56 protein-coding genes and 3 pseudogenes (1 of these 59 running past the window's edge) are annotated in these 57,671 nt (G+C 40.7%); 40 read left to right on the forward strand and 19 right to left on the reverse strand.

What is annotated here, in order from left to right; translation table 11 throughout:
• Window positions 1-145: 145 nt before the first annotated feature.
• Complete coding sequence (locus RMY00_RS22740) at window positions 146-589, forward strand: hypothetical protein (RefSeq protein ID WP_322649713.1); 444 nt, start codon at window positions 146-148, stop codon at window positions 587-589.
• An 84-nt stretch (window positions 590-673) separates the two neighbouring features.
• Here RMY00_RS22740 and RMY00_RS22745 read toward each other — a convergent pair whose 3' ends face one another.
• Window positions 674-919, reverse strand: a complete 246-nt coding sequence (locus RMY00_RS22745; protein ID WP_322649714.1) for a hypothetical protein — start codon at window positions 917-919, stop codon at window positions 674-676.
• A 501-nt stretch (window positions 920-1,420) separates the two neighbouring features.
• Between RMY00_RS22745 and RMY00_RS22750 the strand changes: the two genes are divergently transcribed.
• The 4 genes from RMY00_RS22750 to RMY00_RS22765 all read left to right on the forward strand — a co-directional run bounded on the left by RMY00_RS22750 (window position 1,421) and on the right by RMY00_RS22765 (window position 3,882).
• Window positions 1,421-2,395 carry a hypothetical protein gene (locus tag RMY00_RS22750; RefSeq protein ID WP_322649833.1) on the forward strand — a complete coding sequence of 325 codons (975 nt, stop codon included), beginning with the start codon at window positions 1,421-1,423 and terminating at the stop codon, window positions 2,393-2,395.
• 85 nt (window positions 2,396-2,480) lie between these two features.
• On the forward strand, window positions 2,481-2,747 hold the full coding sequence (locus RMY00_RS22755) for a hypothetical protein (protein ID WP_322649715.1): 267 nt from the start codon (window positions 2,481-2,483) through the stop codon (window positions 2,745-2,747).
• An 8-nt stretch (window positions 2,748-2,755) separates the two neighbouring features.
• Window positions 2,756-2,980 (forward strand): hypothetical protein, encoded by a 225-nt coding sequence (locus RMY00_RS22760; RefSeq protein WP_322649716.1) that lies wholly within the window; start codon window positions 2,756-2,758, stop codon window positions 2,978-2,980.
• Window positions 2,981-3,036: 56 nt separating this feature from the next.
• Window positions 3,037-3,882 (forward strand): NifU family protein, encoded by an 846-nt coding sequence (locus tag RMY00_RS22765; RefSeq protein WP_322649717.1) that lies wholly within the window; start codon window positions 3,037-3,039, stop codon window positions 3,880-3,882.
• Between the two features lie 1,159 nt (window positions 3,883-5,041).
• Here RMY00_RS22765 and RMY00_RS22770 read toward each other — a convergent pair.
• Complete coding sequence (locus tag RMY00_RS22770; protein WP_322649718.1) at window positions 5,042-6,388, reverse strand: NAD(P)/FAD-dependent oxidoreductase; 1,347 nt, start codon at window positions 6,386-6,388, stop codon at window positions 5,042-5,044.
• A gap of 939 nt (window positions 6,389-7,327) precedes the next feature.
• Here RMY00_RS22770 and cysE point away from each other — a divergent pair.
• The 8 genes from cysE (at window position 7,328) to RMY00_RS22810 (ending at window position 12,879) form a co-directional block, all read left to right on the forward strand.
• Window positions 7,328-8,068, forward strand: coding sequence for a serine O-acetyltransferase (gene cysE, locus RMY00_RS22775; protein WP_322649719.1), 741 nt, complete (start codon window positions 7,328-7,330; stop codon window positions 8,066-8,068).
• An 82-nt stretch (window positions 8,069-8,150) separates the two neighbouring features.
• Complete coding sequence (locus tag RMY00_RS22780; RefSeq protein WP_322649720.1) at window positions 8,151-8,396, forward strand: Asr1405/Asl0597 family protein; 246 nt, start codon at window positions 8,151-8,153, stop codon at window positions 8,394-8,396.
• A 283-nt stretch (window positions 8,397-8,679) separates the two neighbouring features.
• On the forward strand, window positions 8,680-8,877 hold the full coding sequence (locus RMY00_RS22785; protein WP_109012176.1) for a DUF2949 domain-containing protein: 198 nt from the start codon (window positions 8,680-8,682) through the stop codon (window positions 8,875-8,877).
• 373 nt (window positions 8,878-9,250) lie between these two features.
• Entirely contained in the window at window positions 9,251-10,381 is a 1,131-nt protein-coding gene (gene nifV / locus RMY00_RS22790; RefSeq protein WP_322649721.1) for a homocitrate synthase, read from the forward strand.
• Complete coding sequence (locus RMY00_RS22795; protein WP_069070441.1) at window positions 10,371-10,658, forward strand: nitrogen fixation protein NifZ; 288 nt, start codon at window positions 10,371-10,373, stop codon at window positions 10,656-10,658. Before nifV ends, RMY00_RS22795 begins: the two co-directional genes overlap by 11 nt.
• Window positions 10,633-10,836 carry a putative nitrogen fixation protein NifT gene (gene nifT, locus RMY00_RS22800; RefSeq protein ID WP_322649722.1) on the forward strand — a complete coding sequence of 68 codons (204 nt, stop codon included), beginning with the start codon at window positions 10,633-10,635 and terminating at the stop codon, window positions 10,834-10,836. Before RMY00_RS22795 ends, nifT begins: the two co-directional genes overlap by 26 nt.
• 109 nt (window positions 10,837-10,945) lie before the next feature.
• A complete protein-coding gene (locus RMY00_RS22805) occupies window positions 10,946-11,488 on the forward strand; it encodes a (2Fe-2S) ferredoxin domain-containing protein (RefSeq protein ID WP_322649723.1) in 543 nt (180 codons plus the stop codon).
• A 248-nt stretch (window positions 11,489-11,736) separates the two neighbouring features.
• Entirely contained in the window at window positions 11,737-12,879 is a 1,143-nt protein-coding gene (locus tag RMY00_RS22810) for a PD-(D/E)XK nuclease family protein (RefSeq protein WP_322649724.1), read from the forward strand.
• Between the two features lie 70 nt (window positions 12,880-12,949).
• Here the strand turns inward: RMY00_RS22810 and RMY00_RS22815 are convergent, their stop codons facing one another.
• The 3 genes from RMY00_RS22815 to RMY00_RS22825 form a co-directional block, all read right to left on the reverse strand.
• Window positions 12,950-13,294, reverse strand: a complete 345-nt coding sequence (locus RMY00_RS22815) for a hypothetical protein (protein ID WP_322649725.1) — start codon at window positions 13,292-13,294, stop codon at window positions 12,950-12,952.
• A 64-nt stretch (window positions 13,295-13,358) separates the two neighbouring features.
• A complete protein-coding gene (locus RMY00_RS22820; RefSeq protein WP_322649726.1) occupies window positions 13,359-13,775 on the reverse strand; it encodes a hypothetical protein in 417 nt (138 codons plus the stop codon).
• Window positions 13,776-13,874: 99 nt separating this feature from the next.
• Window positions 13,875-15,257: a 1-acyl-sn-glycerol-3-phosphate acyltransferase gene (locus RMY00_RS22825; protein ID WP_322649727.1), complete on the reverse strand. Its 1,383-nt coding sequence runs from the start codon at window positions 15,255-15,257 to the stop codon at window positions 13,875-13,877.
• Between the two features lie 246 nt (window positions 15,258-15,503).
• Here RMY00_RS22825 and RMY00_RS22830 point away from each other — a divergent pair, with 246 nt between their 5' ends.
• The 8 genes and pseudogenes from RMY00_RS22830 to RMY00_RS22860 all read left to right on the forward strand — a co-directional run bounded on the left by RMY00_RS22830 (window position 15,504) and on the right by RMY00_RS22860 (window position 21,804).
• On the forward strand, window positions 15,504-15,863 hold the full coding sequence (locus RMY00_RS22830; protein WP_322649728.1) for an RNA polymerase sigma factor: 360 nt from the start codon (window positions 15,504-15,506) through the stop codon (window positions 15,861-15,863).
• A 9-nt stretch (window positions 15,864-15,872) separates the two neighbouring features.
• Window positions 15,873-16,034, forward strand: a pseudogene (locus RMY00_RS36225) (RNA polymerase sigma factor); the annotation flags it as partial.
• Entirely contained in the window at window positions 16,035-16,511 is a 477-nt protein-coding gene (locus tag RMY00_RS22835; RefSeq protein WP_322649729.1) for a hypothetical protein, read from the forward strand.
• Window positions 16,512-16,599: 88 nt separating this feature from the next.
• Window positions 16,600-17,112: a hypothetical protein gene (locus RMY00_RS22840; protein WP_322649730.1), complete on the forward strand. Its 513-nt coding sequence runs from the start codon at window positions 16,600-16,602 to the stop codon at window positions 17,110-17,112.
• 169 nt (window positions 17,113-17,281) lie between these two features.
• A complete protein-coding gene (locus RMY00_RS22845) occupies window positions 17,282-17,818 on the forward strand; it encodes a hypothetical protein (RefSeq protein ID WP_322649731.1) in 537 nt (178 codons plus the stop codon).
• 295 nt (window positions 17,819-18,113) lie between these two features.
• Window positions 18,114-18,941 (forward strand): hypothetical protein, encoded by an 828-nt coding sequence (locus tag RMY00_RS22850; RefSeq protein ID WP_322649732.1) that lies wholly within the window; start codon window positions 18,114-18,116, stop codon window positions 18,939-18,941.
• Window positions 18,942-19,089: 148 nt separating this feature from the next.
• Entirely contained in the window at window positions 19,090-21,216 is a 2,127-nt protein-coding gene (locus RMY00_RS22855) for a carboxypeptidase regulatory-like domain-containing protein (RefSeq protein WP_322649733.1), read from the forward strand.
• A gap of 51 nt (window positions 21,217-21,267) precedes the next feature.
• Entirely contained in the window at window positions 21,268-21,804 is a 537-nt protein-coding gene (locus RMY00_RS22860) for a carboxypeptidase-like regulatory domain-containing protein (protein WP_322649734.1), read from the forward strand.
• A 68-nt stretch (window positions 21,805-21,872) separates the two neighbouring features.
• Here RMY00_RS22860 and RMY00_RS22865 read toward each other — a convergent pair.
• Window positions 21,873-22,442 (reverse strand): annotated as a pseudogene (locus RMY00_RS22865) (Uma2 family endonuclease).
• A gap of 227 nt (window positions 22,443-22,669) precedes the next feature.
• On the opposite strand from RMY00_RS22865, the gene RMY00_RS22870 reads away from it, so the two are divergent.
• Both RMY00_RS22870 and RMY00_RS22875 read left to right on the forward strand, forming a co-directional pair.
• Window positions 22,670-24,484, forward strand: coding sequence for a proline--tRNA ligase (locus tag RMY00_RS22870; protein WP_322649735.1), 1,815 nt, complete (start codon window positions 22,670-22,672; stop codon window positions 24,482-24,484).
• A 289-nt stretch (window positions 24,485-24,773) separates the two neighbouring features.
• Window positions 24,774-25,388 carry a GerMN domain-containing protein gene (locus RMY00_RS22875; protein WP_322649736.1) on the forward strand — a complete coding sequence of 205 codons (615 nt, stop codon included), beginning with the start codon at window positions 24,774-24,776 and terminating at the stop codon, window positions 25,386-25,388.
• Window positions 25,389-25,424: 36 nt separating this feature from the next.
• Here the strand turns inward: RMY00_RS22875 and RMY00_RS22880 are convergent, their stop codons facing one another.
• The 3 genes from RMY00_RS22880 to efp all read right to left on the reverse strand — a co-directional run bounded on the left by RMY00_RS22880 (window position 25,425) and on the right by efp (window position 27,073).
• A complete protein-coding gene (locus RMY00_RS22880; RefSeq protein ID WP_322649737.1) occupies window positions 25,425-25,772 on the reverse strand; it encodes a metalloregulator ArsR/SmtB family transcription factor in 348 nt (115 codons plus the stop codon).
• Window positions 25,773-25,847: 75 nt separating this feature from the next.
• Window positions 25,848-26,405, reverse strand: a complete 558-nt coding sequence (gene accB / locus RMY00_RS22885; RefSeq protein WP_322649738.1) for an acetyl-CoA carboxylase biotin carboxyl carrier protein — start codon at window positions 26,403-26,405, stop codon at window positions 25,848-25,850.
• Window positions 26,406-26,515: 110 nt separating this feature from the next.
• Window positions 26,516-27,073 (reverse strand): elongation factor P, encoded by a 558-nt coding sequence (gene efp / locus RMY00_RS22890; protein ID WP_322649739.1) that lies wholly within the window; start codon window positions 27,071-27,073, stop codon window positions 26,516-26,518.
• A gap of 187 nt (window positions 27,074-27,260) precedes the next feature.
• Between efp and RMY00_RS22895 the strand changes: the two genes are divergently transcribed.
• On the forward strand, window positions 27,261-28,367 hold the full coding sequence (locus RMY00_RS22895; protein WP_322649740.1) for a peptidylprolyl isomerase: 1,107 nt from the start codon (window positions 27,261-27,263) through the stop codon (window positions 28,365-28,367).
• 77 nt (window positions 28,368-28,444) lie between these two features.
• Here the strand turns inward: RMY00_RS22895 and RMY00_RS22900 are convergent, their stop codons facing one another.
• A complete protein-coding gene (locus tag RMY00_RS22900; RefSeq protein WP_322649741.1) occupies window positions 28,445-29,032 on the reverse strand; it encodes a Uma2 family endonuclease in 588 nt (195 codons plus the stop codon).
• An 89-nt stretch (window positions 29,033-29,121) separates the two neighbouring features.
• Here RMY00_RS22900 and thiL point away from each other — a divergent pair, with 89 nt between their 5' ends.
• Window positions 29,122-30,138, forward strand: coding sequence for a thiamine-phosphate kinase (gene thiL, locus RMY00_RS22905; RefSeq protein ID WP_322649742.1), 1,017 nt, complete (start codon window positions 29,122-29,124; stop codon window positions 30,136-30,138).
• A 98-nt stretch (window positions 30,139-30,236) separates the two neighbouring features.
• Here the strand turns inward: thiL and RMY00_RS22910 are convergent, their stop codons facing one another.
• Together RMY00_RS22910 and nadD are read right to left on the reverse strand one after the other, a co-directional pair.
• Complete coding sequence (locus RMY00_RS22910) at window positions 30,237-31,250, reverse strand: type I glyceraldehyde-3-phosphate dehydrogenase (protein WP_322649743.1); 1,014 nt, start codon at window positions 31,248-31,250, stop codon at window positions 30,237-30,239.
• 116 nt (window positions 31,251-31,366) lie between these two features.
• Window positions 31,367-31,993: a nicotinate (nicotinamide) nucleotide adenylyltransferase gene (gene nadD, locus RMY00_RS22915; RefSeq protein ID WP_322649744.1), complete on the reverse strand. Its 627-nt coding sequence runs from the start codon at window positions 31,991-31,993 to the stop codon at window positions 31,367-31,369.
• Between the two features lie 401 nt (window positions 31,994-32,394).
• Here nadD and murC point away from each other — a divergent pair, with 401 nt between their 5' ends.
• The 4 genes from murC to RMY00_RS22935 all read left to right on the forward strand — a co-directional run bounded on the left by murC (window position 32,395) and on the right by RMY00_RS22935 (window position 36,096).
• On the forward strand, window positions 32,395-33,858 hold the full coding sequence (gene murC, locus RMY00_RS22920) for a UDP-N-acetylmuramate--L-alanine ligase (RefSeq protein WP_322649745.1): 1,464 nt from the start codon (window positions 32,395-32,397) through the stop codon (window positions 33,856-33,858).
• 122 nt (window positions 33,859-33,980) lie between these two features.
• Entirely contained in the window at window positions 33,981-34,982 is a 1,002-nt protein-coding gene (murB, locus tag RMY00_RS22925; protein WP_322649746.1) for a UDP-N-acetylmuramate dehydrogenase, read from the forward strand.
• A gap of 212 nt (window positions 34,983-35,194) precedes the next feature.
• Window positions 35,195-35,542 carry a YbaB/EbfC family nucleoid-associated protein gene (locus RMY00_RS22930; RefSeq protein WP_100900466.1) on the forward strand — a complete coding sequence of 116 codons (348 nt, stop codon included), beginning with the start codon at window positions 35,195-35,197 and terminating at the stop codon, window positions 35,540-35,542.
• 83 nt (window positions 35,543-35,625) lie between these two features.
• Entirely contained in the window at window positions 35,626-36,096 is a 471-nt protein-coding gene (locus RMY00_RS22935) for a low molecular weight protein-tyrosine-phosphatase (RefSeq protein WP_322649834.1), read from the forward strand.
• Window positions 36,097-36,164: 68 nt separating this feature from the next.
• Here the strand turns inward: RMY00_RS22935 and RMY00_RS22940 are convergent, their stop codons facing one another.
• Window positions 36,165-36,848 (reverse strand): response regulator transcription factor, encoded by a 684-nt coding sequence (locus tag RMY00_RS22940; protein WP_322649747.1) that lies wholly within the window; start codon window positions 36,846-36,848, stop codon window positions 36,165-36,167.
• 611 nt (window positions 36,849-37,459) lie between these two features.
• Here RMY00_RS22940 and smpB point away from each other — a divergent pair.
• Together smpB and RMY00_RS22950 are read left to right on the forward strand one after the other, a co-directional pair.
• A complete protein-coding gene (gene smpB / locus RMY00_RS22945) occupies window positions 37,460-37,927 on the forward strand; it encodes an SsrA-binding protein SmpB (protein ID WP_100900463.1) in 468 nt (155 codons plus the stop codon).
• Window positions 37,928-38,232: 305 nt separating this feature from the next.
• Window positions 38,233-38,514 (forward strand): annotated as a pseudogene (locus tag RMY00_RS22950) (WGxxGxxG family protein); the annotation flags it as partial.
• Between the two features lie 66 nt (window positions 38,515-38,580).
• Here RMY00_RS22950 and RMY00_RS22955 read toward each other — a convergent pair.
• Window positions 38,581-39,999, reverse strand: a complete 1,419-nt coding sequence (locus RMY00_RS22955) for an IctB family putative bicarbonate transporter (protein ID WP_322649748.1) — start codon at window positions 39,997-39,999, stop codon at window positions 38,581-38,583.
• 269 nt (window positions 40,000-40,268) lie between these two features.
• Window positions 40,269-41,822 (reverse strand): GAF domain-containing sensor histidine kinase, encoded by a 1,554-nt coding sequence (locus RMY00_RS22960; RefSeq protein ID WP_322649835.1) that lies wholly within the window; start codon window positions 41,820-41,822, stop codon window positions 40,269-40,271.
• Between the two features lie 524 nt (window positions 41,823-42,346).
• Between RMY00_RS22960 and RMY00_RS22965 the strand changes: the two genes are divergently transcribed.
• The 5 genes from RMY00_RS22965 to RMY00_RS22985 all read left to right on the forward strand — a co-directional run bounded on the left by RMY00_RS22965 (window position 42,347) and on the right by RMY00_RS22985 (window position 49,267).
• Entirely contained in the window at window positions 42,347-43,540 is a 1,194-nt protein-coding gene (locus RMY00_RS22965) for a DegT/DnrJ/EryC1/StrS family aminotransferase (protein ID WP_322649749.1), read from the forward strand.
• 113 nt (window positions 43,541-43,653) lie between these two features.
• Entirely contained in the window at window positions 43,654-44,550 is an 897-nt protein-coding gene (gene crtB, locus RMY00_RS22970; RefSeq protein ID WP_322649750.1) for a cyanoexosortase B, read from the forward strand.
• Between the two features lie 139 nt (window positions 44,551-44,689).
• Entirely contained in the window at window positions 44,690-45,412 is a 723-nt protein-coding gene (locus tag RMY00_RS22975) for a cyanoexosortase B system-associated protein (protein WP_322649751.1), read from the forward strand.
• Between the two features lie 211 nt (window positions 45,413-45,623).
• Complete coding sequence (locus RMY00_RS22980) at window positions 45,624-46,976, forward strand: polysaccharide biosynthesis/export family protein (RefSeq protein WP_322649752.1); 1,353 nt, start codon at window positions 45,624-45,626, stop codon at window positions 46,974-46,976.
• 116 nt (window positions 46,977-47,092) lie between these two features.
• Entirely contained in the window at window positions 47,093-49,267 is a 2,175-nt protein-coding gene (locus RMY00_RS22985; protein WP_322649753.1) for a polysaccharide biosynthesis tyrosine autokinase, read from the forward strand.
• Between the two features lie 134 nt (window positions 49,268-49,401).
• On the opposite strand, the gene RMY00_RS22990 is transcribed toward RMY00_RS22985, so the two are convergent.
• The 4 genes from RMY00_RS22990 to RMY00_RS23005 form a co-directional block, all read right to left on the reverse strand.
• Window positions 49,402-50,085, reverse strand: a complete 684-nt coding sequence (locus tag RMY00_RS22990; RefSeq protein WP_322649754.1) for a rhomboid family intramembrane serine protease — start codon at window positions 50,083-50,085, stop codon at window positions 49,402-49,404.
• Window positions 50,086-50,201: 116 nt separating this feature from the next.
• Window positions 50,202-50,921, reverse strand: coding sequence for a rhomboid family intramembrane serine protease (locus RMY00_RS22995; protein WP_322649755.1), 720 nt, complete (start codon window positions 50,919-50,921; stop codon window positions 50,202-50,204).
• A gap of 94 nt (window positions 50,922-51,015) precedes the next feature.
• The gene (locus RMY00_RS23000) at window positions 51,016-51,804 is read right to left on the reverse strand and encodes an SDR family oxidoreductase (protein WP_322649756.1); all 789 of its coding nucleotides are present in this window, start codon (window positions 51,802-51,804) and stop codon (window positions 51,016-51,018) included.
• Between the two features lie 36 nt (window positions 51,805-51,840).
• Entirely contained in the window at window positions 51,841-51,987 is a 147-nt protein-coding gene (locus tag RMY00_RS23005; RefSeq protein WP_322649757.1) for a hypothetical protein, read from the reverse strand.
• Between RMY00_RS23005 and RMY00_RS23010 the strand changes: the two genes are divergently transcribed.
• The 4 genes from RMY00_RS23010 to RMY00_RS23025 form a co-directional block, all read left to right on the forward strand.
• Window positions 51,975-52,592 carry a hypothetical protein gene (locus RMY00_RS23010; protein ID WP_322649758.1) on the forward strand — a complete coding sequence of 206 codons (618 nt, stop codon included), beginning with the start codon at window positions 51,975-51,977 and terminating at the stop codon, window positions 52,590-52,592. The genes RMY00_RS23005 and RMY00_RS23010 overlap by 13 nt on opposite strands.
• A 941-nt stretch (window positions 52,593-53,533) precedes the next feature.
• On the forward strand, window positions 53,534-54,943 hold the full coding sequence (locus tag RMY00_RS23015) for a sugar transferase (protein WP_322649759.1): 1,410 nt from the start codon (window positions 53,534-53,536) through the stop codon (window positions 54,941-54,943).
• Window positions 54,940-55,944 carry a UDP-glucose 4-epimerase GalE gene (gene galE / locus RMY00_RS23020; RefSeq protein ID WP_322649760.1) on the forward strand — a complete coding sequence of 335 codons (1,005 nt, stop codon included), beginning with the start codon at window positions 54,940-54,942 and terminating at the stop codon, window positions 55,942-55,944. The genes RMY00_RS23015 and galE overlap by 4 nt, the downstream gene beginning before the upstream one ends.
• A gap of 561 nt (window positions 55,945-56,505) precedes the next feature.
• A protein-coding gene (locus RMY00_RS23025) for a polysaccharide biosynthesis tyrosine autokinase (RefSeq protein WP_322649761.1) crosses the window boundary here: on the forward strand, window positions 56,506-57,671 show its 5' portion. The gene runs 1,045 nt beyond the window's last position; the window shows 1,166 of its 2,211 coding nt (coding positions 1-1,166); its start codon is at window positions 56,506-56,508; the stop codon falls past the right edge of the window.

Below are 57,671 nucleotides of genomic sequence, written 5' to 3' on the forward strand. Positions count from 1 at the left end.
CTGCCAGTAACTATGATTTTACGCTTGCTCCTAGTGAGAAGTTTTTAGATGATAACTCTAGTCAAAACGCGGTTGTAGGCATCTGCACGGGAGTGGTGACAACGACTGCCAAAGTTAAAGTTACTGAATACATTTATTCCTAAAAATGAATACTACACAGCTATCAATAGCTGCTACATCAAGCCCCGTAATCACGGTAACTCTAGAATCAGTTGGTGTGTTTACTGGTATTTTAGTAAGTCTTTCTGTTTTGGGGACATTAGCAATCAAGCTTGTTAATAATTTGAATAACATTTCAACCTCAATCACTCAGATAAAAGAGGATTTGAAAGAACACGCTGATAATGCTGAAAAAATTAGAAGCTTAGAGCATAAACTTGATTTGCATGTTCAGGATTATATAAATAGGAAGGATACTATTACTTTGCTGATTGCTCAAGTCACACAAACTCTTGAGCATCGAACTAATCGGCTCTACACTTCTATGAAGGATATTGAAAATTTCTTGCAGATGCAGGGGACTTTTAAAATTCGTGAGTTTCAGGATCTGCGGAAGATGGAAGAGGAAGATCCTTTTAATAAGATTTAATTAGTAGCTGATTCACTTTTTAATTACAAATTCCCTACAAGCCAAGTTTGTAGGGGATTCAAAACAAATCCTTCAGTACTAAAATTAACTTACTGTTGCCGCAACTGGGTTAACCAACTCAGCTAATTTAGCTAGTTTGTCGTGTAATTGGGTTAATTCACCTTCATCAGCTTGAATTGTGTTGCTTGCTGTGGTTAATTGTGCTTGCAAGTCAGCAATTTGTTTGTCTCTATCGGCGATTTGCTGCTTGTAGCTTTTTTCTCTATCTGCTACCCCTTCAAAAAAATTTATGGCAGCATCAAGCCGTGAGTTAATTTCGGTAAAATCCATATCAGCCCTACTGTAAAGATTTACTCCACAGTTTTAACCGTTTTTTTTATTTACTGGGGATTCAAGGTAGCTTGTTTTACAGTTGATAAAGATATTTTACACTTTGACGATCCCGTGGAGACTTTTTGGAGTGTACAAAAATAGGTTGAAAAGATACTAGATATATATATGTCAACAATTCAGTAAAAAATATTTGCATTGTGTCAGATGATGATACAAAAAGTATTTTAAAAATATTAGGTGTTTAAAGCTGACATTAATATTAGCAATTTCCCAGTAGAATTTTAGAAATAGGGTGTTTTATAGTAAAAAAATTGATTGGGCATGGGATTAACTTTTTCCCTAGTCCCTAATTCTAGTTTCAAACAAAAAAGGGGAATTCCGCCTAAAGGACTCGAAGCCTGCGTAAATCAGTATTGCCCATGATCAGATGCAAATGCGTGTCTGGATCATTCATGGGTGTTGGACTCAATTCCCAATTGGCTAGAGTACGGCAGAGTTATGAACCCCAGCATTACAGATTCGGCGGTGAAGGCTGCGGTAGCAGCTGTTGCTTCAGAGTCAGCTTCAGCAGAAGAAAAAATCCAAATGCTGATTGAGATAGCACAGGGTTTTCAAAAAAAGCCTAAAGCTGCCCAAGACTTGCGAAATGCAGTTGGGTTATATTACCGGGCATATCAAATGTGTGGTGAGGAGTATCCCCTATTAAAAGCTAGGGCCCAAGTGGGGATGTCAGGGACATTACAGGCAATACCGGATGCTGATTACCAACTGTTGATGCAAGCGAAAGTCGGTTATGAAGAGGCGTTACCGATTTTACAACAATTAGCTTCTCCAGAGGAAGTAGCAGAGACCCAGATGAATTTTGGGCTGGTGTTGCAGTCGCTTGTACCATTCAATTTGGCGCGGATAACCGACAGCATCCAGGCTTATCATGAGGCGTTGCGGGTGTTTACCTGGGAAGATTACCCCCAAGAATACGCGATTTTGTATAACAATATTGCGATCGCTTACCTTTCTATGCCCTTAGCATCGGAACGGGAATACTTGCGTCAAGGGTTAGCTGTGCAATCATTTGAGGTAGCACTAAAGCATATTAATTTGATTGATCATCCTAGAGAATATGCGATGTTGCAAAACAATTTAGGTAACGCTTTGCAATATTTAGTGAGTTCCCATCCTGTAGAGAATAATTTAAGAGCGATCGCAGCTTATGACGAAGCGTTAAAAGTGCGTAACGCCAAAGATACACCCGTAGAGTACGCTAACACAATTTCCAACAAAGCTAACGCCCTATTTAACTTACCAGACGATCCTGAAAAACCAGAAGCTGGTAATCCTCAAAATCTTTTGCAAGCGCGTATCTACTATCAAGATGCTTTAGAAATATTTACCAAATATCAACAAATTGCCCAAGCAGAGGTAGTAGCCCAAGCACTACAAGATGTAAAAGCAGAAATAGGGAATACAGAATAGGTTAGTTATTCTTTCTTCCTCATCTTCTTATTCCCCACTCCCTACTCCCTACTCCCCTAATTCCTATCAATCAGGACAAAACAACATGAGAGATATTTTTACCTACTCAAACGTGGTAGATTTTATCACAAGTTTAGCAGATGGTGAATTGAACATAGCAACAGAAGTTTCCTGGCTAATCATAGCAGTAGTCTTGTCTATGGTCGGCGGTGCAATTGGTGGAATGCTGTTAGCTGGTAAAGATATAGGCTATCAATTTTCAGCAATGCTTGGTGCATTATTGGCCCCTGCGGGCGTAATTCCTGCCATCCTTTTAGGGCTTGCTATTTTAAGTTTATTGACAACTTATTAGGAGAAAACATGTTAGAGATAGGGTGGCTTTCTGCCAAGTTATTTTTTAAAGGAAAGCTAATACGCGATCCAATGTATTTTGCCAAGCAAACTACTATTGGTATTGCTATAGGTTTCTTACTGCTAGTGTTACTTGCACAAGCTCCAATTCCTTTCTACTACCCAATAATCTTATCTAGCTTAGTGACAGGCATGATTATGCCATTTCTTCTTAAGGACTTCAAAATGAAGTGATTGGTCATTGATGAATAACCAATGACAAATGACAAATGACAAATGACCAATAACTAATGACAAACCTTGAAGAATTAATTCAGGAAATTAATCGTTTTGAGGCAATTATATCCGAGTGGGATGAAAGCCAACGGTGTGTAGCAGTAGGTCTAAAAAGAGCAATTGAAGCTTTGCATAAAGCTGCATTGACTAATTTGATTAAAAGCCTAAAAGAAGATTCAATGCCAGCTTTGCGTCATGCTGTTGCAGATGAATTAGTGTATGCAGTGCTACTATATCACGAGTTAGTAAAACCACCAAAACCATCATTAGCACAGCGAATTGAAACAGCCCTGGAAGAAGTTCGCCCAGGTTTAAAAAGCCATAATGGGGATGTAGAATTAGTGGCAATTAAGTCACCAGATACAGTAGAAGTTAGATTAATCGGAACTTGCAGCAGTTGCCCGACTTCTACTTTGACTTTATCTCAAGGAGTAGAACAGGCAATAAAAAACCATTGTCCTGAAATTACTAAAGTTGTTGCAGTCAATAATAGCCCTGCTGTTAAGAACGCGAATTCTAGTTTAATCAGTCCATTCTCTTCAAAAATAACTTGTACTTGGATCAAAGTAGCAACTATTGATGAAGTTCCTGAGTTTAGCGTAATTGCAGTACAACTTGCTGGTACTTCACTAATTTTACATCGTCAAGGCGTTACAGTTAAATCTTACCGTAATGCTTGTACCCATCTAGGATCTCCCTTAGAAAAAGGTAAAGTTGAAAATGGTATTATTACCTGTCCTGCCCACGGATTCCAGTACAAATTGGAGACAGGTAAATGCTTAACCGTTCCTGATGTTTCGCTTCAGTCGTATCCAGTCAAGGTTAAAGACGATAAGGTTTTTGTGAAACTACAAAAATGATCATGCGAAAATAAGATTTCAGCAAATACACTTGGCAATTAGTCAATCACAGCTAATTTGCTTTTTCATTTCAGTAGTTCGCGCATTCGTTTTAGTGTTTTGTGCAAGCAAAATGTCCGAACGCTTTCTCAATATCCTTAAATTCATTCTCATTTGTGTAATTCAGGTATTGATTTTAGTGTTTTGAGAAAGTAATATGCCTTTTTACTTTCTCAAAAGGTCATTTGACTTATTCAAACCCCAGTTTGCTTATTCATTTTAGTGTTTTCCGCAAGCAAAATAAGCTTTTACTTATTCAAACTCCAGTTTGCTTACTCATTTTGGTGTTTTCCGCAAGCAAAAGGTGATTTGACTTACTCATTTTAGTGTTTTCCGCAAGTAATATAAGCTTTTACTTTCTCAAACTCCAGTTTGCTTTCTCATTTCAGTAAATCGCGCAATCATGCCAAAGATTCACTATGTAGCAAAAATTACTAAAAGGTTGTTTTAAAAGTGTTTCAAGCAACGCCAGTCAGGTAACTAAAAAATCTGATTAGGCAATAAAATCGCAATTGCACTTAAATTTACTCGTTGAGGTGGTAGCTTTTCTTTTCCCCAATCAAGCAAATTTCTGACTCATACTCTTGACAAAATCTTTAAGAGAGCGAATGAAACAGCCCTGGAAGAGAATAATCAAATAATTGCAGAAGTGATGTCTACGACAAGCCGCTAAGAGCGTCTACGCTCAACGAATCCAGCAAGAGAAGAATAATCAGGTTAATAGTGCTGACGAGGGCAAAGCCCTCTAGACTATATTTGGTTTTGTTGATATCTAGCCAGTTGCAGAGCGGGAACTGAACTCTGATAAGTGCTGTATCAATTATGTAGAGCGTTTCTACAGCACTCACTTGACAACTGGCATAGCTGGGACAGCAGAAGCGGAAAGTTTTACCTTATCCCTCGTACAACTTCTTTACTGTCCCGTCGTGTTGATATCTCCATTTAAACTGCAACTCGAAGTTATGAAATGCCAAATTGCCAAAACAGCTTAGGGCGGGTATCTCATCCCCATATTCTTTTCGTGGAACAGCTAATCTTCGCCCAAGATTTCCCACTACACGCCACTCATCACTCCAATAGCCTCTTATCCCATCTTTGACTAATGCTGTGATACCTGAAGTTACAGAGGTGTCCCAGAAGGCTGTTGCACTCTAGTGTTAACAGTTTTTGGTTCTACAAAAGCTTCCCGGCCTGTAATTAATCTAGAGCGACGATTACGAGTGATATAATTCCACGCCCACTGAAATACTACTAGTAATTTAGTGTCAAACTCAATTAAGAAGTAGATGTGAACTAGTAGCCAAAATGCCCAAGCAATGAAACCTGTGAGTTTGATTAAGCTTAAATCTACAACAGCTAAATTTTGCCCAATCATTGCCAAACTACCCACATCGTTGTAACGAAATTGTGGCAAAGTCTTACCTTGAAGCCGTCGTTGAATTAGTTTACCTACATACTCTCCTTGTTGTTTAGCTACGGGTGCAACACCAGGTAAAGGTTTAGCATCTTGATGGGAGAAGTTGGCTAAATCTCCAATTACGAAAATGTTGTTATAACCCTCGATAGACAAGTCAGGTTCTACAACTACACGCCCAGAGTAATCGCGCTCTACACCTGTAGTTTCTGCTAAGACTTTCCCCATTGGGGAACCTTGAACACCTGCTGCCCACAATATAGTTTTTGAGGCAATTTCTGTAAATTTATTGTCTTGCTTGAAAGTAACAATATCACCTTCAATATTTGTCACCCTGGTGTGAGTGTGGAGTTCTACACCCAACTTTTGCAAAGATACTGCTGCTGATGCCGATAACTCTGGCACCATGTGTGGAAGGATGCGAGGGCCACCTTGTAATAGTAAAATTTTTGTTTCTGAGGTGTCGATGCTGCGGAAATCTTCTTTGAGAGTTTTGTATGCTAATTCTGCGATCGCACCTGCTAATTCTACCCCAGTCGGGCCACCCCCCACAATCACAAAACTCAACCAAGCCCGGCGTTTTTCAGGATCAGTTTCTTTTTCTGCTGCTTCAAATGCGCCAAATATCCGGCGACGCATTTCTATGGCATCTTCTACAGTTTTCAAGCCAGGAGCAACTTTTTCCCAGTTATCTTTACCGAAGTAGGAATGGTTCGCACCTGTAGCAATAATTAATGTATCATAAGGTACTACTTTATCACCCAAAATAACTTGTTGGGCTTTTGGATCAATTTCACTTACTTCTCCCAACAACACCTTTGTATTTTTGCTTTTCTTAAATACAGATCGCAATGGTGCAGAAATATCAGAAGGTGATAGCGTACCTGTGGCAACTTGATATAAAAGCGGCTGAAATAGGTGAAAGTTACGTTTATCAATGAGAGTAACATTTACATTCGCTGCATTCAAAGCCTTTGCTGCATACAATCCACCAAAACCACCACCAACGATAACAACCTGATGTGGTGCATTCTTCTCTAGTGAGACTGCCATAATAAATATTTCCTTGTGTTAAGAAGCTGTAACTATTCTTAACAAAGATGTAACAGCATTATGATAGAGGTTGCTGTTTATTTAGAACAATTGAAAAAATACTAAAAGTAGCCAAAGTTAGTTCTTATCCTTCAGTTCCGGGTTGGCTTCAGCAAAGAATTGGCAAAGTGTGCCAATTTGATAGGTACTTTTGTCCATTCTATAATTTCCTGCCCAAGGAAAAGGAAACATCCCACTTTTTTACATATCATTGCAAGCAAAACGAAGTAAAGCGTTCCTCATCTCTACGAGACGCACTCGCGATCGCAATGATAGTTATTCTCTTATTGAAAAATAAAAACTGGGATGCACCTCCAAAACCCCTGTTATTTTACTCGAATGATTCAGTAATCAAATCGGATTTCTATCTGTGCAAAAGTAAAATGCTTTCCTTCAACACATCTATATAATAAGATATTCACTATGAGCCATAACTATATTTTGAAACGTATATATACATACAGACAGGAAATCCTAAAATAAAATAAAGAAATCTGTCTTTCGCCTAAGAAAATAATAGGATACTAATAGTAGTAGCATATACAGAAAATCAATTTGTAGCCTCATCAAACTCATGTTTGAGTGCATCTGAGTACAGCTTAATATATTGCAAAATATCTTGACTAAATCTTAGCAAAAGCTTGCAGGTAAAGTTTCCTGTAGCAACGATAGAAATTCTTAACCCCTGCCCCAAAAATACTAGTACCCCCATCGTTAAACACTAGCACCCGTACCCCAAGATAAATTTTAAGTTTATCTTGGGGTACGAGTTTCAGGGTTTGAGTACAACCTTAATCAATCCAATAAATCCAATCAGTATTGAGTTTTGTATCGAGTTGGAAGTCATCTGATATAAGCATAAAAATAGCAGATGGCTCATTTACCAGATAGACATTACCGATGCAACAGTCTTTAGACAGTATTAGCGATTGCCAGACTACCAAAACGCAGGATTCTGCCCATACATCCATGCTGAAAAATTTTCTCTCTGGCATTTTTCTTGAGCCATTATTGAGTGATTTTCGCATTATTTTTGAGCGCGATCCAGCAGCACGTAATTGGCTAGAAGTGGTGTTTTGCTACCCTGGATTGTACGCTCTATGTTTGCATCGTCTTGCTCACTGGTTACATTGTCGAGGTGTGAGTTTTATCCCCCGCTTAATTTCTCATTTGGGGCGATTTTTAACAGGAATTGAAATTCACCCAGGTGCAGAAATTGGTCAGGGCGTGTTTATCGACCACGGAATGGGTGTTGTGATTGGTGAAACTGCGATCGTCGGCGACTACACACTAATTTATCAGGGCGTCACCCTTGGCGGAACTGGTAAAGAAACTGGTAAGCGTCATCCCACAGTTGGTAAAAATGCAGTCATCGGTGCGGGTGCGAAAGTCTTGGGTAATCTGCAAATTGGCGATCGCGTCCGTATTGGCGCAGGTTCCATTGTCTTGCAAAATGTCCCCAGCGATCGCACTGTGGTGGGAGTTCCCGGTCGAATTATTTCTCGAAATGAAAACGCCAGCCTTTCTCCTTTAGAACATGGAAAGCTACCCGATGTGGAAGCAACCGTGATTCGTTCTTTGCTCTCGCGCATTGAAGAACTCGAAAAACAACTGCAAACTTTAAAAGTCAAGAGTCATTAGTCATTGGTCGCAAAGGACAAATGACAACTGACAAATGACATAGACGCGTCTGCGGCTTCCCGCAGGGTAGGACAAAGGACAAATGACAAATCACACTTTAGGCGATCAAGTTTTGCAGATTCCTTTGAGCGATCGCTGGCGAATCTACCACCGTTTGCAAGAGTTAAAAATTCAGAGTTCCTGTCCCCCTGATGGTTCTTTACGAGTGCAAGTGAACAATTTGCTCGAAGCGATCTTAATTCGCAGTACAGTTATGCAATTTCTTGCTTCTCGTCACGAATTATTAGAGTGGCTAGAGCGTTGCTGGCATTACAGTGATGAGTCCTAAGTACAAATGAAAAGTTTTTCATTTGTACTCTCCACTCCCCACTCCCCTCTTTGTTATAGATGCACAAAGCTCGAATAGCTTTAGAAGTTGAAGCTACTGTACGTTAACAGAATTTGTTGCAGACTGAGGGAGATTAACCGAGTTTTAGATTTTATCCAGTCTTATAAATCTGAAATTTTCCTGACATCTAGCGACAATTCCAAAGGTGAAATTAGCAAACAAGACTGGGAATTTATGATTTTTAATTCTTTTCCAAATTAAGAAATTGAAAGTTCAATCAATTATGGCGACTCGTAACAGAGATATAAAACTTCTGAATTTCTTGCACAACGAACTTGAACTTTCAAATGCTGATATTGCTGTAGCTCTGCGACACCGTGAATTAGAAAATGGGCCACTACCGATGCTCCTCTGGCAGTATGGTTTAGTTGACTTGGAGCAGTTAGGAAAGATTTTTGACTGGCTAGCAGAACAAAGTTAGCTTATTTGAACCCTTTAGCTTTTCCTTCCCATTACCTGCCGGAATTACACACCAATGTGCTAAAAAAAACTGAGGTTACTAAGATGATTACATCCTTAATTGCTGGATTCTGTGTTTTACTTTGTTCAGGATTTGCTAATAGCTATATCAGTTCATTGCTAATCGAAGAAATTACAACTGACATCGGTAAAAACGATTAGTAAATTATACATGCTTTTAGTTCCCTGCCATACAGATGTGATGCTGATAATCGGTCAATAATTAAGGATCATGTATCCTACATTATGAATTGTGATATTTTTAGCATTTGCCATCGCTGGGAATTGTAGAGAGAAAGGTTATTAAGAATACTTCCAAGAGAGGGATATTTGCAATGAATCAAATCATAATTAATGACACAACATTACGTGATGGCGAACAAGCAGCAGGTGTTGCTTTCACCCTAGAAGAAAAAGTTGCGATCGCTAAATTTCTTGATGCCATTGGTATACCTGAATTAGAAGTCGGTATACCAGCAATGGGTGACGAAGAAACACGAGCGATCGCCGCAATTTCTGACTTGGGTTTACAAGCAAAACTCTTGGGCTGGAACCGCGCTGTTATCTCAGATATTAAGGCTTCTATCGCTTGTGGTCTGAGCCGAGTGCATATTGCCATTCCCGTCTCTGGTATCCAAATCGCCGCCAAATTCCACGGTCAATGGCGAGTAAGTTTGCAAAAACTCAAAGACTGTATTAGCTTCGCTGTCGATCAAGGTCTTTGGGTAGCAGTCGGCGGAGAAGATTCTTCCAGAGCTGATGAGAACTTTCTCTTAGATGTAGCGCTTTATGCCCAAGAATGGGGTGCATCCCGGTTCCGCTTCTGCGACACCGTAGGAGTTCTTGACCCTTTCAGCACCTACACCAAGGTCAAACGGTTAGTTTCAGCTTTGATGATTCCCCTAGAAATCCACACCCACAATGATTTTGGTCTGGCAACAGCTAACGCCCTTGCGGGTATCAAAGCCGGAGCTTTATCAGTGAATACCACAGTTAACGGATTGGGTGAAAGGGCGGGAAATGCAGCTTTAGAAGAAGTTGTCATGGCAATCAAACGCATCTACGGCGTTGATTTGGGCATTGACACTCCCAACTTGCTGGAACTGTCTCAACTAGTTGCAGCTGCATCAGGTGCAAGTGTACCACCCTGGAAAGCGATCGTTGGCGAAAATACCTTTGCTCACGAATCAGGCATCCATGCTCACGGAGTAATGCAAAATCCCATCACTTACGAACCATTTGCTCCCGAAGAAGTAGGTTGGGAACGACGTTTAGTAGTAGGTAAACATTCTGGACGGCATTTGGTTGCAAACTTGCTACAACAGCATGGAATTTTCTTGAACTCCCAAGAAACTCAGACTGTTTTAGATGCAGTACGCCATCAATCGGTACAGAAAAAACGCAGTTTGACGACAGAAGAACTATTGAATTTGGTCAGAGAACAGAGGTACTCTCATGCAACGTGATGAATTAGAGCTAAACTTGCCACCTGCTTTTGAAATTGGTGAAAAAGTCAGAGTTCGGAAACTGCTTAAGAACGATGGTACTTTTCCTGGTAAAGAAGTTGGGCAAGTTTTAGTGAACAAAGGAGATATCGGCTACATAGCGAGTATAGGCACATATTTGCAGACTTCCTATATATATGCTGTGCATTTCTTAGAAACAGGGTTCGTCGTCGGCTGTAAGAAAAAAGAACTAGAATCTGTTGAGGAATCTCATGAAAGTAATGCTACGGATGAATGATGCCGGCACTTTAGTAGTTTACGTTGCTAAAAAAGACCTTGAAGAAGAAGTCGTCAAACAAACCGATGGAAATGATGGCAAAGTTCTCACCCTAGCAAATGGTTGGGAATTAGAATTTCGGGAATTGCCAGATACAGCAAATTTACCTCAAACTGTAGAAGCTAAACGCCTCGCGTAAAAATAGTTAGGAGTTAAGAGTTATGAGTTACAATTTTTAACTCCTAATTCTTCACTCCTAACTCCTCACTTTTAACTCCTCATTCCTCACTCTTAACTTTTTATCAATCATGGGTGACAAGTATTTGACGTTATCAAAATTGAACCTTGAGGGACAGTTACTAGGTTTTGTTGGTGGTGAACCAGGAAAATATAAATATTTGCAATTGGCGGTTCCATCTGGAAATGTGGAAATTAAATTACCTAAAGAGTTACGTCGGTTACTAAGTTCATCCTTAGTTCCTGGCCAGCAAGTTCGCGTTTGTGGTCATAGTGAGGTAGACTCACGCACAAGTAAAATAAAAATTAAAGCCTATCGGGTGACGCCAATTGATGGGTGTCCAAAGCAAGATTTACCACCTCAAACCAAAGCGAGGATTATGGTATGTCAAAAGGGCGGTTGCCTAAAACGTGGTGGTAAAGGGCTATTATCAGATTTAGAAAAAACTTTGTGCGATCGCGGTTTGTTAGACAAAGTTACCATTGAACATACTAGTTGCCAAAAATGCTGTAGTAGCGCCCCCAACTGTGTTTTACACCTTGGTAAAAAGAAATACAAGAATATTCATCCTGAAGCGATCGCAACTTTGCTAGAAAGTCATTTAACAGAGTAATAATCTTCTCTAGCTATTCTTAAAATAATACATAAATTTGTAGGGGTAAAAATTTTACCCCTATTTTTCTTGGTATCGTATAGCACTCTTGTCAAACTGCGAGCGGCTAAGTTATAACTGCTGCAACGTTAGTAATACCGCATACAAACGGAACTTCTAACAATTTTCTGTAGTCTTGTTCAAGCTGGATTACAATTCTAGCTATTGTGTATACATTTTCTGCAAATACCTTAAATAGCTAAAAATCAATGTCCTTGTTTAGCAACTTACTGAACCTACATTCAGGAAGCAAGCCGCTTGAAGATTTTTTTACTGAGATTGTTGCTTATTTTCTGTCTCTGAATAATGATATTTTACTTAGTTGGCTAAAACATCACTCAATCATTAGTGATGATAATTATTCCAGCATCAAGATTTCAACTCAACAAGAACACAAAAAACTTGAAAGGCATACTGAAGATAGTAGATTGGACATTGTAGTTGAACTATCAGATGGTTTAAATACAGATGTAATATTTATTGAATCAAAAGTTGGTTCTCGTGATGATAAAAACGCATTAGAAAAATATGCTGAAATTTTGAGTAATTTACCAAATGTTAGACATCGAATTTTAGTCTACATCACTCGTGATTATGATCAAAAAAAAGAAATTAAAACTCCAGCATTTAATTTAGAGCCAAAAGTAAGTTTTTTTCAATTGAGGTGGCATCAATTTCATGCCTACTTACAACAATACTCGACTGATATCTTAGCCCAAGAAATATTAATTTTTATGAGGAGAAATGGAATGTCTACCACTAATCAATTTTCATCAGTTGATTTATTGACAATGGTGAATTACAACAAAACTCTCAATCTCATGGAATCAACTCTCAATGATGAAGTACAGCAGGAATTCAAGCTAGCTTTTGGAGGTGTTATCAATGGCGCGGCAAGTAGAACTCAATGGAAATGGGACGAGAGATATATTATCTACACTCACCTTTCTCCCTTAAAATGGGACTTCTTTTGTGGTGTTGGATACTTCGGTTTAAATCCAAGTAATTTAACTGATTATCCATATTTAGGTATATTTTTGCAGGTTTCTCATAAGTTTACACAACGCCCAAAGATTATTGAATCAATGCAGAAAGTAATTAACGATAAGCCTAATATATGGATTCCTGTTAATTTAACAATTTTGCCAGCATGGTCAGCTATTTTTTATCAAAAAAGCTTAAAAGAGTTTTTATCTGAAAAAGACCAGTTATCTGCTATTAAATTATTTTTCCAAGAGTCGATAAAAGAATTAAAAACGGTTCAAGAACAATATTTTGATTTTCCTTGGAAGGGTGTGAGTATAGAAGCTGATAAAGAAGACCTAGACACCTCACAATCTCCCATCACATAACTATGAATTTATCCAAGGTATTTTCAGGTTGACGTACCAAGGTCGATTAAACTAAATCCCCTTTGATAAACTAAACCAAGGCACAGTAAAGTTTCCAGAAAGAAGAGTGAGAAATTCTCAGAACATTTTGTAAAAATATTTGTTCACGAACCGATAATATAATCTCTACTTTTGCATTAGTTACCTGAGCAAACTCTATGTTTGTCGTTTCTTCGACTTCAGGGAGTAAATGTGTAACACCAAATAGTTTTCCCAAAGGAGATGTTTTTAGAAAAGCTTGCCGTTGGGCGTGAGTCATCATCTCACTTGAGCCTACTCTTATTTCATCACTGCTCATATAGTTTTGCTTCTCCCCATTGACTTTCGTGTAGCTGACAGAATTTTGCTGCTGCTGTTCGTGAAAATCTGAAGCCATATAAATCTTCTCTAGGAGTGCTACGTGCCAAGCCAAGATATTCCATCTGTACTTTATCTCTATATTATGACACAGCTGTATCTAGAGCTTCCAGAATAACTAGCGGCTCGTCTGCTTGTGTTTGACAAAATTCCAGACCTACCTTGGTTGCATACCAGATTAACCATTTGCCGATTGGTTCAATTAATCGTTCAGCTACATCTCCTCGACTTGTAGGATGGGCTTCTATATGTTCTATTTCTAGAAAACGAGGATATCCAGGATAGGGATAAAGACCATATTGTACTAATCCCCAAACTTTGCCCTTATAAACGAGTTTGACTATATTTTGGCACTCAAAACTAGTATTTTTCCAGAAGTTTAACCAGCTACAGAACCAATCGTTTGGCATATCGTTTTCTCTAGCTGGGGAAAGAAAAGCTATTTCTTCAACCGTCGATTGAATTCGGACTTTTACCTGATAGGAATCAATAATGGTCAATTAAGTTTTACAACCTTTTAGTAGGAATTTTGCATATTCAAAGATTCTAAAGCACATACTAAATAATATAAAACAATGAGCATATAAGTTTCATATTTTTCAAATCAATCCTTCCAATGCGTGTTGCAAATCATTGGTCACATCAGCAACCGCTTGTCTAGCACCCAATCGATTTTCCTTATACACTGGGTAATGCTCAGAAATAGATATAGGCTCACCCACAGTAATTTTGACTTTTTGCTTACCCAATTGTGGACGCTGTATACCTTTAACGCCTTTGATTTTAGCAATCATTTGCCATAAAATTAAAGTGGTCTCAGCAAACCTTTCTACTGTCGGTTTCTCACGAATATAATTACCAGAAACAGCTACAAAACTTTCTACTAAACGCATGTGCCACATCCGCGCATTCGATTCTTCAGCAACGCGATCGCCTAAAGCTCTTTCAACAGCAGATATTCCTTTTACATCCTTAAAATCTTCTCTAAATATATAATTCCACCCAGCTTGTTCTACGCGCCGACATCGTTCACTCAAAGTACCTTTTGATTGCAAATAAAAATATTGTTCTGATATTAGTAACGCCGCATTCAATAAAGCTTGCAAACGAACTGCTAACGCTTCATTTCTATCTTCAATTTCTTCTACTACTGTTTTGATATCTGCCAGCTTTAGATGATAAAAGCGCGTGTAAAATTTTTCCATTAATGAAAGTAAATGTTCTGCCAAAATTAATAACCGAGGATAAAGCAACTCTATAGAAGCATTTTCTGCTTCATTCACAGGTAAACCACTAGCCGCTTCCATTTCACTTAAAAGATTAGCGATCGCACCCCAAGGAGCATCAACGTAACTATATTTAATTCCAACTGGTACAATTAGAACCTGTTGGTCGCGTCCAGCTTTGTGCAAATCTTCAGCACACCAAAAGCCTAATTGGGCGATACCAGGTTCCAGGGGGCTAATATTCTCTGATAAACCATTGGTTGCACCCTCTGGCGCAGCCGCCATCGGAAATTTACCATTGGCGAACAAGTCACGCGCCGAACGTAACCCCGTCCAATCAGCCTTACCTCGCTGAATCGGAGTCCCACCTAAACGAGAAGCAATCCAGCCGACGTAGGAACCTGCCCATAGAGGAATGCCGCGATCATACATAAAATGAGCGTGAATGGGAAGTTGTAGCGCTGTACCTTGCGATCGTGCTACCTTTGGCACGAGTTGAGACAGCAAGTAGGTCAAACAAAACGGATCGTCTGTTTTAGGATGGCGAAATGCCAGCATAAAACGGATCTTACCCTCCTGAAACTGGCGATAGAGATCCACCAGCACCTCTACGTTGTCTGCTTCAATTTGGGTAATAGGTGTTTGCCAGTTTATCCAACTGGGTAACAACAGATGGACAAATCGTAGAACCAAGGGGTTAAACGCTGGAGGAATAAATTCTAAGGGTGGTTGTGCTTGATAAATTACATTTGCCAAGGTAGTTTTCTCCTAAAGATGCCGCGATTTCTAATCGCCTAGTAGTTATTTATTGTTGTAACGGAATATCATCGCCATTGGGAAGCCGAAAATATTATTAATCAAGTTTTCTGCTTACAGTATATTTACGGTTTGCAAAGTATATTTTTTTAAAAATAATCTAAAGATAGTAGCTTTGACAACTCTTAAATTAAGAGTTGTCAGGGAAGCTTGATGAAAATTCCTCATGCCTAATTGGGTATATCTATGTCAGATTCTCAAACAATTGCTGCATTGTCTTTAAGGGATTGTTGTGAAGATAGAGAGAAAGCTTTTTGGCAGCTATGGGAGCAGTATCAAAATTATCTTGCTCGATGTTGTTTAAAGTGGATGGGCAATCCTACTGATGCAGAAGATGCCCTGAGTCAGGCGATGCTCAAAGCCTGGAAAAAAATACGTAATTGTACAGTTGAGATTAAAAACATTAAGAGTTGGTTAACGCAATTAACTCATAATCTCTGCATGGATATCCATAGAGAATGTCATCGGGGTGTAAGGCAGGTTGAGAGTTTGGAATTTCACGAGGAATTAGTTAGCAAAGAAGAAACACCAGTTCTTGCTGCGTAGCAACAAGAACTGGAAAAATTTTTTTGTCTTGCTATTGATAAGTTACCCCCTAAACTGCGAGAAACTTTTATTCTGCACTTTGAGGAAGAACTTTCATATAAAGAAATTGCCGAAAAACTAAATATTTCTTACGATAATGTCCGCAAGCGCGTTTCCCAAGCACGGGGAATTTTGCGAAAGCAATTTAATCAAGATTTTGTTGGCGAGGATAGGAAGCCTAATGTAGAGATATTTCATGAAACGTCTTTACACTCCACTATTGTTTCCCAAACACTGGAAGAATTTGATGGGGTAGATTTGGAGACAAATCAAAATGTGTATGTGCATCGATTTGTTGTTGATGAAGAACCCCAAGTAGCAATGCTATCTATTCCAGAGATAAAGGCTGTGGTGGTGGATGCTCAATCTGATGGGGAGAAAATAGAAGAAATTCAAGATATTGGTCAGAGTATATTTGAGAAGTTAAATTTTATTTTGCCCTGGCGATTAGAAATCGCGGCGACACACAAAACCTGCCTGCCAGGTTATTTGAATGAAGCACACCTACACAGATTTATAGAGTATTTTCTGCTGCGATGGAAAATGTGGACAGATAGTGGAGGTTGGGTAATAGTTGCAAATATTAATCATAGGATAGACTCCAGCTAAATTATACCACCAAATAATTAGGCAAGAGGTCTATTTTTGCATTTGAGAATGCAACATTTCTGCGCCCTTTCAGTTAAGGAATAATTTAATGATGATTCACCGTCTTGCTGTAGTTAGCGCTTTAGCTATTCTCAGTGCTGTAGCATTCCCGTCTAAATCTGAAGCCCAAGCAACTCAAGATGTTAACTTCAACGGTACTATTGCAGAAAGTTTTACCTTTGATATTGGGTCGGTTAATAATCCTACCCCATCAGCAGGTTTTAGCGGTAATTCTTTTGAAGGTAGCGCAGATGTCAATATATCCTGTGCTACTAGTGCTTTCATAAGTGTGTCTGCTCCCAAACGGATAGCTGCGCCTTCTGCCTTCAATGATGCTTTTCGGAAAGCTCGTGTTCGCTTCGGAAACAGCAGTACATCCACTGGTGTTGGTAGTGCTGATGGTTTTCCTCTTTGGAGCGACTCAGACTCTGCTCCTTTAGCTATTAGTAGTTGTACAGGCAATCCTTTGGTTGTCGAAATGATTGCTGGTAGTACCGATGCAGGAAGTGCTCCTGTTGGAAGCTACATATATACAGTAACCCTGACAGCTACTCCTCAGTAGAGATTAAAAGTTAACTTAAATTGAATAATTCACAATTTAAGTTCAAGAAACGTCTAACTAATAGAGGCATTTAAACAAGGGTTTGGAATCATTAATCAATTAAGATTACACCCCTAGTTTCTGAAGATGTCTAGCTCATCAAAAATTTGTTGTCAGGAGTTTCAAAAACATGATCCGTCGTCTTGCATTAGTTAGTAGTCTAGCTGTTCTCAGTGCTGTAGCCTTTGCCCCCAAAGCCGGAGCAGTACCAGCAACTCAGGATGTTACTTTCAATGGTACTGTTGTAGGGGTTTGCACCTTTACTGGTACTACTGCCGGTGCTTTGGTAAATCAGAACAATAACGCCTGGGTTGAAGCCTCTACTGGTAGTACTATTGGCAATATCGGTACAGCAGCTCAAACAACTGTAAACTGTACTTCTGGTGGTCAGTTGGCTGTTTCTGCTCCTGTTAAAGTAGCAGCACCTGCTAACTTTACGGATACTATCAAACAGGCAGTTGTTTACGATGGAACCAACTTTTCTTCATCTACCGGTACTGCTTTTGATACCGCTGGCTGGGCTAAACCGACTACTGCTTTAACTATTCCTGCTAACACAAACCGTACTTTGAACGTTGCTGCGATTATTGGTGTGAACAATGTTAGTAGCGGAGTACCTGTTGGAACTTATAACTATAAAGTTACTCTCACTGCTACTCCTAACTAAGAAGCGAGTCAATAAAAAGCCTGATTCCTGAATAAAAACAGGCTTTTCAAAGACTGGATTTAGTCATTTTGTTTTTGCAAGGATTGGATGCCCTACTTTCTAGCTCCGATCCTTTTCCCATTATAGCAAATTCCAAAAAACAAAAATTCAATATTCATAAAATAGGTAAGATGCGTCAGAAAACCAGACAACGGACGTACTTTCAAGAATTTAGGTCTGACGCACCTTACAAATTGGATATTTTTTTAATTGGAAGTCCCATACTTCACATTATTGTATTAGATCCAAATCAAATATGAAATTTCCTCCCAGAAGATTTATGATCTCCCGCGTGAGCGGTATTTTGCTCACTAGCTTTTTATCATGGGAAACTGCTGTTAGAGCCGACATTGCTATCTCCCCACTGGTAATCGAAACCGAAGTTAAACGAGGACAAGCACAAGGAACAATTACGGTTACAAATGGAGATGCTAAAGAATTTCGTGCTCGTGTTTATAGTCTACCCTTTACCTATGATGTAGAAGATGGATTTAAACTTTTAGATTCCAGTCCTCTAGATTTGACTCCCTATCTGCAATTTTCACCGCGAGAACTGCAAGTTCCCAGTACAGATAATCGTCGCATCCGCTTTATTGTACGCTTTCCTCCTAGTTTACCCGATGGTGAATATCGGGCGATGTTGTTCACAGAAAATTTAGAAGCGACAATTCAGGAAGAACCAGGTAAAACCAGTGGTGTCATCTTCAAAACAGCAATTGTTCCTAGAGTAGGAGTTGCTGTTTATGTCCGTAAGGGTAATATATCTCATAATTTGAGTGTGGTTAATGCTAGATTTAATCCGAATTCTAAGCAACTTCAAGTATTGGTTAAAAATACTGGTAAAGCCACTGCAATTATTCAGGGTGAATGGACTATTAAAAAGGAAGAACGAGTTATTTTTAATGGACGAGGTATGGATACAACAGTGATTGCAGAAGGGCAAAGATATCTGGCTGTTGATTATTCTACCTCTGGGAGTAAAACTCAGTTGGAACCAGGAGAATATCAATTGTCTGGAAATTTGGGATGGGGTGTAAATAGAACTAATAAAATTCCATTTAGTGTCAAGTTCGCTATTCCCTAAAAAATTATTTATAAAGGTAGCTGAAATCACGTTCATACAGATAAAACCTTAACTCATCGTTATTCCGCTCAGGCGGAGTTTGTTTGTTTAGCCCCAAATTTATATTCTAAGTGGAGGTTTGACCAACTAAAACTAAAGGTCATGAAAAGTGTATTTTAATATAAACATGTATCTGCAAAGAATTTGCTTTTTGTATATATTTTGCTTTAACTTAATTAGTGATAATAGCTTAATTCTAGCAGCAACAGCACCAATTAATCAAACTCCTTTAATTAAGGAAAATCCCCAAAAGCAAATATTTATTAAAAAAACAATCGAAAATATTTCACAACTAGAATCTGTTGGAGATGAAAAATTACCAAATTTTTTAACTCCAACAAATTCAACTCTTTTAAAAGATGATAATTTAACAACCTTTATTACTGGCTTAAATATTGGAACACGTAATGTAAGTTCTGGGGTTTTAGTACGGGGTAAAGTTACAGATAAAGAAGCGATTAATTTTGAAAACTGGTTAATTCCTTATGATGCTTTTCTGCAAGCATTAAAGTTTACCTCTAAAGTTATATCTGATAATGAAGTGGAGTTGCGATCGCCTTTCAAAATTATTCGTCTCAACATCAATAAACTGCATAGTGATCCAGAATTAGGATTAGTGGTTTCCATTAAAGAAATTAAAGATATTTTCGCCATTGAATCTAAATTTGATTGGCGTGAATATACTATTGTTTTTGATGTGCCTGAAGTAAAACCTACCAATAGTAATGAGCCAGAAAAAAGACCTGTTATTTTAACAGGATTACCAAGAATTTCTGCTCCAAATATAACATTGACTATGGTGGAACAGAGGGGTAATCTGAGTGGTACAAACACTTCAGAGTTCCAGAATCAAGGTACTTTATCAGCAGTTGGCACAATATTTGATAGTAGTTGGTTTTTGCGTGTCAATCAATCCGAAATAACAGATCGCAAAACTTGGCAATTATCAGAGCTACAAATTCTTAAACAAACAGATTATAGGGATTATTATTTAGGTTCACAACCAACTTTTTGGCGTAGTCAAAGTAGGGGTGATTTTTGGGGATTTACTACTATTCAAAGACAAGGGTTTTCTCCCTTTCCTACCTATGGAAGTGGTGGTGCAAATCCTAGTCAAAGGTTACAACCAGAGCGTGTTAATGGAACGGTGACAGGTCGTGCTGAACCAGGAACTTTAGCACGCCTTGTGAACAATATCTATAGTACAGAAGTAATTGCTGAACAGTTAGTTGGTGGCTCAAGAACTTACCGTTTTGATAATATTCCTGTAGGGAGGCAAATAGGCACAAACTATAAAGTTTTACTTTATCCTGGTGGTGTTCTGACTGCTCAACCCCAAATTCAAGATGCTCGTTTTAATTTGTTGCCTGAACAACTATCAGTGGGAACATCAACATTAATTGTTTCTGGAGGATGGAAACGACGTTTAAATAATAATGAGTTTTTAGGAGACTTCACCCAATTTAATGGAGGAATAAGTCAAAGATGGGGCCTAACAAAAGATTTAACCGTGGGTTTAGGTAGTGTATATGATTCATCTTTTCAAGGTTTAACAGAGCTTTTTTATCAGCCCCAAAGGTCTCCTTTAAGAGTTACTGTTTCTAGTGCAATCGCAGATGAAATAAAAATTAATACTAATGTGATTTGGAATGGTTATCCAAATCTTTATGCAACATTAAGTAATGATTTAAAATCTACTATCTATACTCTCGATTACAAGATATCAGAGCAATTCAGATTTTATAGTAGTGGCAGTTTAGACAAAGATAAAAATTTCGGTTTAGGCTATTCTTCTAGCAGTCTTAATTCTTCCACTTATGCTCTAGTGAATGTTGATACGAATACTGGATTGAGTTGGAGTCTTGATCAAAGCTTAGGAAAGTTATACTTAAATCATCGTGGTAATTATATTAGCACTTCTTCCCAACTATCATATCTATTTAATCCTTACCAATCTTTAAATTTCAACTATGAAACTCTTAATTATTCTCAAAACTCTAATTTGCTGACTGCATATTGGCGTTATACTTCTCCAAGTATCACTAGATATGGCGAGAATCTTTTGCAAGGAGAGTTAGGTTATAAAATTGGTTCTTCAGGAACAGGAATTTATGGGACACTGGGAACAAATATTTTACCTGGTATTTTGTTACAGGCACGTTATGAAGGAATTTCTCTAAATTCTGATCAAAGTAGTTTTAGTATTCAACTAGTTTCTAGTTTGGGTTTTCAATAGGGTTTAATTCCAGGCGATCGCCAAATCGAACGTTTTCGTACTGAAGGGGGTTTGTTAGTTAAACCCTTTTTAGATCGCAACAGCAATGGAAAACAGGATAATCATGAAGAAGTGTATAATGATAACTCGGAGTTTCTGATTGTCAACAACGAGGTTGTAAAACCTTCGCAAATTGATATTCAGGGCGATCGCATGATTATGCGTCTTCCCCCAGGAACTTATCGTGTAGACTTAGAACCTGCTGGTTTTCCTCCTGACTTCCAACCTGCAATTAATACCTTTGCCGTGAAAGTAGTAGAAGGTAGCTACACACCTCTGCTTATTCCTCTTCAACCTTCTTATACTCTGGCTGGAATCGCCACCGATGTTGAAGGAAACCCCATTGCTGGTGCTAAAGTTGAAGCTATTGATCCTAATTCCAAGTCATCAGTTATATCTATTACGAATAGTGCAGGCGTTTTCTATCTAGAACAGTTACGAAAAGGGACTTATCAGTTAAAAGTTAATGGTAAATCTGTTGAACCTAATACAATTACAATTAAAGCAGATTCTAATACTTTGCAAGAATTAAATTTAAAATTGCCTTAACTCACATATAACCAAGAAAAGATGGAAAGTGCTGGCATAGTGCAAGTTTAACCGCAGACTTGCAAATCTTAATAATAGGATAGACTCAAGCTAAATCCTGGCAATACATCTTCACCCGATAATTGTGTGGGCAGATTTTGCACTTCCACATCTTGTTTTTGACGATAAATTTCCACTTGCTGCTGTTGGGGGTTAATTAACCATGCCAATTGCACCCCTGCATCCATATACTCTTGCATTTTAGAACGCAGCATTTCCAAATCATCTGTTGCTGACCTTAATTCAATAACAAAATCAGGGGCAATGGCGGGAAATTTGCGTCTTTGTTCAGGTGTAAGTGCTTCCCAACGTTCTCGTTGAATCTAAGCAGCATCTGGGGAACGGTCAGCACCATTGGGTAATTTGAATATAGTAGAAGAACTGAAAGTGTAACCAAGGCCAGTTTGCCGATTCCAGATTCCCAAATCAATAATTAAATCTGCTTCTCGATTGCCGCTTTCACCTCCAACGGGGGACATGATGATTAATTCTCCCTTGGTAGTGCGTTCAAATTTCAATTCGCGGTTATTTTGACATAAGTGATAAAATTGTTCGTCACTTAGATGAACAGTGTCTAGTTTTATTGTCAAAGGACTCATAACCTAGACCTAGATTAAATAGTTGCAAAGATTATATCATGCCACATCTTAACGGCTGTAAGATGCCGATGCCTGCGGCGGGCAAAGCCATCGCACACCACGCAAGTTCAACAAAAACTAGGATACCTTTTTAGTTTGCCTAGGCAGACTTTGAGTTTGTGTTACCGCGATTTATCATCGCCAAGTGGTTTATAAACAAATTAGAGATTCTGGAAAGGGAATAAACGATGCGACTTTCACAAATGTTATTTGTTACACTGCGGGATGATCCGGCTGATGCTGAGATTCCTAGTCATAAATTATTACTCCGTGCAGGCTACATTCGTCGCATCGGTAGTGGTCTTTATGCTTATTTGCCTTTAATGTGGCGGGTACTGCAAAAAGTTTCTCAAATTGTGCGGGAAGAAATGAACGCTACAGGCGCACAAGAATGTCTTTTACCACAATTACAACCTGCTGATTTATGGAAGGAATCGGAACGCTGGGACACTTACACCAAAGCTGAGGGGATCATGTTTTCCCTAATTGACCGCCGTGAGCAACAATTAGGATTAGGCCCAACTCATGAAGAGGTAATCACAGCGATCGCTCGTGATATGATTCGCTCTTATCGCCAGCTACCACAAAATCTCTACCAAATTCAAACCAAATTCCGCGATGAAATTCGTCCCCGCTTTGGTTTAATGCGCGGACGGGAGTTTATCATGAAGGACGCCTATTCCTTCCATGCCGATGAAGCCAGCCTCAAAGAAACTTACCAGGATATGTATAAAGCGTATAGTAATATTCTGCGGCGTTCTGGTTTAGCTTTTCGGGCAGTGGAAGCAGATTCTGGTGCAATTGGAGGTTCTGGTTCTACAGAATTTATGATTTTGGCCGAAGCCGGTGAAGACGAAGTTCTCTACACTGAGGATGGTAAATACGCCGCTAACGTAGAAAAAGCTGTTTCTTTACCAATTGACGCCGAAACCTCACGGTTTACAACCTACGAGAAACGCGATACACCTAGAACGGAGACGATTGAAAAAGTTTGTCAACTTCTCAACTGTTCTCCCACTCAATTAGTGAAAAATGTCCTTTATCAGACAGTTTATGATAATGGTATAACGGTGTTAGTTTTGGTGAGCATCCGAGGCGATCAGGAAGTTAATGAAGTCAAGTTGCAAAATGAATTGACTAAATTAGCTTCTGAATATGGTGCTAAAACTATTATTAGTTTGAATGTACCAAATGTCGAAGCCCAACAAGCATGGACAGCTAAATCTCTACCTTTAGGCTACATTGCGCCAGATATCGCCGATGAATATATTAACGCCAATAAACAGATCCATCCCAAGTTTTTGCGCTTAGTAGATCAAACAGCCGTTGATTTAAAAAACTTTGTTACAGGTGCGAATGAAGCTGGCTATCACGTAGTTGGTGCTAATTGGGGTGAGCAATTTAAACTACCAGAACGAGTAGTAGATATTCGTAAGTCAAGACCAGGCGATCGCGCCATCCATAACCCAGAACAAATCTTACAAAGCGCCCGTGGAATTGAAGCAGGTCACATCTTCCAATTAGGTACTAAATATTCTCAAGCGATGGGAGCAACTTATACCAATGAACAGGGTGAAGAAAAGCCGCTATTGATGGGTTGTTTTGGCGTAGGCGTGTCACGATTAGCACAAGCTGCCGTAGAGCAATCCTACGATAAAGATGGGATTATTTGGCCAGTTGCGATCGCACCCTACCACGCGATCGTCACAATTCCGAATATCAAGGATGCTCAACAAATCGAAATCGCCCAAAAACTTTACACAGAACTAAATCAAGCGGGAATTGAAACCCTACTAGATGACCGCGATGAACGGGCTGGAGTGAAATTTAAAGATGCTGACTTAATAGGCATACCTTATCGAATTGTAACCGGACGAGCGATCGCTAATGGCAAAGTCGAAGTTGTAGAAAGAGCAACCCGCAACTCTCAAGAAATTGCCATAGAGGAAGTTACAACCACACTTCATAAGTGGATTACCACCGCCACTCAGGTAAAAAATTAAACTTCGATTTTACGCAGAGGAATTAATACTTTACTTTGCGTTCCTCTGCGTTTTACTCAGCGTTCCTCTGCGTTGTAAATTTAATCATCTCCAAAAAGAATGAGATTTACATAATTTGGCAGGTGACGAATTAGAAATAGAAATTCTAAAATTAAATCAGGGACTTGCAGAATTAAAAATAATCGCCTCCTCCAGGTAGAGGGAAACTCTTCAGTTATAAGTATCGTCCTTAACCAGGCTGCTCCTCACATAATTACCATATCAGCCCTCAGTCAGGAAGGTTTTGAACATGAAAGGCCAACAAGGATCTAATCGTATTTCTTCAGGCGCAATTGCAGCCGTGTCAGCAGTGGTTGTAGCAGTGGGTGGCGGTGTAGCTTGGTTTACTACACACTTCAGCAATACACCCACACGACCAAACCCCTCTGGGCGCATCGAACAGCCAGCACAGCCATCAACTAAACAGCCAGCCAATGAGCAAACCCCTAATGTTTATTGGCTAAAACCAACTGACAAAAATGTTACTTTAGTTCCCCAGCCTGTTAGAGTCGCTTCTATACGACCCAACCAGCCATTAGAAGCAGCTTTCCAAAGTTTGCTAGCAGGGCCGCCAACAGATGCGACAAATTCCACAACTATCCCCAAAGGAACCAAACTTTTGGGGCTGAAGGCGGAAAATGACGAAGTTCACGTTAATTTATCTGAAGATTTTACCAGTGGTGGTGGAAGCACATCAATGATGGGCCGCGTGGGACAAGTTGTTTATACTGCGACAAGTTTAAATCCCAAAGCCAAAGTGTACATTGACGTGAACGGCAAACCGTTGGATGTATTAGGTGGTGAAGGTCTAGAGTTACAACAGCCACTAACTCGTGAAAGCTTTGATAAAAACTATCAACTTTAGTCATTGGTCATTAGCAAAGGACAAATGACAAATGCTTTAACGATTGCTATTTAACACACGAAAGTTACGGGCTTGCTGTTCTAACCTTGTGGCAAGGCGATCGCAAACCCGATTACACAAATCAAAAATCATTTCATCTTCCACCCGGTAATAGGCGCAAGTTCCTTCACTGCGGCGGCTAAGGATACCTGCTTGCCACATTACCTTCAGGTGTTTTGATACATTTGCCTGAGAAGTCTGTGTTGCCTCTACCAACTCTTGCACGCATTTTTCTTCATTCCGTAATAAGTGGAGCAGCCGCAAGCGCATCGGCTCACTTAACAGACTGAAGTATTCAGCTACTTGTTGCACCACTTCTGGCGATAAAGGCAACGTTTGTTTCATCAGGATTAACCCGCAAGGACTGAAGTTTTAAAGATGACTCATTTGGGATGATTCATTTCATATATAGATTAATACTTAATCGGGGTTAATTCGCATCAAAGGTTGACCATATTCTACCGGATCGCCATTTTGGAGAAGAATTTCCATTACTTGTCCAGAGACTTCGGCTTCAATTTCATTCATCAGCTTCATAGCCTCAATGATACAGACAGTTTGACCCTTGCGGATGCGATCGCCCACTTCTACAAATGCCGCTTCCCCAGGTGCAGGAGCGCGATAAAACGTTCCCACCATTGGGGAAGGTACTTCTACTAATCTCTGGTCACGAGTTGAGGGGGGATTTACTGACAACTGCAATTGTGTGCTAGTACCAGTATTCTCAAACACGCGAGATGTAGATACCTCCGTTACCTGACTCGTGTTCATCTGGTTTCCCCCAGATGAACCTGATGTCGAGCCAGAACCCACCACACCGCCGAAGGTCGCTTGACCTACCGGCAACATTTGATTGCTGACGCTCACAGCCTTACGGACTGTTAGTTCAAAATCATCGCTTTTGAGCGTCACTTCTGCAATATCTGTTTGGGCGATAGTTGCCAGTAGTTGGCGGATTTCATTAAAGTCCAATGGCACAGTTTTTATTACCTCGACCTAATCCGTAAATGAGCATCTTAAGTGTGGCAGGGATTAAATCCCTATGTAGGGATTTCCATCGGGAGCAAGCATCTCCATAGAGATGAAAGTTATTCCCTGCTGATATACTTATCTTCCTGGGTATCAACTTTGATGCGTTCTCCTTGAGAAATAAACAAAGGAACCATCACAACTGCACCAGTTTCTAAAGTTGCTGGTTTTGACCCACCAGTAGCAGTGTCACCTTTTAAACCTGGATCTGTTTGTACAATTTCCAGAACCACAGACTTAGGCAATTCTACTCCCAATACCTGGTCGCCCCACTTAATAACTTCAGCTTCCATACCTTCCTTCAGGTATTTGACGCGATCGCCAATCTGTGAGCGGGTCAATCTACCTTCTTCGTAGGTTTCCATATCCATAAAGACGAACTCATCGCCCTCTTTATAGGTATGCTGCATCGTGCTTTTTTCTAGCGTGGCTTGCGGAACTGTTTCCCCGGCTCGGAACGTTTTTTCCATCACGCTGCCACTCTGGACATTTTTTAACTTAGTTCGGACAAAGGCGGAACCTTTGCCTGGCTTGACGTGCAGGAATTCTAGCACTCGCCATACAGACCCATCTAATACAATTGAAACACCGGGTCGAAAGTCGTTACTGGAGATCATGAAACTTTCAAATTTTGGAAGACAATCGGCATTTATTGTACCCTTCTAGGGTCGTCATTGGGCATTTCTCATTAGTCATTAGTCATTTGTCATTAGTCATTTGTCATTTATCCTCCGCCCTTAACGTGGGAAGATTATTGATGGGTTACGTCCAGTCAACAATCTAATGCTGCATTTGAGTTATCCCATGCTTAACTTATTAAAATCCTGGCTGAAGAACAGCCTAATGGCAATACTGCTGGTAACAATATTTTTAGGCATAACTACAGCTGGGTGGACTCCCTCTAGTAGCGCCGCGCTGCCAGCCGGCAACGCAATTACCGATGGCAAGGCTTTGTTGCGGTATGCACTCCCGATAGATAACAAACCTGTACGGCAACTACAAGCCAGTTTAGAGGACATCTCTGCCCAACTCCGGGCTAATCGGCGCTGGGGTGCTATTTCCAAGGACATCAGCCAAGCATCCCGCATTCTCGATAAACCCTCCCAAATCTTAACAAGCGTTCCTGAAGAACGCCAACCCCAAGCCGAAGCTTGGATTACTGAGTTAAAATCTGGGGTGGGAAAACTGGAAGAATTGGCGAAGAGTAAGGATAAAGAACAAATTCTCGAAAAGAGAGGCAAACTTCTGAATCTGGTTACTCAGTTAGAAGAGTCAATGGTGAAAGAATTCCCCTTTGAAGTGCCTGCCCAATACAGCAACCTACCACAACTTAAAGGTCGTGCCACTGTAGAAATCAAAACTAACAAAGGCGATTTGACCGTTGTAGTAGATGGTTATAGTGCCCCTGTCACTGCCGGTAATTTTGTAGATTTGGTGCAGAGAGGTTTTTATAATGGTTTAGAATTTACCCGTTCTGAAGAATCTTACTTTCTGCAAACTGGAGATCCAGAAGGTAAAGACGTGGGTTTCATTGATCCAAAAACGGGCAAATATCGCGCTATACCCTTAGAAGTCTTAGTTGAAGGTGATAAAGCACCTACTTATGGCATCACACTAGAAGAAGCTGGTCGTTACGTTGATATGCCAGTTCTACCTTTTTCTGCCTTTGGGGCAGTGGTGATGGCTCGTCCCGAAAGTGAAGTGAATGGTGGATCTTCACAATTCTTCTTCTTCCTCTTTGAACCAGAACTTACCCCTGCCGGACGCAATCTATTAGATGGTCGCTATGCCGTGTTTGGTTATCTCACTGAAGGCAAAGAAGTTTTGGATAAACTGAAGGCTGGTGACAAAATTAAATCAGCAAAAGTCGTTCAGGGAATAGAAAATCTGGTTGAGCCACCAGCAGCATAAGAAGAGAGCAGGGGGAGCAGGGGAAGCAGGGGAAGCAGGGGGAGAATTCCTAACTCCTAACTCTTGTACAGACGCGATTAATCGCGTCTCCCCTGATTCAGATTTCCGGCGGTGAATATCTGATCAACTGCAATCTTCAATTCTGGAAAAGTTCGTGATCCAATTTGCTGATTAGCAGTAAAAACTGTTTCTTCGTAAAATCCATCTTTCAGTAATAACACTGAAATCTTACCTTCTAGAGGATCTACAATCCAATATTCATGAACCTCTAAGGCCGCATATTCAGAGCGCTTATGGCGATAGTCCCGTTTCACCGACTCTGGACTGACCACTTCGACAATTAGTAACGGGAGTGACTGAAATACTGCTGAGGCATTCAACAATTCTCTGGCTTGTTCCACCGTCACCACACACAAATCAGTCAACCTAGATTTATTTCTACCCGTTCTCACCCCACTTTCCCGAAAAGTCAGCCAAGGAAAACTACAACGCTTGATTTCTCCATCTAGCAGTTGCTCAAGAAATTTGGCAATCAGAAAATGTTCAATAGTTGGTGGGTTCATTAGCTCTAGCTTGCCATCCACCAACTCATAATGGGAACCGTTGCCATCATCATAGGTTAAGTACTCCTCAAATGTGATGCTGGTTACTGGTGTTGTTCCCATCCCAACCTACTCCTAGACGATACCCTTATCTTAAACACTAAAACAAATCATCAGTTTTCTTCGTAATTTTGCAACACGGAAAACCGATTGTGAACAGTGAGTTATTTTCTCAACAAGTACAAGATATTGGAGAACAAGGTCTTTTAGAAAGATTACAGCGCTTTTGTCCTCCAGAAATTATCGGCGATGATGCAGCAGTGCTGGTGACTGCACCAGAGCAATCTTTAGTAGTGACAACAGATGTGCTGGTTGATGGCGTGCATTTTAGCAATGTCACCACTTCCCCAGAAGATGCTGGTTGGCGAGCTGCTGCTGCCAATTTATCAGATTTAGCGGCAATGGGCGCTTCCCCATTGGGAATTACTGTCGGGTTGGGACTCCCCGGTGAAGTTAGGGTGAGTTGGGTTGAGCGATTGTACCAGGGAATGACAGAATGCCTGCAAAAATACAATAGCTCAATTGTTGGGGGTGATGTCGTGCGATCGCCTGTGACGACTCTGGCAATTACTGCTTTTGGTCAAGTTTCCCCTCATCGAATTATCCGCCGTTCTACTGCTGTTGTGGGAGATGCAATCGTCATTACAGGCGTTCATGGAGCCTCAAGGGCTGGCTTAGAACTGCTCTTGCATCCAGAATTAGGACAACACCTCAACGATGCAGAACGCACGGCTCTAATCCTCACACACCAACGCCCACAGCCACGATTAGATGTCTTACCAATCCTCTGGAAAATCTTACCATGCCCCATGCCCATTTCTGGTATGGATAGCAGCGATGGTTTAGCAGATGCGATTATTCAAATTTGCCGCGCCAGTGGTGTTGGCGCAGTTCTAGAACGAAGAAAAATTCCTGTACCAAAAACTTTTAACCATTGGCTGACACAAGAGCAAGCGCTGGAATATGCTCTATATGGTGGCGAAGATTTTGAATTAGTGCTGTGCTTACCACAAGAGTTAGCATCAGCTTTAGTCCAACATCTTGGTGAAGATGCCGCGATCATAGGCAGCATTACATCTGGATCAACAGTACTATTGCAAGACGAACAAAAAAAATTCCCTGACCAAGTTCTGAGTCTTAGCCAGGGATTTCAACATTTTGGTCAATAGTCCTACCCTACGCGTTCGTCTTTGGCGTTCTCGTAGAGTAGCCGCCAGTGCGTCCATGTCATTTTTTTAATAACCAATGACCAATGACCAATAACAAATTATTGCCACTTTTCAGCTACTAATTCTGCCAAATCCAAAACTCGTTGGCTATAACCCCACTCGTTGTCATACCACGCCATAACTTTTACTAGGTCACTGCCCATAACCAAAGTCAAGCTAGCATCAACAATCGAAGAAGCGTCACTACCTTGATAATCCGAAGATACCAATTCTAGTTGGCTATAGTCCAAAATGCCTTTGAGTGGCCCTTCGGAAGCATCTTTGAGAGCTTGGTTAACTTCTTCAGTAATAGTACGCTTCTCAACCTGAACTACGAAATCTACCATTGAGACGTTCGGGGTAGGTACGCGTAAGGCAACACCATTTAGTTTGCCTTTGAGGTCTGGGATAACCAGCGCCACTGCTTTTGCTGCACCAGTAGAGGTGGGTACAATGTTGATTGCTGCTGCCCTCGCCCGTCGCAAATCCCGGTGAGAAGCGTCTAGCAAGCGTTGGTCACCTGTATAGCTATGGGTGGTGGTCATCGTGCCTTTGATGATGCCAAACTTATCGTTCAACACCTTGGCAATCGGTGCCAAGCAGTTGGTAGTACAGCTAGCGTTACTGATAATGTGGTGTTTGTTGTGGTCATAGTCGTGATGATTCACACCAACCACAAAAGTGCCATCCTCGTTTTTACCAGGAGCGGTAATCAGAACTTTCTTGGCTCCAGCATTTACATGCTTGAGCGCTCCTTCTTTGCTAGTAAATACCCCAGTTGCTTCGATAATTAGGTCAATTTCCCACTCTTTCCAGGGCAAGTTTTCAGGGTTGCGATCGGATACGCACTTAATGGTCTTACCGTTAACGATGATAGAGTTATCATCGGCACTAATCTCAGCGCCCTTGATTTTCCCTAGCATTGAGTCGTACTTCAGCAGATGAGCATTGGTTCTAGGGTCTGAAGTGTCATTAATAGCGACAAGATCGATTTTACTATTCTCTCTGCCCACCCAGCAGCGTGCAAAGTTACGTCCAATCCGCCCGAAACCGTTGATTGCAACTCTAATCACAGTGTCTTGCCCTCTGTATTTATGCTTATATGTTGATATCGTTGACCCCAATCATATCGCAAAGGGGGGGGGCACTCATAACGATAAAGTGTTAGATCAATAAAAAAACACATAATTTATTCAGATTTGTTCGAGTAGAGATTGTTGTTCGTGATATATGATCTGACTGATTCCGGGACTAAATAACGAATTGACTGGCATTCGCGGCAAAATTTGCGAATTAGACTTGACGAAACTCCGACTATTGGTATATCTAAGAGTTGCCAGTGAATGGTAATTGACTGTTCCCTTAGCTGTTGCTCCACTTGCTTGCAGATTAATTTACTTTGAGTTATAGTCTCACCACCTAGCAGTCGGGGTGCTATTAACCAATCACACATTTGTGCTAGTTCGTGTCCACGGTACCAACGGGGTAAAGTTTGGAAAGTATCCAAGCCTACGATCCAGTACCAGTGAGTATTTGGGTAAGAAGCAGATAAGTCCATCAGGGTGTTAATGGCATAGGAAGTCCCAGAGAGATTTGCCTCCACTAGTGAGACAGTAAACGCTGGGTTATTTTCTATGGCTAATTGCAGCATTCCCACACGATGCTCAAATAAAGCTGCTTGTTTATGAGGAGGATTTAGGGATGGCACCCAAATTACCTTTTCAAGGGATACTTGATGCAAAGCTCTCTCGGCTACCAGCAGGTGTCCCCAATGAATAGGATCAAATGTGCCACCAAAAATTGCTAGTTGTTGCATCCAGTTATGCCTGGGTTTTATGCAATTGAAAAATAGTTTCATTACCAATGTACTATTGTAGTCAATTCTTCCCTAGACTGAATGCAATTTAAAATCAGCTTCACTAACAATGTATGATGTAGCCAATTCCAGTAAGGTAGCCAAAAAGATGTATTTGACATTACAAGAATTTCTTTCCCGATGCGACCAAAATTTTCAGAATAATCTTAAAAACACTTTAGAAATGTAAAAACCTCCAACCAAGGTAAAATCATTCTGAACAAGGAAAACCAGAGCAGAAATATCATCTGGCCATCAAACATAAACATGATTAAGGGACAGTTACAGTAAAAATCAAATTCCTGTTATGATACGCGTGTCATTTGTGATTATGGTGTGGTGTGGTGTAAAAGGAGCAAGAAATGACTAATTCTGTAGATTTTAGTGGTAGACCATTTCATTTTATTGGCATCGGTGGTATAGGTATGTCTGCTCTGGCATACGTTCTTGCCAAGCGTCAATTTCCAGTATCAGGTTCGGATCTTCGTCCTAACCACATTACGCACAAATTGGAATCTATCGGCGCTCATATTTTTAGTAGACAAGAGGCGAGCAATCTCGAATTCTTTCATCCTCAGGTATTAGCGAATGCAGTAGTATTAAATTCACAAGAAGAATTACCTACTACTACTAAATCAATACTGCCTCAAGTCATTTGTTCAACAGCAATTAATACAAACAATTTAGAATACAAAGCAGCGCTAGAATTAGGTTGTCCAATTTTACATCGTTCAGATGTACTGGCAGCTTTAATTGCCGATTACCACAGTATTGCAGTGGCAGGAACACACGGCAAAACTACAACCAGTAGCATGATTGGCTATATGCTTCTGGAAGCAGGTCTAGACCCAACGATTTTAGTAGGTGGCGAAGTCAATGCTTGGGAAGGTAATGCTCGATTGGGACAAAGCCAATATTTGGTAGCCGAAGCAGATGAATCTGATGGTTCCTTGGTAAAACACGCTCCAGAGATTGGCATCATCACCAATATTGAACTCGATCATCCAGACCATTACGAGACATTAGAAGAAGTCATTGACATCTTCCAGACATTTGCTAAGGGTTGTAAAACGTTAATAGGTAGCATTGATTGTGCTACAGTGCGCGATCGCTTGCAACCCACAATCAGCTACAGCTTATACTCAGATACTGACGCTGACTACAGCGTTACTAATATTGATTATCGGGCTGATGGCACTACGGCTCTAGTTTGGGAAAGAGGCAAAGCTTTGGGCGTGTTGAAGTTACGCCTGCTAAGTCGGCACAATCTTAGTAACGCCTTAGCAGCAGTAGCTGTTGGTCGCCTCTTGGGCTTAGAATTTGGAGAAATTGCCAAAGGTATCGCCACCTTTGAAGGAGCAAGACGCCGCTTTGAGTTCCGGGGTGAAGTAGATGGTATTACCTTCATTGATGACTATGCTCATCATCCTAGCGAGATTCGCGCTACTCTTGCCGCAGCCCGCTTACAAGCAAGACCAGGACAAAGAGTGGTGGCCATCTTCCAACCTCATCGCTATAGCCGTACACTCACCTTTTTAGAAGAATTTGCCGATTCCTTTACCCATGCCGATTTGGTTGTACTGACTGATATTTACAGTGCAGGCGAACCCAATTTAGGACAAATTACTGGTGAACATCTAGCGGCAGAAATTGCTAAACACCATTCTTCTGTAGTTTATCAACCAACTTTACCCTCAGTATGTGAGTTCTTGCTGCAAACACTACGCCCAGGAGACTTGGCGCTGTTTTTGGGGGCCGGGAACTTGAATCAGGTAATTCCTGAACTAATTACGACGCTTTGTGAACCGGCTAAAGCCACATCTTAAGTGGAGATTTTGCGAAGTTTTATTTCTGAGCAAAGCGCCCGTTTAGCAACGGTTCCATAGGTTAACTCAATTACCGTATATTTGCGGTAAATAAATGTAAAAATTTTACCAAAAAAGTAAAGATGACCATTTACCAGGCAGCTGGAAACGTCTGCACAGTTTCTGCTTTGAATACAAAGAAACATCAAACAAATAATTCGGTGGACAGTGAAGTAATTTACTTACCCAATACTGATTGTACGATTAAGTCCCAGGCTTCTTTGTCTGCATTTACTTCCTATAGAGTTGGGGGAGCAGCTGATTTATACGTTGCCCCCCGAAACTTAGAAGCACTGCAAGCAAGTCTTAAATACGCAAAAGAACGTAATTTAAAGGTGACAACACTGGGAGCAGGTTCTAACTTGCTTGTGAGCGATGGGGGCATATCAGGCTTAGTTATTGCTACCCGTCATCTCCGCTTCAGCAACTTTGACCCCCAAACCGGTCAATTAACCGTTGCTGCTGGAGAATCAATTCCTAGCTTGGCATGGGCGGCAGCAGAATTAGGGTGGCAAGGATTGGAGTGGGCTGTTGGCATCCCTGGAACAGCCGGAGGAGCCGTGGTGATGAATGCAGGGGCACATAATAGCTGTATCGCAGATATGTTAGTTAGTGCCCAGGTGCTTTCACCCGATGGTACGTTGGAAACCCTTAGTCCCGATCAGTTGGGTTATAGCTACCGAACTTCATTATTGCAAGGTGGCGATCGCATAGTCACCCAAGCCACATTACAACTCGCGCCAGGTGCAGACCCAGCAAAAGTTGTGGCAATCACCAGAGAACACAAAAAGCATCGCTTGAGTACCCAACCATACAACTTCCCCAGTTGTGGAAGTGTGTTCCGCAATCCCAAACCTTACAGCGCTGGCTGGTTAATTGAACAAACTGGTCTCAAAGGTTACCAAATTGGTGGAGCGCAAGTAGCACAACTCCATGCTAATTTTATCGTTAACCGTGGTGGAGCAAAAGCTAGTGATATCTTCTGTCTCATTCGCCACATTCAACATCAAGTACAAGAACGTTGGTCTATTAATTTAGAACCAGAAGTCAAAATGCTTGGAGAGTTTCAAGGTGCTTGTGGATAAAGAATGGGGAGTAGGGAGTGGTGAGTGGAGGATGAAGGAACCGAGGAGAAGGGCAGGCAGAGAGAGAAATAACTGATACCCTATTCCCTACTCCCTACTCCCCACTCCCCATTTTATGACGCATTAATTATTGGTAAAAAAAGAGGCAAATTACTTACCGCATCTATAATTGAATTTGATTTGTTATTCAACGCATACGCGTAAAATTAATTATGACAGGTAAAGGACAAGGATTCGGCTTTGGCTTAGGAAAAATGAAAGAATTGGCTGACGCTTTTAAGAAAGCCCAGCAAGTTCAAGAAGGCGCAAAGCGACTCCAAGAAGAATTGGAGCAGATGGAGATTCTAGGAGAATCTGGTGGTGGCCTGGTGAAGGTGATTGTCAGTGGAAACCAAGAACCTAAGCGAGTAGAAATTTCTCCAGATGCTTTAGGAGAAGGTGCAGAAGTACTTTCTGATCTGGTAACAGTGGCAATGAAAGAAGCCTACAACAAATCCACAGCAACAATGCGGGAACGTATGGAAGAATTGACCAGTGGACTAGAACTTCCTGGATTTTAGTCATTAGTCATTAGTCATTGGTCATTAGTCATTGGTCATTGGACAAAGGACAAATGACTATTGACAAAGGACAAAACATATCTATGGCTTACAAGTTGCTATTTGTCTGCTTAGGTAATATCTGCCGATCGCCATCGGCAGAAAACATTATGAATCATCTAATTGAGCAGGCTGACTTGAGCGAACACATACTTTGTGACTCAGCTGGTACATCTAGCTATCACGTTGGTAGCCCACCCGACAGACGCATGAGTGCTGCGGCTGCTACAAAGTTGGGAATTAAACTACGTGGTCAAGCACGCCAGTTTCAAAAGTCAGACTTTGAAGACTTTGATTTAATTTTAGCGATGGATCAAGAAAACTATGAGAACATCCTCGCTCTTGATCAAACTAAGCAGTATCAACATAAAGTACGTTTGATGTGCGAGTTTTGCTCTCGACACACCCTGAAGGAAGTTCCAGATCCCTATTATGGTGGTCAAGAGGGATTTAATCGGGTTATTGATTTACTGATGGATGCTTGTGAAGGTCTGCTGGCAAAAGTTAGGAGTTAGGAGTTAGGAATTAAAATTCCTCACTCCTGCACAGACGCGATTAATCGCGTCTCTACTCATAACTTTTTTTATTCCACCAAACCATGCTTCATGGCAAAACGCACTAATTCCGCTCGGTTGCTAGTTGAGGTTTTTCTCAATAAACTGCTAACATACTTTTCCACTGTGCGAGGACTCAGGTGTAGCTGATGACCCATTTCGGCATTAGAAAGACCATGAGTCAATAACTCTAAGACTTCCTGTTCTCTATGAGTTAGGGATGAGTGCATGTGGGATTTCTGAATTTGAGTAGAAAGAGAATTATGGGCATCCACCGCTTTTGTCGAGGCGGAAATGCCCAAACTCTCTTTATGAGAAAACCGATATTCCGATTGAATAATTTGCGATCGCTCCAAAAGATTGCGGATTGCTGCTGCTAACTCTTCCAGTTCAAAAGGTTTAGGTAAGAATAAATCGCACCCTGATTGGTAGCCCAAAATTCTTTCTTGAGTCTTAGTTCGGGCTGTTAATAAAATTACAGGTAATAATCGAAACACTGGTTGTTGACGCACCCGACGCACTAGTTCATAGCCATTCATCTGTGGCATCACAATATCCGTGACAATCAAATCTGGATGATGCTCATCCACCATAACCAAAGCCTCTTGACCGTCATTAGCCGTAATCACTGAGTAGCCAGACAGTTCAAGATAGTCACTAACAGACAGGCGAGTGCCCAAATCATCATCCACTACAAGGATCGTCAAGGGCATGGACAATACACCCCTAGCATTTTTTTACTCAGAAACTTGCTTTTACGCGCTTCATCAGTGAACACAGACAATAATATTCTTATGTTTCATACTATGACAGGATTACACCTAATGATATTTTTAAGGACGATTTATAAATAAAATCTTAAATCCTTAGAAAAGGTTAAAGAAATGTAACTCATCTTTGACTTTTGACTTCCCTAAAGGGGCTGACTCGCTCTTTTTGGGAGGCATAGAAAGCTTTATCGTTTGTAACAACTCATCAATAAATCACAGTAACTACTACCATAGTATAAATTAATATTAACTTAATAAATAATTTACTAAAAGCTAAGTAGGGATAAATATCTTTAATGATTGTTGGCATCATACCTATTCTTTGTGAAACGACACAAAATTAAACTAGGTAAGACTTAGGGCTTAAGTCTCAAGTCTTACCAACATCATAGGTAATCGGTATCATATAACTTAAAGTTGCCAGAAAACTCTTAATTGTGAACTGATAAAAGCTAAATTAGTGATATACAGTTCATATATAGCGGTTCTAAGATACAGCCTATAATTAACAAAAAATCTAAATAATTTTTTAGGTAAAGCACACAAAATTATCAATGAGCGACAAGAGCGACAGTTACAAAGTTATTAGCGACAACCGCCAAGCCCGTTATTTGTATGAAATTCTAGAAACTTACGAAGCTGGAATTGAGTTGACAGGAACCGAGGTTAAGTCGATTCGTGCAGGTAAAGTCAATCTTCAAGATGGCTATGCTTTGCTTCGCAATGGTGAAGCATGGTTGATCAATGTCCATATCTCGCCTTATAACGCTAGTGGACAATATTTTAATCATGAACCACGGCGTACACGGAAGCTGCTGTTGCATCGCAAAGAACTCCGCAAGCTAATTGGCACAGTTGAACAACAGGGTTTAACTTTAATCCCTTTGAAAATGTATCTCAAACGTGGCTGGGTAAAAGTAAGTATAGCCCTTGGTAAAGGTAAAAAGCTCCACGACAAACGAGAAGACCTGAAACGACGCCAAGACCAGCGTGACATTCAACGGGCAATGAAAAACTATTGAGCTTCAGTGCCGCTAAACTACCACACCAGAGTGAGAAACCGATTTCTGTAAGAAGTATATTGTATGTCCACAGCGTGAGTTGTGAAAATTCCCAGTTTATAGCCGCAGATTGATTTTCTTAAACCTGGGAATCGATAAAGTGGTGGGTAAGCTAATAATCATTTAATCTGCATGTTGAGACCGCAAGGGGGCAGGGGTGCAGAGGAGCAAGGGAGAGGACTTGAAGTTTTTACCTAAATTTTTAGTTGTGCAACTTGTAAGCACAAAAGCTTAACTTCGGATGGCATAAGGAATTGTCAAAACTTATGAAAAGTAATTTCCCTAAAGCTGTTGGTGCTGGCGTTCTCACTTTGAGTATGGCAGTTTTACCCTTAACTCTATCCGCACAAGCTCAGACGACAACTGACACCGGAGGCAGTACTTCTTCAGGAACGACCACTTACAATAATGATCGCAAAGATTTTGATTGGGGTTGGCTAGGATTGATTGGTCTAGCTGGTTTGGCTGGTTTGGGTGGTAAAAAGAGTGAGAACCAACCCACTGCTTACCGCGACCCTAATGCTCCAGGGGCCACTACCTACAGAGACCAGACAATAGAAAATTCATTAAGTTGTCAGTTGTTCACTGGAAAAACAACTGACAGCTTAATCATATTAATTTACTGTTGGTTCTAAGTTAGATGAATTTGTCTGGTTTTGAGCTAAGGGTGTCCAGTAGCTGGCAATTAAAGCAACTATGAGCCACCAGAGGGTATTAACTTCAGGACGATACCAAACAGTATCTACGGTTCCATGAGCTAGCATTCCCAACAAAATAGCGATCGCTCCAATTAACCAAAATCCCTCTACACTTCTCAATCGTCGCAGTCGTCGCACTTGTAGAAATGCTGTGTTAAATGTGACAATTATTAGCCAGAGAAAGCAGGCTAAACCAACAAAGCCAGTTTCTAGAGTCACTTCAAATAAAATCGAATAGGCACTCAAGGCAGTGTAACGAGGGCGTTGGTAAAGAGGATAAACTTGATTAAAAGAGTTGTGTCCCGGGCCAATGCCGAAAACTGGGCGATCGCGGATCATCTCGAAGACAGCATCCCACACATTTCGACGAAAATTATTACTGCTATCTTGACGGTCAGCAAAAATGCTAAACACTCGTAGGCGCACTGGCTCTACAAATATCATTGCTAGCAACAATATGCCGATCAAACCTCCCAAGACAATCGGTAGAGACCAGGTACGCCAAAAACGAGGCATTTCCAGGCTTTTCCAATAAACTAATAATACCATCACAGCCAAAATTGCCACCACTAGCCCAATCCAACCGCCACGACTAAAAGTGAGGATTAAGCAGGCAGTATTGACAATTAACATTGTTAATGCTAAAGCTTTTTTAATCCAGCTTTGCCATGCAAAAATTGCTACTAAGCTAAAAATTACTGCTGGTAAGAGATATCCAGCCAATAAGTTGGGATTGCCTAAATAACTGTAGACTCTGGTAGTCTTAGACAGGGGAGATTCTGGATCAACCCAAGTTGCCAGTGCCGTAGCTCCAAAAAACCATTGCCGCAACCCATATACACTGACAATTAACGATACGTGCAGGTAAAGAACGATAATCCAAGACCGGAGGCGAGGCAACCTCAGTATCCTGGCACAAAGGGCAAATAGCAGCAAATACAAGGTTAACGTTCCCAAGTCGTTAAGTGCCGCCTTTTTCACTGGTGATAATGCCGTTGCAATTGCGGCAACCCCCCAGTAGAGCAATACTAGCAGGTGAATGGGAGTGACTGAGGAGACATTTGCTGGTGTTGCTTCATCAGATAAAGTCAACAACAGCCAAAATGCTACACAAGCTCCCAGCAACAAGCCTATTAATGTACTCGAAGTAAAAGGTGCAAGCGCATATACTAAGCTGAGTAAAGCAGCTGCTGTCGCATCTCCCCATTGCATCAAGACGCTAGTTTGCCGCCAAGAACTTAACAGTCCCACCAAAAAACGATGTACGTAACTGGTAGCAAAGTATTCTTTGAGCGGTAAAGATGATAAAGTAAATCGTTGCCAGACTAAATTCATAAAAAACATTGCGATCAATTAGTCTGCCGACGCAGAACTTGGAATTGATCATAATGCCTATGGCTATAAAAAGGTAATAACGAAATTGCAGTTTAGTGATGATGCTCTTATTCATAGCGATCGGCCACTACCTGTAATCTAAAATACTTTAGCTAATACTAAGTGAAGATAGCCGTTGATTAACCCTTCACCTAGTTACTACATAACAAAGCATGAATTTGTATTTCCTTATTATTTGTAGCCTGTAATCTGTTCGCTACTAGCTGTAATTAGACATCGCTGATTGTTTGTGAAGAAGTCGCCAGTTGCAGTGGCAAAGAAAGCACATAACGATATCCTGATTCTGGTGAACCTTGAATCAAAATTTGTCCGTTATGCAATTCTGCTAGTTGACAACTTAGCAACAGACCCAAACTTTCACGAGAGATATTTCCATGTGATTTAGCTAAATTTATACCTGAAGTAGCAGCAAAGAAATTTGAGTGATTAGCACTCAAGTGATTTGAATTATCCACTGCTACTGATGAAATGTCTCCTTGCTCCTGGCTTTGTCCATGAGTATTGTAAGTTGCTACTTCACCTGTTAACTCCAGCAGCGACAAAGAATTGAGACGGAAGTAGGGATCAACTTCAGTAATACCGTCCCCTAGCCAAGGGTGGGAAACCCAAATAGTAATGTTGAGCGTATCTTCCTTGTAAGAAACATGAATACGAACAATGCTACCTGTAGCCGAAAGCTGAATCACACTGAAAACTAGGTGATAGAGGATTTGCCGCACCTTGTCTTTATCTAAAGGCCAAATGCGATTGCGTCCTGGTTCTATAGAGAGGCGAATATCTTGTTCACGGCGATTAGCTACTTCTTCAAGAGTATTGATAGCTTGTTGACATAGCATTTCGATATCCACAGGAGCTATATTTAGCACAGTTGAATTTTCATCCATAGCTCCTAGTTCGGTAATTTCGTTTACTAAGGAAAGTAAGTAGCGACCACTGTGTTGGATAATTTCCAAATATTCTCTCTGCTTAGTCGTCAAAGGCCCATAAATTTCACGTCCTAAAACACTAGCCATACCAAGTACAGATGTTAAGGGCGTGCGTAACTCCTGAGTTAGCTGATCCAAAAGTTCTAGTTTCAGTTCCTTGGTAGAAACAGAGCCGTTATCTGTAGTCGCTGGGGTAATTTTAATCTCAGTATTCCGTTCGTCATTGAGTGAAAATATCGGAGCAATTACGGGAGTACTTGATTCGAGTCTCCGTTGCAAAAGTCGGTTACGTTCAAATTCACTCATGCTCCAACGAGCTATGATTTGTAAGAACTCAATGTCTCGGTTTGTAAAATTGCGCGGCACTAAATCCATCACCGCCAATGCACCCAAACAATGTCCCTCAGCATCAATCAGTGGCGCTCCTAAGTAAGCACGAATACCATAATCCTGCACTAACTTGCTGCTAGCAAGTACTGGGTCTGTCAGATTATGTGTATCATTAATTACAAATATTTGAAGACTCTGTACTACTTGAGTGCAAAAGGATTCCCGACGTGACAGTTGGCGGCTTTGTGCTAAATGATTCATTAGCCCCAGCCTAGATAAGCCCACCGCCGACTTGAACCAGTGACGTTCTTGATCCACAAATCCCAATATGGAAATTGGTGCTTCCAAAAAATGGGCAGCAGTCTGTGTGGCTTCTTCAAAAACCGGAATCGTCTCTGGTTGCCGCAAACCTAAATCTGACAATGCTTTAAGGCGTTGTTGTTCTCTTGATTCATGAGAGTCCCAACCATCCTTTAGGGCAAATAATTTATTTTCAGGCTCTATCATTGCCACTGCTACCTTAATAATTTCTCGATACTCTAATTGATATAAGCCCTATCCTGGGTTATCAATTGCTATTTTTAAGCATTCCCTAATTTTGCCTCTGACAAACAAATTTGGAGCAAAAATTTTTTATTTCTTACATTAAGTCTGTTACCGATGCTAAATATTCTTTATTTAACGCTGGTGTAGCCTTTATTGCTTAGGATTTTACAGCCGACTGCGTTAGATTTGGATTTAGCCAGGGTAAGCTAATGGTAAGGATACAATACAAAGGAGCTGCCATTCTTCATGTACAGAAGGAAAAATTCTGACTCATATATTAAAGGTAAATTTACTGAGAAAATTAAAAACTTGTAGCTTTTATAGCAATTATTACTTATAACAGCTAGTATTAATGGCTGACAATCCTAGATAGTTTATATAAATCTCGATCCAATAGATTAAACCTAATACAATTTTATGCTGAAATTGTGCAGGCTTCTTTATTTTTTCCATCCGAGGAAGTATTTTTTTGAGGACAATTGGTAATGAATAAAATGACTCTTAGAGTTCCTTTTGTAGACTTGAAGTTACAACACGAACCAATTCAAACACAATTGCAACATGCAATCCAATCTGTATTGGAACAAGGAGATTTTATTTTAGGGCAAGCAGTATCAGATTTTGAAGCAGCATTTGCGGCAGCCTCTGGGGCAGCTTATGGAGTTGGTGTTGCATCAGGAACAGATGCGATCGCTCTCGGTTTGCAAGCGTGTAATATTGGCGCTGGTGATGAAGTGATTTTACCAGCAAACACTTTTATAGCAACCTTGATTGGGGTACAACGATCTGGCGCGAAGCCAATTCTGGTAGATTGCGATCGCCAAACAGCTTTAATTGACTTAAAAGAAGCAGCAAAGGCAATTACGCCTCATACCAAAGCAATTATTCCTGTGCATCTCTATGGCCAAATGGTATCACCACATGAACTATTGAACTTTGCCGATACCTACAAACTACTAATTTTTGAAGATGCTGCACAAGCACACCTCGCCCAAAGAGACGGATATCACGCTGGTTCAGTTGGAATAGCAGCAGCTTTTAGTTTCTATCCCAGCAAGAATTTGGGAGCATTTGGAGATGGAGGAATGCTGCTAACACGAGATTCAGATATAGCTCAGAAGATGATGCGCTTGCGAAATTATGGTGCATCGCAAAAGTATTTTCATACTGAACCAGGTACAAATAGCCGTTTGGATACTTTACAAGCAGCAGTCTTACACCAAAAACTACCATATTTGTCACACTGGAATCGCGATCGCTTGACGATTGCCCAGCAGTATGATAGAGAACTAGCACCCTTGGCAACTGCTGGTATTATCCCTATGGAAAACCAAAGTGATACAGGCCATGTGTATCACCTTTATGTGATTAGAGTTGATGATTCTTGTCCTATAGAACGCCAACAACTCCAAGAAAAACTTACAGATGTAGGAATTCAAACTGGCATTCATTACCCAATTCCCTGTCATCTCCAACCAGCATTCACCAACTTAGGCTATCAGCCTGGAGATTTCCCCCAGGCAGAAAAATTGTCAAAAGAAATATTATCATTACCGATGTATCCTGGTTTGAGTAGTAGCCAAGTTAAAGAAGTTGTAGCAGCGATCGCTCATGCAGTCTCAACTTCTAAAACAGATAAACTCAAAGAGGGAGTGGGGAGTAGGGTAATACGGGAATGAGAAATACCTGTACTTAATACAGAACAACTGAATTTATTCATGAAGTTCCCCACTCCCCGCTCTCCACTCCCTACTCCCTTTGAACACTGAGAGTTTTTGAATTACTGAAAATCATGGTACTCCCGCAACAGGTTAAAAACAGGAACGTCTCAGAATTATTAAATCTAGCTATTTTAGGCGTTTTGCTGCTGCTTTATGCTCCTATATTGCTACACTGGTTGGATGGTTGGCTGAACAAAAACATCAGTACAGAACACGAATATTTCAGCCACGGAATTATTGGTTTACCATTTGCGGCTTATCTGGGCTGGATGAACCGGAAAAAGTGGAAACGTTTACCAGATACCATCCATCCTTTCGGCCCTGTTTTATTGTTATTCGGGGCAGTGTTTTATCTTAGTGGTGTTACAGAGTGGGTTAACCTTTCGTTGCCCGTTATACTGGCAGGATTATGCTTGTGGTTTAAGGGAATAGCAGGTTTGCGATCGCAAGGGTTCCCCCTGATACTAGTATTTTTGGCAACCCCAACGGCAGTACCCTATCTCATTGCTCCCTATACACTGCCTCTTCAAAGCTTCATCGCTGGCACAGCAGGCTTTATACTGAATCAATTTGGTATGGACGTAACCGTAGATGAGATAAATCTCTACGTGGGAGGACGGATTGTAGAAGTTGCTCCCTATTGTGCAGGGCTGAAAATGTTGTTTACTACCCTCTACGTCGGCTTGATGCTGCTTTATTGGACAGATGCTTTGTCTTCACGTCGCACAGTTATAACGTTTTTATCTCTTGCTGCGATCGTTAGTACTTGTGCCAATATCATTCGTAATACTTTACTGACTTTCTTTCACGGCACAGGTCAAGAAGGGGCTTTTAAATGGCTGCATGAGGGTTGGGGTGGTGATCTTTACTCTGCTTGTATGTTGGTGTCATTAGTGCCCTTACTGAATTGGATTAATAGCTATTTTTCAGTATCAGCAGAAACTCAACAAGAAGGGGAAAGTCATTAGTCATTGGGCATTGGTTATTAATTCTTCTCCGTCACTCCCTCACTCCCTCATCCCCCTGCTTCTCTACTGATAAATATTACTGAACTCATGGTGCAATTTTATGAAGTAAAATTTTGCCTAAGTATTATAAATTTTACTGATGATTTCTTTCTCCAAGTTTTTTAAGGAAAACCAATTAAGTCAGGTGGCAGCACTTTTGCTATTGCTACTCTTGTTGGCAATAGGAGGGGTTCCCGGATACCTGACAGGACACTGGCAATGGAAACAGCCGCCACCTGTTACTACCCTCAAAGAGTTAAAACAGATCCGCCACGCTGGATTATCTCTTCCTGGTTGGCAAACTATTGAACAAGCAGAACAGCAAATTGGCGAACATAAATGGTCTTTGCAGGTACTTAAAAAAGAAGGTTCAGAATCCCAGGCAATCTTGCTTTTACTGCCGCAAAATGGGCCTATGGATCAACCAGAGGTTGAGTGGACAGACGTTAACGGCTGGGGAAGATCACGCTGGGGAAAGTGGGATATAGCTCAATATCGTTCTGCTGAATTTACTGTAAAACCGCCTGCAAAGTTGACATCTAAGGTTGAAACAAAAGTAGAAGCTAGGTTCTTTCGCGCTGTCACACCACAGCAAACCTTCGCTGTCTTGCAATGGTATGCTATGCCAGACGGCGGAAATCCATCACCTTTACACTGGTTCTTGGCAGATCAATTGGCCCAGTGGCGTAAGCACCGCACTCCTTGGGTGGGTGTGAGTATTCTAATTCCAATGGAACCTTTGGGGCAGGTAGAAACATCTTGGCCTTTAGCACAGTCTATTGGAGAAACAGTGCAAGCTAAATTGATGGCAGACCCTTTATAGAGTCTGTTACAGATGCATTTGTGTAGAGATTCTTCAATTGTCTCTCTACAATCACGTTCAGGTTAAAAATATGAAGTTATAAATTAGAATTGGTAAAATTTTTCTACTTTTTGTTGGTAAAATACTCGCAGATAAAAGAAACGTTTAGGATATTTTTAGAGTAAAATTACCACTCGGCGCGACTAATTTTTATCTCAGTTTTCCTGCACCGATGTTCATAGATCAAAGTTCTTATATGCGTGCATTCAGCGCCCTGTGTTTTGTCAGTCTTCAAGTAGGAGTTTTTTTAACAGCACCTATCCAGCTTGTTGTTGCCCAGCCTTTTCCGCCTCAAGGACAATCACCAAGGCAAGCCCCTGCACCTGTTCCGGGTACTGAGGTTGTGCCTCCAGGTGCAAGTAACGAAATTTCCTCTCAACTCAGTCGCTATCTCTTGGGGCCAGGAGATACAATTGGCGTTGTGCTTCAACGTCCTCCTGGGCCGTACCGTTTAGGAATAGGAGATGGAATTAGCGTTTCGGTGCAGCGCTTTCCAGATTTGAGCTTTCAAGCTTTAATCAACCCAGAAGGTAACATTGTAGTGCCGCTACTGGGAAAAGTTTCTTTACAAGGTTTGACTTTGGAAGAAGCTCAAGAGAAAATTCGCTTGGGTTTAAATCGTTATGTGGTTGATCCAGTAATAGTTTTAGCCTTGGCAACGCAGCGTCAAGACTTAAGTTTTCAAGCTGTAATTAGTCCAGAAGGCAACATCGTAGTGCCACAAGTAGGAACGGTGTCATTACAAGGCTTAACTTTGGAAGAAGCTCAAGAAAAAATTCGCTTGGGTTTAAGTAGCATTTTACCCGATCCAATCGTAGTAGTATCTTTGGCAGGAACGCGACCAGTTCAAGTCACCATTAGTGGAGAAATATTTAAACCAGGAATTTATCCAATTAATTCAACAACACCCCGCGTTGCTGATGCCTTACTAATATCTGGTGGTTCAACTTTAAATGCAGACCTGCGACAAGTGCAAGTACGCCGGAAGTTAATCGATGGTTCTGTGATTTCACAAACTATTGATTTATATGCAGCACTGCAAAATGGCGGTTCAATCCCTAATTTACGCTTACAAGACGGAGATGCGATACTCGTTCCTCGTCGTGAAGTTGGTAATAATGATGATTATGACCGCAATTTGGTAGCACGTTCATCCTTGTCCACACCACAGATTAGAGTCCGGGTGTTAAACTACGCTGCTGGAGGTCTTGCCATTCAATCACTACCTAACGGGAGTACCTTTGTAGATGCTTTGGGAGGAGTAAATCTCGACACTGCTAATCTCCGAGATATTGCTTTGGTTCGGTTTGATCCTGAACGAGGTAAAGCTGTTACCCAGAAGCTTGATGCAAAAAAAGCCCTAGGAGGCGATGCATCTCAAAATGTGGCGCTTCAAGATAATGATGTTCTTGTTGTTGGTCGAAACCTTATCGGTAGAATTACTAATTTCTTGACTACCATTACTCAACCCTTCTTCAATGTCCAGTCCTTTCTCCGATTTTTTGACGACTTCGGTGGCAGGTAAAATTAGTGACTCTCACCTCTTCACTGATTGTTAGCGGATGTGAAAGAGGAGGAGATAAAGGTGACAAATATAAAGCTGATAACTGATACTAATAACTGATTCTATATGCCCCTGCCATGACTCCACCAATTGTTAAACGCTATCTTATTGCTTTTGAAAAATATAAGTGGATTGGACTAGCTAGTTTTGGTTTAGTCGTAGTGGGGTCAACAGTAGTGGCTATGCAGCCAGAACCACAGACTAAATATATAGCATCTGCCGCACTTACTTATGCTGGCCCACCAGTTTCTTTCTCTGCAACTGGTAGTCAAATCCAACAGCAAGGAAAGGAACTAAATGAGGATGTTTTGTTATCAAACCAGATACTTGCCACAGTGGCAGAGAAAGTAAATATCAAACCGAAACAACTTGGTTCAAGTATTGTCCTTTCTCTACCTAAAAAAAATGCTAAGACTGGAGAATTAGAAACAAGTACCTTTGAACTAAAATATGTAGATAGTGACCCCAAACGAGCTATAGAGGTCTTGACTGAATTGATGCAATCAATGATTAAGTTGAGCAGTGACATCAATACTGGGCGATTACAAGCAATTATTGAAAAGATTAATGAGCGCTTACCACAAGCTAAACGGGAATTGCAAATTGCCGAAAAGAGACTGGAACAGTACGATCGCATAGAGCGAACGGCAATATTAGCGGCGGAAAATGGCAGTTTATTAAGTGCTGTTACTGCCAGCCAAAATCTACAACGGCAAATTCAATTAACCATTTCTGGGGTTGATGCTCAAGTTAAGAGTTTACAAAATAAGTTAGGCTTAACAGTCGGACAGGCTTATATTTCTTCTGCTCTAAGTGCCGATCCAATTATTGGTAACTTGCGAACGCAAATTTATCAAAGTGAGTCGCAAATGGCCTTGCTTAGGAAAGATTTGCGGCCGGAACACCCAACGATGGTTCAGTTGCAGCGTCAGAAACAAGCTGCTGAGGAATTGCTGCAACAACGGGCTGCGGAAGTATTAGGTGGCGATGGAACGGCGGCTCCGCTTCAGGGTAGTGTTGCCGGGATTCGCGCCCAAAGTAGCTTAGATCCAGCCCGCCAGCAGTTGGCAAACCAAATGGTGTCTTTGCAAACCCAACGGGAAACACTACAACAACAACTAGCTCAAGAAATTCAACAAGAAGCGCGACTACGCCGAGAGTATTCTCTGATACCTAATAAGCAATTAGAGCGATCGCGTTTAGAACAAGAGGTTGGACTTAAAAAAGCTATCTATGACCAAATGCAGGCGAAGTTAACTGATGCCAAAACCGCAGAGGCAGAAACTACCAGCAGCCTTAGCATTGCCAGACGCCCTACAGCAACTGCTGACGTAAAACCACCTAAGAGTGTACCTATTACCCTGGCTGTGGGTAGTTTATTAGGTGTGTTAATTGGTGGCGGGGTGATATTTTTGTTAGGAGCGCTGGAAGGTACTTTCAAAACCAGAGAGGATATCCGCGAGAGCCTCAAGCAACGAGAAGTGGCACTGTTGGGAGAATTGCCTTTAATGCCAGTTGATGATTTGCCTCAAGATGCAGTGCCTGTAGTACTTTCTGCTGATTCTCCTTATTTAGAATTTTATGAGAAATTCCGTAGTAATCTGCGCCGAATTGGTGGTAAAGCCTTAAAGGTAGTGTTGATTACTAGCACCAGTAGTCTAGAGGGTAAAACGGCAAGTGCTTATAACTTGGGTATAGCTTCAGCTCGTGCTGGTAAAAGAACCTTGATTATTGAAACAGATTTGCGATCGCCTTCCCGTTGTGCATCACTGAATGTAATTCCTGACCCGGACGCCACTATTGAACCCCTGCGTTATTACGCTAACTTAAGTGAATGCATTCGTATAGTTCCTCATGTAGAAAATTTATACATTATACCTAGTCCTGGCCCTGTGAGGCAATCCGCCGCTATTCTTGAATCTAGCGAAATGCGCCGCCTGATGGAGGATGTCCGCGAACGTTTTGATTTAGTTATTTTAGATACGGGTTCTCTCAGCATATCTAATGACCCTTTGTTAATCCAACCCTACAGCGATGGTATGGTACTTGTGGCGCGACCACACTATACACAAGAGAACATGTTAGGTGAAGCCATTGATCAATTGGTTGAATCAGAACTGGGGCTATTGGGGGCAATTATCAATGGCGCTGATATCATTGTTTCTTTACCTGAACAAGTCATAGAATCATCAACATTTACATCTAAAACAGAAGAATCAGAAGAACTTTCAGCAAGTGCCAACAAAAACTAAATAGTTTTGAATTACTTAGTACAGCTTTAAGTAAAACTGTGGTGAATTGAAAGGGGAAATTTCAACGCAAAGGATACGACGCAGAGGATTGGTAGGTAACAGTTATGTTACTAATGATTTCAGAAATTTTGTACTTAGTCCTGCCTAAACAACCCAAATAGGGGAGCAAGAATTATTCCAAAAGCAAAACCACCAATGTGTGCCCAGTAGGCAACTCCACCAGTTTCTACGCTCATGTTAGCAGCTGTTTGCAAGGTGGCAAGACCGGAAATTACATTTTGCACAATAAAAAGTCCAATTATTACTAATGCTGGCACTCTAATTGTGGTGATGAAAAATCCCAAAAATACTAGGGTCATGACTCTAGCTTGGGGAAAGCGGATAATGTAAGCACCTAGAACACCAGAAATTGCACCACTTGCTCCCAAAGAAGGAATCTCAGAATTCATGCCAATAAACCATTGACACAAGGCAGCTAAAGCACCACACGCTAAATAAAAAATCAGATATTTAACGTGACCCAATCGATCTTCAATATTATTGCCAAAAATCCAGAGAAACACCATATTCGAGATTAAGTGCCACCAACCACCGTGTAAAAATTGCGATGTAAATAACGTTATCCACTCTCCACTCCAATTAGTGGTTAACTGTTGAGGTATTACTGCATACTGACTTAAAAACTGATTTAATTGTACATTTGACGATGCATTTAACAACATCACCTCGTGAAGAAAAACTAAAATATTCATGCCAATTAACCCGTAGGTGAAATACGGGGTGGTTCGCGTTGGATTTTCATCGTAGAGGGGAAACACAAATGTTTTTCCTAATTTATTCACTAACTGCAATATAGCTTGTAAGGCTAGCAGTTGCGAAGCTTAGGCAATTTCATTAATTAGTTTGATTAAAAGTCCTGATGATACCCTGAAAATTACTGATACCAAGCTTCTTCCTTTGATTTATCGTTAAACAAACCCAAGAGTGGCCCAAGAATTGCTCCAAAGATAAAACCGCCTGCATGGGCCCAGTAGGCAATACCGCCGCTTTCCATTCCGATGTTGGTACGTGTTTGCAGACTAGCAAGCCCGTAGAAGGCTTGTTCAAGAAACCAAAATCCCAAGAAGAAATATGCCGGGACGCGGAAAGTCGGGAAGAAAAACCCTAAAGGCACTATGCCGAGAACTTCGGCGTTGGGAAAGCGGAGAATGTAGGCTCCTAAAACGCCTGCGATCGCACCACTTGCACCCAAAGAAGGGATGCTAGAATCTTGAGCGAAGAACCACTGGGTTAAGGATGCCAAAACACCACAAGATAAATAAAACAGTAAATATTTGACATGGCCTAACTTATCTTCAACGTTGTTACCAAAAATCCAGAGAAACAACATATTACCTGCTAAGTGCAAGAAACCACCGTGTAAAAATTGTGAGGTAATTAAAGTTGCCCACTCTGGCACTGATTGATGTAAAGAGACACCAGCAAAGCTTAAAGTCAGTTCTCGTGGAACTACAGCTGCAAGGCGTAGAAACCCATTTAATGCTTGCGGTGGAAGATTTGCCTCATAAAGAAAAGCGAGGACATTAGCAGCAATCAGCCCATAAGTTACATAAGGCGTGATTTTTGTCGGATTATTATCTCTAATGGGAACCACGAGCGTTTTTTCCTGAATTTTAAGACAGTAGTTACACAATACTGAATAATCCAAGTAGTTTCTTCTACCTCGTGGATGGATCTCACTTTGAGATTTAAAAACCAAAAGCCAAAAATCCACCATCGATAGTAATACATTGCCCAGTGATGAAAGATGCCGGAGTCATGCAAAGAAATGCCACTAAACCCGCGATTTCTTCGGGTTGGCCAACCCTTCCCATAGGTGTTTGTGATAGAACTAATTTGAGAAAATCTTGGTTATCGAGTACAGACTCGGTTAAAGGCGTGCGAATAGCCCAAGGTGCTACAGTATTTACCCTAATATTATCTGAGGCCCATTCAACTGATAACGATCGTGTCAGTTGATTTATAGCCGCTTTAGTCATACCATAAGGAGCGCCTGTACGATTCGAGACTAAACCCGCCACAGAACTTATATTCACAATGCTGCTGTTTTCCCCATTTTGGAGCAGAGGATAAAACAGACGGCACATCTCAAAAATTGATGTCTGGTTTGTCTGGATAATGAACTCATACTCATCAACCGTGTATTCTACTACTTTTTTGCTAATATTGGTTCCGACATTATTTACCAGGATGTCTAATTTATCCCAGGTTTTGCTAACTTGGTCAAAGATGACTTGACGCCCATCATGGGTTGAAACATCTGCCGTAATCCCATAAGTAGGCAATCCTGCTTGTTCCCAGATAATTAGTTGTTGGTCAATATCTTGAGAATTCCGTGCCACGATTGTGACTTCTGCACCCAGAGATAAGAACTCGTTGGCAACAGCTAGTCCAATGCCTTTAGTGGCACCTGTAACCAATGCTCTCTTTCCTGTTAATGTCCAGCGTGGGCGTAGCCCGCCGTAGGCATCGCTCATTTGTAATAATTTTACTGATTTTTTGTTTTCAAGCTATCAATCACGTAATAGTTTATCTTGTAGGTGTCCAATGCGATCGCCTTTTATCGTAATGTAGATGATTGCAATCTCTAAACCATTCACCGCATCTAATTCCAATTGAATCGCTGACCAAACCCACAGCAAAACTGATGTTTTTTTCAAATTCTCTAGAAAATCAACTCCAGCGCTGGAACGAAACTATTCGCAATCAACCGAAAAATCCTAATGCTTACATTCGGCGAGGCATGGTTAACTTTCAACTAGCTAAGATTGATGAATCTATTCAAGACTTTGACATGGCAGAGCAATTAGATGCCCGTATCAAACCCTACCTCTGGCAACGGGGATTATCGTATTATTATGCAGAAAGATTTGCTGAGGGCGCTCAACAATTTGAAATAGATTTGACTGTGAATGCTCAAGATGTAGAAGAAACAGTATGGCGATATCTCTGCATAGCTCGTTTGTTAAGTATTGAAGAGGCGCGTAATTCTTTACTAACTGTAAAAAATGACCCTCGACGTATTATGCAGCGTGTGTATGATTTGTATGCACGAAATTGTACCCCAGATGATGTTTTAACTGTTGGTCAATCAGAAGGAATAAAGGGGAATTTTTACAGCCATCTTTACTTGGGATTATATTACGAAGTTGAGAATAATTTAGATTTAGCTCAGGAATATATAGTTAAAGCTGCTGATAATTACAAAATTGATGATTATATGTGGTATTTAGCAGAGGTACATAAAAATCTACGAGGATGGTGATAGTTTGTTTACTAATGTCCCAGGATTTTATCGCGTAGGTGCTTAATGCGATCGCCTCAGTAAGCCCAGTCCATTGTATTTTGCTGATTGCTCGGCTGCGAGGATGTTGACTCTAATCCCACACCACAAGCCTAAGCCAAGCTAACGTTCCTAATTACCCACCGCAGATAAGCTTGAACTTTCACCATCTCGACGGTTGAGTGCATTAGGGTTGCTATGCCGCGTTTCTGGGATACTCATGTTCATACACTTAGCTTTCTCACTCTTACGGGTTATCCCTCTTTTGTTACCTTCGGTAGAGAATAATCTAAAACCGTGTTTATACGTATATTTTCAACAAGAAAGTTTAAATGACATATTTAGCTTGCGATCGCACAATTAGCCCCGCAAGCAGACAGGGGAGACAAAGCGCACCTTTGGCGGGGTGAGGTTCTGGATATTATGTTTAATTGCCTACATATCATAGAGAATTAAAGCCTCCTAAGAGCAAGAAAGGGCAATGGAAGCAAGGTTTTCCAATAAGAGTGAAAAATCAGAAATACTCGACTCTTGATTTTTCTAAACCTTCTTATATACCATGAAAAGTTTTGCAATAGACCTATTGAAAAATTTTTATCTCTACAAGGACATAAAAATTAAATAGGAATCTTATATAAATTTAAACATTTACGTAATTTCCACATGGTTGGATAGATCAGATAAAGATTACAAATAGAGCTTAATAAAGATCGCAAAAAACACACAAGAAAAGATTTGGTATTAAGTTAAGTAAACTTATTTTTACATTTAAAAGAAAGTTTTGCTTTTCAATCGTATTTAATATTTTTCTGGCGTGTTTTCAATGATTCTAAGATGTTTAAATATAATGCTAAAAGCTTCAAAAAAAATTTTATTTATACCCAATTTTATTATGTCTATGCTGTAATTATTAATATATGCAAATGAGTATTACTCTTGCTGTTGGTAAAAAAGCCAAGAAGTTATATCAGACCGATAATATCCTCTGTGCATTACTGCTAATCAGCGATATTGTGGGTTTATTGTTGAGTTTGTCTCTCTGTTTATGGTTACGATTGGAGCAAAATCTCAATATTTTTGACCCTCTAATTTATTCATTTTTTTTCCTAGTTATCGCAGGGCTATATTTAGCAGATACTTATCATCCTGATACTCAAATAGCAGGTTTACGCGCTCCATCCCGTATTTTGATTAGTAATGTTGTTGTTGCCAGCATTATTGCAGTTCTCATTTACTTTACTGGTATCTGGGGTAAAGATATAGTCCTGAAACGAGGAATTTTGCTCTCCAGTTTAGGCATATTTACCATCTGGGCTATGGTATCAAGATTATGGGCAGCAAAGTGGGTGCGATCGCAAGCTCAACACAGCCGTTGGCTGATTTTGGGTGCAGGTAAAAAAGCCATTCTATTTAGTAAGACTTTTCTAAAACACAGTTCATTAGGGCGCTTGGTTGTTCTAGCAACACCAGAGACGAACACCAGTGACTTAGCAGAAAGTAATCGAGTTTCTGTGGGGAGCCTCAATGATTTACCCCAATGGAGTCAACAATCTTGGTCAGGGGTAATAGTAACAACCCCAACGGAACTATCTAGCGCACAGATACAGCAGTTGATGCAGTTACGTTTATCTAGTGTCTCCATCTATGGGATTCCCGATATTTGTGAAACCTTGTGGCAAAAACTTCCCTCATTTCTGCTTCAGGATAACTGGCTGGCTTTTGGTGCTGGTTTTAATTTAACGGCTGACAGCATTAGTCAGAAGCTCAAGCGGTTATTAGATATTGTTTTGGCATACTTGTTATTTCAGTTTTTATCTCCACTGATATTGCTAGTAGTACTGGCAATTAAGTTAGATAGTCCAGGCCCAGTGTTCTACACACAGATGCGGAGTGGTTTGGAAGGAAAGCCGTTTAAGGTTTATAAATTTCGTTCCATGTATCAGGATGCCGAAAAACGGGGAGTGCAGTGGGCGCAAGAACGAGATCCTCGGATTACTAGAGTAGGACGCTGGTTACGTCTGACTAGAATCGATGAACTACCACAGATTTTAAACGTTATCTGTGGAGAAATGAGCCTTATTGGCCCTCGTCCAGAGCGGCCAGAATTTGATATAAAGCTGCGAGAAGAAATTCCCTACTATGACTTACGTTATGTCGTCAAACCCGGAATTACAGGCTGGGCACAGGTAATGTATCCCTACGGTGCATCAGTAGAGGATGCTTACGAGAAATTAGCTTACGACCTCTACTACATCAAAAATTATTCACTAGCTCTGGATTTGGCGATCATCTTCAAAACCATTCGAGTAGTATTACTAGGCAAAGGCAGATGAATAACAAAGTTTTAGTTACTGGTGGAGCAGGATACATTGGTTCCCATGTAGTTCGTAAGTTGGGCGAAGCAGGTTACGATGTTGTGATCTATGACAATTGTTCTACAGGTTCGCCCCAATCAGTATTATCTGGTGAGTTAATTATTGGTGATTTAAAAGATTCAGAACGTCTCTATCAGGTATTTCGTCAGCATGATTTTACAGCTGTGTTACACTTCGCCGCGAGTCTGAATGTACCCGAATCTGTTGCTCATCCCTTAGACTACTACGCTAACAATACTCGCAACACCCTAAATTTACTCCGTTGTTGCAGCAACATAGGTGTGAACCGAATTATCTTTTCTAGTACAGCAGCTGTATATGGGGAACCAGAAACGAGTCATGTCACTGAATCTACACCAACTGAACCTATTAATCCTTACGGACGATCAAAACTTTCTTGTGAATGGTTGATTCGTGACTATGCAAAAGCTTCTGATTTACATTACGTAATTTTGCGATATTTTAATGTTGCTGGAGCAGAACCTGGTGGACGATTGGGGCAAATGGCAAAAGAAGCATCTCATTTAATTCGAGTTACGTGTGATGCTGCACTCAAACGCAAACTAGGAGTGAAAATTTTTGGTACAGATTTTGCTACACCAGATGGAACGGCAATTAGAGACTACATTCATGTTGAAGATTTAGCAGCAGCACATTTAGATGCTTTGGCTTATTTAGAAAAAGGTAACGAAAGCCAGATTCTGAACTGTGGTTATGGGCAAGGATACAGTGTACGTGAAGTTATTGAACGGGTTAAGGTTATTTCTGGGGTAGATTTTCCGGTTATTGAAACAGAACGCCGTCCTGGCGATCCTGCTTGTGTGATAGCTAGTGCTGATAAAATCCGCAAATTACTGGGTTGGCAACCAAAATATAATGACTTAGATCAAATTGTGTCCACTACCCTAGCCTGGGAAATGCGCCGGAAAGATTTGATGCTGGCATCCTCCACACGCTGATTTGGAGTAGCCACTTGAGCAGAACCCTATAACCAGCTTTTTATAGATTGTCTTGTTCCCATCCGGAGATTGGGAATGTTTTAAATAGGTTTAAACTGATGGGCAGTACCGTGGTTTTACTGGGGCGATTCACGTAAACGAAAACCGCTACATTATCTGCAAACACTAGATTATGAACAAGTTGAGCCAGTGAAATTTGCAAATATCTCCTTATAGCATTATGTAGAAAAAGCCGTAAGAATACGTATGTCATTTGGAGAGAAGCTTGATAACCTTTTACTAAATCTTCATAGATTATCCAGACCTAATACTTTCTCAAGGTAGTTTTGATGGTTTGTAGTAAGCACTTTAGTGGTTTGAAAATCAAGACTTTAGTCTTGACTACAAACTTGCTTACTCATTAATTTAAACTTCACAAAGTACTAGTTGCAATTAAAAAGGAGCAATTTCAGACAATATTGAGCCAGTTGATCTATCCTCTTGTACTTCCCCGCTCTATATGAGTACAAATGAGCGAAGTAAATATTTAACAGTTTCATTATCTAAAGTATTACGGAAATTATGCGTTCCCAACAAGACAACGAAGATACGATAAATTTTCAACAGTATTGGCTGATTGTAAAAAGACGTTGGTTACTGATAGCAATCATTATTGCGTCAGTCTTTGGAATCACAGGTTTGGTTACTTTTACCCAAAAACCAATTTATGAAGCCGAGGGTAAACTTCTTTTTAATAAGCAAAGTGGTATCTCTTCCTTAACAGGTGTAAGTGAGCAGCTTGGACAACTCAGTGGGGTGACAAATCTATCTAATCCTTTGGAAACTGAAGCCGAAATTATTCGCTCGAACCCCATTGCTCAAAAAACCATCGCTGAATTGCAACTCAAAGATAAGCTAGGAGAACCTTTAGAAATAGAGACTTTTCTGGGTAAATTGAAAATCAAAAGTGTCCGAGGGACGGATATTTTGCAGCTTTCTTACCGTAGTAACAGTCCTGAAGAAGCCACAACTGTCATCAATAAATTGATGAATAATTATGTACAAAATAATATTCGGGCTAACCGTTCTGAAGCTACAGCCGCCCGAGAATTTTTAAGTAAGCAATTACCATTGGTGGAGGTAAAAGTTACACAAGCAGAAGTAGCACAGCGTCGGTTTAAAGAAAAATATGAGGTTATTTCTTTAGAAGAAGAAGCTATCCAAGGAGTTAAAACGCAGAATGACTTATCCAGCCAAATAACTCAACTGCGGGCGCAGTTAGTTGATGCTAGAACCCGTTCTGGTGCTTTGCAAAATCAATTGGCATTGAACACACGCCAAGCTATGGCACTTAGCACTTTAAGCCAATCAAAAGCAGTGCAACAAGTGCTATCAGAATACCAGAAGGTTCAAGATGACTTAGCTGTTGAGAGGTCACGATTTACTGATGACCACCCAATTATTACTAGTTTATTAAATAAGGAACAAGCTCTCAAAGAGCAGCTAGAAGGAAGAGTGACCCAAACTCTAGGTAGTTCACAACCTATCCCAGAGCAAGATTTGCAAATGGGAGAACTCAAACAGACTCTAACCGCTAGTTTGGTGCAAGTGGAAGTAGAACGGTTGGGGTTGGAGAATCAAGCTGGTGTGTTGATGAAGGCATTTGGACTTTATCAAGCACGTCTTAAAATTTTACCTAAACTGGAACAACAACAGCTACAGTTACAACGGCGGCTACAGATTGCCCG

It is taken from the genome of Nostoc sp. ChiVER01 (genome assembly GCF_034531155.1).
GTDB lineage: Bacteria > Cyanobacteriota > Cyanobacteriia > Cyanobacteriales > Nostocaceae > Nostoc.

Excerpts from the sequence above, each read along its gene's own strand:
- RMY00_RS22815 (WP_322649725.1), bottom strand. The coding sequence starts at position 13,294 with ATGGCTTCAGATTTTCACGAACAGCAGCAGCAAAATTCTGTCAGCTAC.
- cysE (WP_322649719.1), top strand. The coding sequence starts at position 7,328 with ATGCAACAGTCTTTAGACAGTATTAGCGATTGCCAGACTACCAAAACG.
- nifV (WP_322649721.1), top strand. The coding sequence starts at position 9,251 with ATGAATCAAATCATAATTAATGACACAACATTACGTGATGGCGAACAA.
- RMY00_RS22750 (WP_322649833.1), top strand. The coding sequence starts at position 1,421 with ATGAACCCCAGCATTACAGATTCGGCGGTGAAGGCTGCGGTAGCAGCT.
- RMY00_RS22880 (WP_322649737.1), bottom strand. The coding sequence starts at position 25,772 with ATGAAACAAACGTTGCCTTTATCGCCAGAAGTGGTGCAACAAGTAGCT.
- crtB (WP_322649750.1), top strand. The coding sequence starts at position 43,654 with ATGGTACTCCCGCAACAGGTTAAAAACAGGAACGTCTCAGAATTATTA.
- murB (WP_322649746.1), top strand. The coding sequence starts at position 33,981 with ATGACCATTTACCAGGCAGCTGGAAACGTCTGCACAGTTTCTGCTTTG.
- RMY00_RS22745 (WP_322649714.1), bottom strand. The coding sequence starts at position 919 with ATGGATTTTACCGAAATTAACTCACGGCTTGATGCTGCCATAAATTTT.
- RMY00_RS22850 (WP_322649732.1), top strand. The coding sequence starts at position 18,114 with ATGAAATTTCCTCCCAGAAGATTTATGATCTCCCGCGTGAGCGGTATT.
- RMY00_RS22955 (WP_322649748.1), bottom strand. The coding sequence starts at position 39,999 with ATGAATTTAGTCTGGCAACGATTTACTTTATCATCTTTACCGCTCAAA.
- RMY00_RS22900 (WP_322649741.1), bottom strand. The coding sequence starts at position 29,032 with ATGGGAACAACACCAGTAACCAGCATCACATTTGAGGAGTACTTAACC.
- RMY00_RS22830 (WP_322649728.1), top strand. The coding sequence starts at position 15,504 with ATGTCAGATTCTCAAACAATTGCTGCATTGTCTTTAAGGGATTGTTGT.
- RMY00_RS22755 (WP_322649715.1), top strand. The coding sequence starts at position 2,481 with ATGAGAGATATTTTTACCTACTCAAACGTGGTAGATTTTATCACAAGT.
- RMY00_RS22895 (WP_322649740.1), top strand. The coding sequence starts at position 27,261 with ATGCTTAACTTATTAAAATCCTGGCTGAAGAACAGCCTAATGGCAATA.
- RMY00_RS22965 (WP_322649749.1), top strand. The coding sequence starts at position 42,347 with ATGAATAAAATGACTCTTAGAGTTCCTTTTGTAGACTTGAAGTTACAA.
- RMY00_RS22975 (WP_322649751.1), top strand. The coding sequence starts at position 44,690 with ATGATTTCTTTCTCCAAGTTTTTTAAGGAAAACCAATTAAGTCAGGTG.
- smpB (WP_100900463.1), top strand. The coding sequence starts at position 37,460 with ATGAGCGACAAGAGCGACAGTTACAAAGTTATTAGCGACAACCGCCAA.
- efp (WP_322649739.1), bottom strand. The coding sequence starts at position 27,073 with ATGATCTCCAGTAACGACTTTCGACCCGGTGTTTCAATTGTATTAGAT.
- RMY00_RS22840 (WP_322649730.1), top strand. The coding sequence starts at position 16,600 with ATGATGATTCACCGTCTTGCTGTAGTTAGCGCTTTAGCTATTCTCAGT.
- RMY00_RS22935 (WP_322649834.1), top strand. The coding sequence starts at position 35,626 with ATGGCTTACAAGTTGCTATTTGTCTGCTTAGGTAATATCTGCCGATCG.
- nadD (WP_322649744.1), bottom strand. The coding sequence starts at position 31,993 with ATGCAACAACTAGCAATTTTTGGTGGCACATTTGATCCTATTCATTGG.
- RMY00_RS22960 (WP_322649835.1), bottom strand. The coding sequence starts at position 41,822 with ATGATAGAGCCTGAAAATAAATTATTTGCCCTAAAGGATGGTTGGGAC.
- RMY00_RS23010 (WP_322649758.1), top strand. The coding sequence starts at position 51,975 with ATGTTTTTTTCAAATTCTCTAGAAAATCAACTCCAGCGCTGGAACGAA.
- RMY00_RS22785 (WP_109012176.1), top strand. The coding sequence starts at position 8,680 with ATGGCGACTCGTAACAGAGATATAAAACTTCTGAATTTCTTGCACAAC.
- RMY00_RS22765 (WP_322649717.1), top strand. The coding sequence starts at position 3,037 with ATGACAAACCTTGAAGAATTAATTCAGGAAATTAATCGTTTTGAGGCA.
- RMY00_RS22760 (WP_322649716.1), top strand. The coding sequence starts at position 2,756 with ATGTTAGAGATAGGGTGGCTTTCTGCCAAGTTATTTTTTAAAGGAAAG.
- RMY00_RS22810 (WP_322649724.1), top strand. The coding sequence starts at position 11,737 with ATGTCCTTGTTTAGCAACTTACTGAACCTACATTCAGGAAGCAAGCCG.
- murC (WP_322649745.1), top strand. The coding sequence starts at position 32,395 with ATGACTAATTCTGTAGATTTTAGTGGTAGACCATTTCATTTTATTGGC.
- RMY00_RS22930 (WP_100900466.1), top strand. The coding sequence starts at position 35,195 with ATGACAGGTAAAGGACAAGGATTCGGCTTTGGCTTAGGAAAAATGAAA.
- galE (WP_322649760.1), top strand. The coding sequence starts at position 54,940 with ATGAATAACAAAGTTTTAGTTACTGGTGGAGCAGGATACATTGGTTCC.
- RMY00_RS22845 (WP_322649731.1), top strand. The coding sequence starts at position 17,282 with ATGATCCGTCGTCTTGCATTAGTTAGTAGTCTAGCTGTTCTCAGTGCT.
- RMY00_RS22780 (WP_322649720.1), top strand. The coding sequence starts at position 8,151 with ATGACAAATCACACTTTAGGCGATCAAGTTTTGCAGATTCCTTTGAGC.
- RMY00_RS22940 (WP_322649747.1), bottom strand. The coding sequence starts at position 36,848 with ATGCCCTTGACGATCCTTGTAGTGGATGATGATTTGGGCACTCGCCTG.
- RMY00_RS22770 (WP_322649718.1), bottom strand. The coding sequence starts at position 6,388 with ATGGCAGTCTCACTAGAGAAGAATGCACCACATCAGGTTGTTATCGTT.
- RMY00_RS23015 (WP_322649759.1), top strand. The coding sequence starts at position 53,534 with ATGAGTATTACTCTTGCTGTTGGTAAAAAAGCCAAGAAGTTATATCAG.
- nifT (WP_322649722.1), top strand. The coding sequence starts at position 10,633 with ATGAAAGTAATGCTACGGATGAATGATGCCGGCACTTTAGTAGTTTAC.
- RMY00_RS22980 (WP_322649752.1), top strand. The coding sequence starts at position 45,624 with ATGTTCATAGATCAAAGTTCTTATATGCGTGCATTCAGCGCCCTGTGT.
- RMY00_RS22875 (WP_322649736.1), top strand. The coding sequence starts at position 24,774 with ATGAAAGGCCAACAAGGATCTAATCGTATTTCTTCAGGCGCAATTGCA.
- RMY00_RS22740 (WP_322649713.1), top strand. The coding sequence starts at position 146 with ATGAATACTACACAGCTATCAATAGCTGCTACATCAAGCCCCGTAATC.
- RMY00_RS22870 (WP_322649735.1), top strand. The coding sequence starts at position 22,670 with ATGCGACTTTCACAAATGTTATTTGTTACACTGCGGGATGATCCGGCT.
- RMY00_RS23000 (WP_322649756.1), bottom strand. The coding sequence starts at position 51,804 with ATGAGCGATGCCTACGGCGGGCTACGCCCACGCTGGACATTAACAGGA.
- RMY00_RS22805 (WP_322649723.1), top strand. The coding sequence starts at position 10,946 with ATGGGTGACAAGTATTTGACGTTATCAAAATTGAACCTTGAGGGACAG.
- RMY00_RS22985 (WP_322649753.1), top strand. The coding sequence starts at position 47,093 with ATGACTCCACCAATTGTTAAACGCTATCTTATTGCTTTTGAAAAATAT.
- RMY00_RS22795 (WP_069070441.1), top strand. The coding sequence starts at position 10,371 with ATGCAACGTGATGAATTAGAGCTAAACTTGCCACCTGCTTTTGAAATT.